52 protein-coding genes (2 of these 52 only partly in view) are annotated in these 57671 nt (G+C 59.6%); 23 read left to right on the forward strand and 29 right to left on the reverse strand.

The genetic code is table 11. The features are described 5' to 3' along the window. The 4 genes from AR456_RS14455 to AR456_RS14470 form a co-directional block, all read right to left on the reverse strand. Positions 1-2197, reverse strand: the start of a protein-coding gene (locus AR456_RS14455) for an Ig-like domain-containing protein (RefSeq protein ID WP_056933010.1). The gene continues 17516 nt to the left of window position 1, outside the view; only the first 2197 of its 19713 coding nucleotides appear in the window; its start codon is at positions 2195-2197; the stop codon falls past the left edge of the window. A gap of 1209 nt (positions 2198-3406) precedes the next feature. Further along, a complete protein-coding gene (locus AR456_RS14460) occupies positions 3407-4621 on the reverse strand; it encodes a metal-dependent hydrolase family protein (RefSeq protein ID WP_021818647.1) in 1215 nt (404 codons plus the stop codon). A 46-nt stretch (positions 4622-4667) separates the two neighbouring features. Then, positions 4668-6059: a sodium:solute symporter family protein gene (locus AR456_RS14465; protein ID WP_021818646.1), complete on the reverse strand. Its 1392-nt coding sequence runs from the start codon at positions 6057-6059 to the stop codon at positions 4668-4670. A 114-nt stretch (positions 6060-6173) separates the two neighbouring features. Continuing rightward, positions 6174-6758 carry a TetR/AcrR family transcriptional regulator gene (locus tag AR456_RS14470; RefSeq protein WP_021818645.1) on the reverse strand — a complete coding sequence of 195 codons (585 nt, stop codon included), beginning with the start codon at positions 6756-6758 and terminating at the stop codon, positions 6174-6176. 391 nt (positions 6759-7149) lie between these two features. Here AR456_RS14470 and AR456_RS14475 point away from each other — a divergent pair, with 391 nt between their 5' ends. The 5 genes from AR456_RS14475 (at position 7150) to AR456_RS14495 (ending at position 12568) form a co-directional block, all read left to right on the forward strand. Continuing rightward, the gene (locus AR456_RS14475; protein ID WP_021818644.1) at positions 7150-7389 is read left to right on the forward strand and encodes a hypothetical protein; all 240 of its coding nucleotides are present in this window, start codon (positions 7150-7152) and stop codon (positions 7387-7389) included. A gap of 11 nt (positions 7390-7400) precedes the next feature. Continuing rightward, positions 7401-8927, forward strand: a complete 1527-nt coding sequence (locus tag AR456_RS14480) for a sodium:solute symporter family protein (protein ID WP_021818643.1) — start codon at positions 7401-7403, stop codon at positions 8925-8927. Positions 8928-9031: 104 nt separating this feature from the next. Further along, positions 9032-9844: a FadR/GntR family transcriptional regulator gene (locus tag AR456_RS14485; RefSeq protein ID WP_021818642.1), complete on the forward strand. Its 813-nt coding sequence runs from the start codon at positions 9032-9034 to the stop codon at positions 9842-9844. A gap of 43 nt (positions 9845-9887) precedes the next feature. Next, entirely contained in the window at positions 9888-11162 is a 1275-nt protein-coding gene (locus AR456_RS14490; RefSeq protein ID WP_021818641.1) for a Zn-dependent hydrolase, read from the forward strand. Beyond that, positions 11159-12568, forward strand: coding sequence for an amidase (locus AR456_RS14495; RefSeq protein ID WP_202903936.1), 1410 nt, complete (start codon positions 11159-11161; stop codon positions 12566-12568). The genes AR456_RS14490 and AR456_RS14495 overlap by 4 nt, the downstream gene beginning before the upstream one ends. 10 nt (positions 12569-12578) lie before the next feature. On the opposite strand, the gene AR456_RS14500 is transcribed toward AR456_RS14495, so the two are convergent. The 4 genes from AR456_RS14500 to AR456_RS14515 form a co-directional block, all read right to left on the reverse strand. Next, a complete protein-coding gene (locus AR456_RS14500; RefSeq protein WP_162148478.1) occupies positions 12579-14144 on the reverse strand; it encodes an alpha/beta hydrolase in 1566 nt (521 codons plus the stop codon). A gap of 302 nt (positions 14145-14446) precedes the next feature. Continuing rightward, positions 14447-15397, reverse strand: a complete 951-nt coding sequence (locus tag AR456_RS14505; protein ID WP_021818638.1) for a bile acid:sodium symporter family protein — start codon at positions 15395-15397, stop codon at positions 14447-14449. 104 nt (positions 15398-15501) lie between these two features. Then, a complete protein-coding gene (locus AR456_RS14510) occupies positions 15502-16971 on the reverse strand; it encodes a sensor histidine kinase (RefSeq protein WP_021818637.1) in 1470 nt (489 codons plus the stop codon). Positions 16972-16982: 11 nt separating this feature from the next. Next, entirely contained in the window at positions 16983-17678 is a 696-nt protein-coding gene (locus AR456_RS14515) for a response regulator transcription factor (protein ID WP_021818636.1), read from the reverse strand. A 314-nt stretch (positions 17679-17992) separates the two neighbouring features. Between AR456_RS14515 and AR456_RS14520 the strand changes: the two genes are divergently transcribed. From AR456_RS14520 to AR456_RS14530, 3 genes are all read left to right on the forward strand, one after another. Then, on the forward strand, positions 17993-18337 hold the full coding sequence (locus AR456_RS14520) for a hypothetical protein (protein WP_021818635.1): 345 nt from the start codon (positions 17993-17995) through the stop codon (positions 18335-18337). Between the two features lie 132 nt (positions 18338-18469). Continuing rightward, complete coding sequence (locus AR456_RS14525) at positions 18470-19351, forward strand: cytochrome b/b6 domain-containing protein (RefSeq protein WP_021818634.1); 882 nt, start codon at positions 18470-18472, stop codon at positions 19349-19351. After that, positions 19344-20132: a molybdopterin-binding protein gene (locus AR456_RS14530; protein ID WP_021818633.1), complete on the forward strand. Its 789-nt coding sequence runs from the start codon at positions 19344-19346 to the stop codon at positions 20130-20132. The genes AR456_RS14525 and AR456_RS14530 overlap by 8 nt, the downstream gene beginning before the upstream one ends. Before the next feature lie 106 nt (positions 20133-20238). Here AR456_RS14530 and AR456_RS14535 read toward each other — a convergent pair whose 3' ends face one another. The 3 genes from AR456_RS14535 to AR456_RS14545 all read right to left on the reverse strand — a co-directional run bounded on the left by AR456_RS14535 (position 20239) and on the right by AR456_RS14545 (position 21493). Then, entirely contained in the window at positions 20239-20640 is a 402-nt protein-coding gene (locus AR456_RS14535) for a type II toxin-antitoxin system VapC family toxin (protein WP_236995512.1), read from the reverse strand. Positions 20641-20648: 8 nt separating this feature from the next. After that, positions 20649-20879: a type II toxin-antitoxin system VapB family antitoxin gene (vapB, locus tag AR456_RS14540; RefSeq protein ID WP_031207572.1), complete on the reverse strand. Its 231-nt coding sequence runs from the start codon at positions 20877-20879 to the stop codon at positions 20649-20651. A gap of 257 nt (positions 20880-21136) precedes the next feature. Then, on the reverse strand, positions 21137-21493 hold the full coding sequence (locus tag AR456_RS14545) for a nucleotide pyrophosphohydrolase (RefSeq protein WP_021818630.1): 357 nt from the start codon (positions 21491-21493) through the stop codon (positions 21137-21139). A 225-nt stretch (positions 21494-21718) separates the two neighbouring features. Between AR456_RS14545 and AR456_RS14550 the strand changes: the two genes are divergently transcribed. From AR456_RS14550 to AR456_RS14575, 6 genes are all read left to right on the forward strand, one after another. Continuing rightward, positions 21719-22324, forward strand: a complete 606-nt coding sequence (locus AR456_RS14550; protein ID WP_021818629.1) for a sigma-70 family RNA polymerase sigma factor — start codon at positions 21719-21721, stop codon at positions 22322-22324. Beyond that, on the forward strand, positions 22321-23070 hold the full coding sequence (locus AR456_RS14555; protein ID WP_021818628.1) for an anti-sigma factor: 750 nt from the start codon (positions 22321-22323) through the stop codon (positions 23068-23070). The genes AR456_RS14550 and AR456_RS14555 overlap by 4 nt, the downstream gene beginning before the upstream one ends. A 122-nt stretch (positions 23071-23192) precedes the next feature. After that, positions 23193-23624, forward strand: a complete 432-nt coding sequence (locus AR456_RS14560; RefSeq protein ID WP_021818627.1) for a DUF7282 domain-containing protein — start codon at positions 23193-23195, stop codon at positions 23622-23624. A 702-nt stretch (positions 23625-24326) separates the two neighbouring features. Next, positions 24327-25754, forward strand: a complete 1428-nt coding sequence (locus AR456_RS14565) for a hypothetical protein (RefSeq protein ID WP_021818625.1) — start codon at positions 24327-24329, stop codon at positions 25752-25754. Positions 25755-25843: 89 nt separating this feature from the next. Beyond that, a complete protein-coding gene (locus AR456_RS14570; protein ID WP_021818624.1) occupies positions 25844-26353 on the forward strand; it encodes a hypothetical protein in 510 nt (169 codons plus the stop codon). Between the two features lie 13 nt (positions 26354-26366). Next, the gene (locus AR456_RS14575; RefSeq protein WP_021818623.1) at positions 26367-28349 is read left to right on the forward strand and encodes a GMC family oxidoreductase; all 1983 of its coding nucleotides are present in this window, start codon (positions 26367-26369) and stop codon (positions 28347-28349) included. A gap of 224 nt (positions 28350-28573) precedes the next feature. Here the strand turns inward: AR456_RS14575 and AR456_RS14580 are convergent, their stop codons facing one another. The 3 genes from AR456_RS14580 to AR456_RS14590 form a co-directional block, all read right to left on the reverse strand. After that, positions 28574-28996, reverse strand: coding sequence for a type II toxin-antitoxin system VapC family toxin (locus AR456_RS14580; protein ID WP_021818622.1), 423 nt, complete (start codon positions 28994-28996; stop codon positions 28574-28576). Beyond that, positions 28993-29235, reverse strand: a complete 243-nt coding sequence (locus AR456_RS21830) for a FitA-like ribbon-helix-helix domain-containing protein (protein WP_021818621.1) — start codon at positions 29233-29235, stop codon at positions 28993-28995. Before AR456_RS21830 ends, AR456_RS14580 begins: the two co-directional genes overlap by 4 nt. A gap of 122 nt (positions 29236-29357) precedes the next feature. Then, a complete protein-coding gene (locus AR456_RS14590; RefSeq protein WP_021818620.1) occupies positions 29358-30431 on the reverse strand; it encodes a substrate-binding domain-containing protein in 1074 nt (357 codons plus the stop codon). A gap of 146 nt (positions 30432-30577) precedes the next feature. On the opposite strand from AR456_RS14590, the gene AR456_RS14595 reads away from it, so the two are divergent. The 6 genes from AR456_RS14595 (at position 30578) to AR456_RS14620 (ending at position 37747) form a co-directional block, all read left to right on the forward strand. Continuing rightward, positions 30578-31072, forward strand: coding sequence for a formate dehydrogenase subunit gamma (locus AR456_RS14595; protein ID WP_021818619.1), 495 nt, complete (start codon positions 30578-30580; stop codon positions 31070-31072). Then, complete coding sequence (locus AR456_RS14600; RefSeq protein WP_021818618.1) at positions 31069-32625, forward strand: formate dehydrogenase beta subunit; 1557 nt, start codon at positions 31069-31071, stop codon at positions 32623-32625. Before AR456_RS14595 ends, AR456_RS14600 begins: the two co-directional genes overlap by 4 nt. Then, positions 32622-35504 (forward strand): formate dehydrogenase subunit alpha, encoded by a 2883-nt coding sequence (fdhF, locus tag AR456_RS14605; RefSeq protein WP_021818617.1) that lies wholly within the window; start codon positions 32622-32624, stop codon positions 35502-35504. Before AR456_RS14600 ends, fdhF begins: the two co-directional genes overlap by 4 nt. 85 nt (positions 35505-35589) lie before the next feature. Beyond that, entirely contained in the window at positions 35590-35832 is a 243-nt protein-coding gene (locus AR456_RS14610; RefSeq protein WP_021818616.1) for a formate dehydrogenase subunit delta, read from the forward strand. A gap of 189 nt (positions 35833-36021) precedes the next feature. Then, on the forward strand, positions 36022-36843 hold the full coding sequence (locus AR456_RS14615) for a type IV toxin-antitoxin system AbiEi family antitoxin (protein WP_031207568.1): 822 nt from the start codon (positions 36022-36024) through the stop codon (positions 36841-36843). Next, positions 36833-37747, forward strand: coding sequence for a nucleotidyl transferase AbiEii/AbiGii toxin family protein (locus AR456_RS14620; protein ID WP_021818614.1), 915 nt, complete (start codon positions 36833-36835; stop codon positions 37745-37747). Before AR456_RS14615 ends, AR456_RS14620 begins: the two co-directional genes overlap by 11 nt. Before the next feature lie 260 nt (positions 37748-38007). Here AR456_RS14620 and AR456_RS14625 read toward each other — a convergent pair whose 3' ends face one another. Further along, positions 38008-39654 carry a BCCT family transporter gene (locus AR456_RS14625; RefSeq protein WP_021818612.1) on the reverse strand — a complete coding sequence of 549 codons (1647 nt, stop codon included), beginning with the start codon at positions 39652-39654 and terminating at the stop codon, positions 38008-38010. A 225-nt stretch (positions 39655-39879) separates the two neighbouring features. On the opposite strand from AR456_RS14625, the gene AR456_RS14630 reads away from it, so the two are divergent. Then, positions 39880-40137, forward strand: coding sequence for a helix-turn-helix domain-containing protein (locus AR456_RS14630; protein ID WP_081694627.1), 258 nt, complete (start codon positions 39880-39882; stop codon positions 40135-40137). Between the two features lie 162 nt (positions 40138-40299). On the opposite strand, the gene AR456_RS14635 is transcribed toward AR456_RS14630, so the two are convergent. From AR456_RS14635 to kynU, 3 genes are all read right to left on the reverse strand, one after another. Beyond that, the gene (locus AR456_RS14635) at positions 40300-41649 is read right to left on the reverse strand and encodes a sodium-dependent transporter (protein WP_021818610.1); all 1350 of its coding nucleotides are present in this window, start codon (positions 41647-41649) and stop codon (positions 40300-40302) included. Positions 41650-41721: 72 nt separating this feature from the next. Next, positions 41722-42495 (reverse strand): alpha/beta hydrolase, encoded by a 774-nt coding sequence (locus tag AR456_RS14640; protein WP_021818609.1) that lies wholly within the window; start codon positions 42493-42495, stop codon positions 41722-41724. Between the two features lie 15 nt (positions 42496-42510). Beyond that, positions 42511-43740, reverse strand: a complete 1230-nt coding sequence (gene kynU, locus AR456_RS14645; protein WP_021818608.1) for a kynureninase — start codon at positions 43738-43740, stop codon at positions 42511-42513. Positions 43741-43874: 134 nt separating this feature from the next. Here kynU and AR456_RS14650 point away from each other — a divergent pair, with 134 nt between their 5' ends. After that, positions 43875-44339: an Lrp/AsnC family transcriptional regulator gene (locus AR456_RS14650; RefSeq protein WP_021818607.1), complete on the forward strand. Its 465-nt coding sequence runs from the start codon at positions 43875-43877 to the stop codon at positions 44337-44339. A 100-nt stretch (positions 44340-44439) separates the two neighbouring features. Here the strand turns inward: AR456_RS14650 and AR456_RS14655 are convergent, their stop codons facing one another. From AR456_RS14655 to AR456_RS14680, 6 genes are read right to left on the reverse strand one after another with little or no spacing between them, the layout of a single operon-like run. Then, on the reverse strand, positions 44440-45186 hold the full coding sequence (locus tag AR456_RS14655) for an SDR family NAD(P)-dependent oxidoreductase (RefSeq protein WP_021818606.1): 747 nt from the start codon (positions 45184-45186) through the stop codon (positions 44440-44442). 3 nt (positions 45187-45189) lie between these two features. Next, positions 45190-46041, reverse strand: coding sequence for a fumarylacetoacetate hydrolase family protein (locus AR456_RS14660; protein WP_021818605.1), 852 nt, complete (start codon positions 46039-46041; stop codon positions 45190-45192). Next, positions 46038-47036: an aldo/keto reductase gene (locus tag AR456_RS14665; protein WP_021818604.1), complete on the reverse strand. Its 999-nt coding sequence runs from the start codon at positions 47034-47036 to the stop codon at positions 46038-46040. Before AR456_RS14665 ends, AR456_RS14660 begins: the two co-directional genes overlap by 4 nt. Beyond that, positions 47036-47827, reverse strand: coding sequence for an amidohydrolase family protein (locus AR456_RS14670; RefSeq protein ID WP_021818603.1), 792 nt, complete (start codon positions 47825-47827; stop codon positions 47036-47038). Before AR456_RS14670 ends, AR456_RS14665 begins: the two co-directional genes overlap by 1 nt. Then, on the reverse strand, positions 47824-48258 hold the full coding sequence (locus AR456_RS14675) for an RbsD/FucU domain-containing protein (protein WP_021818602.1): 435 nt from the start codon (positions 48256-48258) through the stop codon (positions 47824-47826). Before AR456_RS14675 ends, AR456_RS14670 begins: the two co-directional genes overlap by 4 nt. Then, a complete protein-coding gene (locus AR456_RS14680) occupies positions 48255-49577 on the reverse strand; it encodes an L-fuconate dehydratase (protein WP_021818601.1) in 1323 nt (440 codons plus the stop codon). Before AR456_RS14680 ends, AR456_RS14675 begins: the two co-directional genes overlap by 4 nt. Before the next feature lie 102 nt (positions 49578-49679). Here AR456_RS14680 and AR456_RS14685 point away from each other — a divergent pair, with 102 nt between their 5' ends. Further along, on the forward strand, positions 49680-50411 hold the full coding sequence (locus AR456_RS14685) for a FadR/GntR family transcriptional regulator (protein ID WP_021818600.1): 732 nt from the start codon (positions 49680-49682) through the stop codon (positions 50409-50411). On the opposite strand, the gene AR456_RS21640 is transcribed toward AR456_RS14685, so the two are convergent. The 5 genes from AR456_RS21640 to AR456_RS14705 form a co-directional block, all read right to left on the reverse strand. Further along, positions 50408-50893 (reverse strand): MFS transporter, encoded by a 486-nt coding sequence (locus tag AR456_RS21640; RefSeq protein ID WP_335337915.1) that lies wholly within the window; start codon positions 50891-50893, stop codon positions 50408-50410. The two genes, AR456_RS14685 and AR456_RS21640, sit on opposite strands and share 4 nt — an antisense overlap. 30 nt (positions 50894-50923) lie before the next feature. Beyond that, positions 50924-51754 carry an MFS transporter gene (locus AR456_RS21645; RefSeq protein WP_021818598.1) on the reverse strand — a complete coding sequence of 277 codons (831 nt, stop codon included), beginning with the start codon at positions 51752-51754 and terminating at the stop codon, positions 50924-50926. A 913-nt stretch (positions 51755-52667) separates the two neighbouring features. Beyond that, entirely contained in the window at positions 52668-53396 is a 729-nt protein-coding gene (locus AR456_RS14695) for a hypothetical protein (RefSeq protein ID WP_021818597.1), read from the reverse strand. A 218-nt stretch (positions 53397-53614) separates the two neighbouring features. Next, complete coding sequence (locus tag AR456_RS14700) at positions 53615-56827, reverse strand: type I restriction endonuclease subunit R (protein WP_021818596.1); 3213 nt, start codon at positions 56825-56827, stop codon at positions 53615-53617. Between the two features lie 282 nt (positions 56828-57109). Then, positions 57110-57671, reverse strand: partial view of a GIY-YIG nuclease family protein gene (locus tag AR456_RS14705; protein ID WP_021818595.1) — the 3' portion only. The gene runs 380 nt beyond the window's last position; only the last 562 of its 942 coding nucleotides appear in the window; its start codon lies beyond the right edge, outside the window — the gene reads right to left on this strand; it ends in the stop codon at positions 57110-57112.

Genomic DNA, 57671 nt, shown 5'->3' on the forward strand with positions numbered 1-57671 from the left:
TCTCCACGGTACTGCCAGCTTCGGCAGTCCCCATCAAGGTCGGCAGAGTATCGTTGGTACTGTCGCCACTCTCCAGGCTGCCCTGCACCGGGTCGACGTCGTCCAGAGCGGAAATGACCGGTACGGCAGGAGGCGTGGTATCCACAAGATCCGCGTCGGTGACGATGATGGTCGGATCACTGATGTTGCCTGCTTCATCCGTAGCCGTGACCGATACCTCGGTTTCATCCGCCAGCGCCGGATCCAGTGCCACACTCCAGTTCCCTTCCGGATCAGCGCTAGTGCTGTAATCCGGCGTGCCGTCTCCATCGATGTCGATGTCAACCGTGCTGCCCGCTTCCGCAGTACCCGTCAGCAGCGTACCGTCGCTCTCATTAACCACCGGCGCATCAGGGGCCGTGGTATCTGGCGCCGTGGCCGCAGTCGGATCAGACTCGTTGCCTGCACCGTCGGTCTGCACCACCTCCAGTGCTTCGCCATTGGTCTGCGCCGGATCCACGTCCACCGTGAACTGCCCATCTTCAGTAACAGTAGCTTCCCCAATCACATTGCCATCAGGGTCGGTAACGCTGACCGTCGCTCCCGGCTCACCGGTACCAGTCACGATGGAGCCATCGTCACTCACTGTGACGTCGGAAGGCGCATCAGGTGCCGTGGTATCAGGTGCAATGACATTGGTTGGCTCGGACTCGTTGCCCGCAGCGTCAGCCTGTACGACTTCCAGTGATTCGCCATCGGTCTGCGCAGGGTCCACGTCCACTGCGAACTGACCATCATCGCCTACCGTGGCTTCCCCAATCACATTGCCATCAGGATCAGTTACGGTAACAGTGGCACCCGGTTCACCACCGCCAGTCACGGTGGTGCCATCATCACTCACGGTAACGTTGGAGGGCGCATCAGGAGCAGTAGTATCGGGGTCTCCGGGAGCATCAGTATCGGGGGCTGTGACATTGGTCGGCTCAGACTCGTTGCCCGCAGCATCGGTCTGTACGACTTCCAGCGATTCGCCATCAGTCTGTGCAGGATCCACGTCCACCGTAAACTGACCATCATCGTCAACCGTGCCATCACCAACCACATTGCCATCCGGGTCGGTCACGGTGACGGTTGCACCCGGTTCACCACCGCCAGTCACGGTGGTGCCATCATCACTCACAGCAACGTCGGTAGGCGCATCAGGTGCCGTAGTATCGGGGGCTGTAACATTGGTCGGCTCAGACTCGTTGCCCGCAGCATCGGTTTGTACGACTTCCAGCGATTCGCCATCAGTCTGTGCAGGATCCACGTCCACCGCGAACTGACCATCGTCACCAACTGTGCCTTCACCGACTACATTGCCATCCGAGTCGGTCACTGTAACGGTGGCACCCGGCTCACCACCTCCAGTCACGGTGGTGCCATCATCACTCACGGTAACGTCGGTAGGTGCATCAGGAGCCGTGGTATCGGGTGCTGTGACGTTGGTTGGTTCGGACTCGTTGCCCGCCTCGTCTGTCACCACCACTTCCAGTGATTCGCCATCGGTCTGCGGAGGATCCACGTCCACCGTGAACTGACCATCGTCACCAACTGTGCCTTCACCAACCACGTTGCCATCTGGGTCAGTCACGGTGACGACCGTGCCAGGCTCGCCTCGTCCAGTCACAGTAGTACCGTCATCACTTACATCGACGTCGGTGGGCGCGTCCGGGGCAATCGTGTCTACACCACCAGAACCATTATCATCATCGCTACCACTACCACCGCTACTGCCTGCAGACGCCACTCCAGCAATAAGGCCAGCCGCCCCCACACCACCGAGAATTGCCCAACCCGCGCTTTTATCAGACTCCGACTCGGCACCCGTCACCATGCCGAAATCAGCCATCTCACCCTGTGGGATATACTCTGCCGCAACAATGCCACCATCCGCCGCCGGCTGCAGTTGCGCCCAGACTATCTCGCCATTCTCATCCACCAGATAGAGTTCGCTGGTGCCAGCGCCACTATCTGCATAGAAATCAATGATTTTGATCGACCGGCCATCTACGGTCTCGATAACAAGGTCACTTCCATCCCTGGATAACTGCTGAATATCCTCAGGAGCCATGTCCAACAAGATTTTCGAGGGTTCCTGAACCGCCACGTCTCCGACCAAAGTCCAAGAAGCGGCTTCACTAAACTCAGTATTCAGCTGCGTAACTTTGACATCCATCCCTTATGTCCCCTTATTATAACGTCTTTTATCGAAAGCATTGATCCCAAGAATAAAACCGTCATCTTCCATGCACTTAAGGAATAGCTTATGCACCAGATATAAATAGTTCCAGTAATAATTAAGCCCACACACAATACATTAAAAAAAATACCAAAATTTCCCAAAAAGTAACTTTCAATTACATTAATGAAAAAATTATAACCACACTTATATTCAGACATCTGCTACGGCGAGAACCACAGTGCAACACACTCCACCATACTTATCTGCATCACCACATAGGCTGATGACAGGCCCTGCTCACTCGTCGACAGCACAGCTGACACTTCTTCAACAGCAGAGATACCGCAAACGGAAAGGCGGCAAAAGGACAAGCGACACTGATTCAAATTACAAAAAATATTTAAAATTAAAACAAAAAATATATTTACACATCAAAAACACTGTCCTGCGAATAAAGAAACATTGTCTGACAAATCACCCCCAAAAACACAGACCAACATAATCCTTGAAAAAACAAGTTAAACCTCACCATCTACAACAACACCTCACTCGTTCATAATTAGAACTACGACTAGCAAAGGTGGATAACGTCTCCCGCACTGAAAACCACTCCACATTCTGACGATGGAAAATATAAATACCACCTCAACGCTCCTGTCTATTTTTTGCGAAAACCCTCAGCAACCAGTGATTAAAAATCTCAGAAACAAGCAGCAAAGGTGCATCTAATACTCATGAAAACACACTGCTGAAACCACCGCTGCACGGGACTTATGCCTCTCAAACCAGGCATCAGATTGCTGCCCATAGGTCAGCATGATTCATAACACTATGCACTGGGTATTCACTAAGCCTTCTTTTGCGCATGGCCTTCTTGTGTCCAACAGGTTTCGAGCCTGGTTAACACTTTGTTCGGGATCAGTATCAGGCAATACACATGCATCTATTGCAGGGCACAGAGCTGCAGAAAATCACTGATTGGTAGGTGATTCACACCCACTGGACGAGTGTGATGAAAATCGATGGCCAAAGCCTATGAGGGACAGCAAACCAGCCTCATTGGCACGAGTACTGACCGATGGAGCGAAGCTGCCGGAGAAACCGGCTACAGATGTATGCTTCATCTGAAATTCCGGCTTCCTCCGGCAGGTTTTCCGAAAGGAAGATTCTTGCGAGGTAGGAAATGTATCGGTGGTACAGACTCTAGAGCGTAATCTGGCGTCCGCCCTTGATCACCGCTTTCAGGGTCTTCTCGGGATATTCCAGCACCCCCAGGTCCTCATCCGGACAACCATCCCACAAGGCCAGATCGGCCAGAGCGCCCGGCTGGATCACCCCCAGGCTTCCTTCCCGATCAAGCAAACGTGCATTGACCGATGTTGCCTGCCGGAGCACCTCAACCGGCGTGAACGCCTCACCACGCAGGGCGAACTCACGCATCTGGTAACGCTGCATATCACCGAGAAGATCGCTGCCAAGCCCGACCTGAACACCGGTGTCGCGCAGCAACTCCAGCGCATCAAGGCCTTGTTGGCGAACATCCTCGACCTTGGCGCAACTGACTTCCGGCAGCCCCATCTCGCGACCATGCTTTGCCAGAGCTTCGTAGGTGCTCACCGTCGGCACGATAAAGGCGTCCTTCTGCCTGGCCAGCTCACAGCTCTCACGGTCTATCAGGTTGGCATGTTCGATGGAACGTACCCCGTATTCCAGGCAACGCGAGATCGCCTCAGGGATATAGGCATGCGCCAGGCAGTACTTGCCCCAGGCATTGGCCTCCCAGACGATGGCGCGAATCTCGGCCTCGGTGTACTGCAGGACATCGATTGGATCCGACGGTGATGCTACCCCGCCCCCAGCCATGATCTTGATATGGTGAGCGCCTCGGCGCAGTTCATCACGGGCCGCATGCTGGACATTCTCGACCCCGTCTGCGATGCGCGAGATGCTGGTCGATGCGCCACAGCCGCATATACAGCCACCCTCGAAAGGCGTCCAGTCACCATGGCCACCAGTCTGGCTCAACGCCTTGCCGCAATAGAACAGTCGCGGCCCATCGATCAGCCCTTCCTCAATCGCCTGGGCAAGCCCATAGTCTGCGCCCGCAGCATCCCGCACGCTGGTAAAGCCACGACGTAACATGGCGCGCAGCGAGTGATGGGCAAACTGCGCCACATAAGACGGTGCCATCAAGTCGACCTGACGCAAACTGGCATGGGCGGCGAGAACATGAACATGTGCGTCGATCAGCCCTGGGGTCAGCGTCGCCCCCTTCGCATCAATGACCTCGGCGGACGCAGCACTCTCCCGCCCACTGGCCACAGCGTGGATCCTGCCATCCTCGACCATCACGCTCTGGTCATCCTTGACGGTATCGTTGACACCATCGAACACACGGCAATTATTGATGATCAACATTGCAGACTCCTTTTTGCGGTTGTGTCTGAAGACGATTGCTCCGGAATTACTGTGACGCCTCAGCACGCTGATTGCTTGACGGACTCAGCAGGCTGACGACGACCAGCATCAATGTCGCCAGGGGCATCGCTACCAGCACGCTGTTCCAGCCCAGAGGTTTGCCCAGGGCGATCTCCCAGATCAGAGTGACGATGCAGCCGGTCAGCATCCCGGCCAATCCGCCCCAGGCCGTGGCACGCTTCCACAACAACGCCGCCAGCAATGCGGGGGTAATCGCTGCGCCATACATACCGTAGGAATACATCTGAATCGCCAGCACGCTGGGGAAGAAGGCACCAAGTACATAGGCGCCAACGCCAAGCCCGGCAACACTGATACGGTTGAAGCCCAGACGTTTGTTTTCGGGGATCTTCGCGCCGAACAAACCGCCAACGATGTCTTGAGTCAGGTTCGCCGATGCCGACAGCAGATAAGAGTTACCAGTGGTCAGAATCAGCGCGACCACCGACGACAGCAGGAACGCACCGAGGAGGCCAGGCAGCCCCTGCTCGGCCATTACCAACATGGCAGTATCCGGATTGATATCCGGGAACATCACGCGTGCGCTGCAGACCAGGATCACGATCATGGTAATGCTGATCACGCCGCTTACCAGGAAGCCCATGGCTGAGCGTTTCGCCGTACGACCGTCAGTCGCTGCAGCAAAGCGCTGGAACAGATTCTGATCTCCCAGCAGCAACAGAAACAGCGGCAGGAAGAAGCCTATCGCCTGCCACAGGCTGAGACCACCAGTCCAACTCTGTTGCTCAGTCGGCAAGGCGGTATACATCGCAGATAGCCCACCCAGTTGGCTGAGTACCAGCGGCACACCTATCGCCATGCTGACGAAGATGATCAGGGCACTGATGAAATCAGTGTAAGCCACTGATACCAGCCCACCCAACGTAGCCAGTATGGTGATGATCACCGCGGAAATCAGTGTGCCCTGCCATGCAGGAATGTCGAAGGCCAGGTGCAGTGCGTAGCCACCGCCAATGAACTGATAGGAAACGATGCCGATATAGGCCAGCAGGATGATAATCGAGGCCACAGTACGTGCATGGCGACCATAGCGCCGCTCGATCAACTCAGGGATGGTGGTTGCCTCGGACTCACGAATACGTTTGGCAAGGAACAGATACATCGCCATCGCCCCGAGTGGCGTCCCGGCGAAGAAGAATACCGCCGCGCCAGGGCCATTCTGGAACACAAAGCTGGCCCCGCCGATCACCGATCCCGAGCCGACAAAGGTCGCCAGCAGAGTTCCGGTCAGGACGAAGAAGGGCAATGAACGTCCCGCCACCAGAAAGTCGGTGTCATTACGGACCTTGCGTTTCGAAAAGTAGATTCCTGCAAGGACCATCAACACCATATAGAGCAAGAGTACTGTTGCATACATCGGACATGCCTCCCCTGGAGGTTGTAGTTATTGGCAATGGTTGTGCTGTGTTGTGTGATTCAAGATGTGTGATGACAGCTGTGTTGTGGGGGTGGTATCGACTCGATAGCCGCTTCAGCGCGCCAGCTGCTGCGCGAGAATTTCCTTCCATGTCGTGAGGAGTTCGTTGAAGTAGGAGCGGTCTTCACGGAAGACGCTTTGTGTCCCCATGCCGCGCAGCAGATTCATGGTCAGGTTCATCAAGGCCTGAGCACGTTCAGGCGCCAGCTCAGGAAAGAGCTGCTGCCAGATGTCATTCAGTCGGATATGAAAGTGCCGTACCAGCGGTACCAACGCAGACTTGAACTCTGCTTCGTGACGCGCCTTCAAGACGATTTCCAGCGTCACCATGTACAGCTGGCCACTCATGATTCGCCAGATTTCATCGAGGCAGTCATCGACACTCATGCGACCGGCATGCACATCGTTCACCGCGACCTGTAGCGTCTCGACGAACTCGGCCAACAATACCTCCATGGCCAGAGTGATCAGCTCATCCTTGTTGGAGAAGTGGTGGGTCAGCGCGCCCTTGGAAACATCGGCTTCGCTCGCCACTCTGGCGAGGCTGAGATTATGGAAACCATCACGTTCCAGACAGATCAGAGAGGCTCGCAGAATCTTCTCGCGAGTGGCCTGGCTTTTCTGTTGCTGCCATTTCATGGGCATTTCACCGGCGGTCTTGTTGTATTGAGTCAACCGTTTTGATGTCTCAACATAACGCCTTATAAAAAAACCGTCTAGTCTGTTTTTTTAAAATCCACGCATCCCAAGCGCCTTCCACTGGTGCTCACATGGGAGCGCACGCTCCGCTTCACGCCCCCTACTGGGGTCAAGCCTGACGAACGCCAGGTCGAACCAGCGCCATCATCCTTGCCATGCTCTGACAATCTTGCCTTGACAGGCTGCTCTTGAACTCCTATTGATATATTTATTCGTATAAATACAACAAATGAAGCATTGCCAGTCTGTTCTCGCCCGATGGCAGCCGTTATCGGGAAGTGCCCCGCCCCACCAAATCAAAGCACTCAATAAAAACAAGGGAGAATCTACGATGCGCAAGACCTTCACTACCCGAAAGCTGGTTATCTACGGAGGCCTGCTACTCGGCTTCATCATGCTGGAAAGCCCGCTGATCCTCGTCGCCAACCAGGTGGAGCCCATGATCATGGGGGTCCCCTTCCTGTTCGTCTGGAACCTGGTCTGGTGGGCCTTCCTCACGGTCCTGTTTCTGGTGGCCTATCTCACCAACTGGGGCAGTAAGTCCGTGTCCCGCTCACGGCGCGACGACTGAGGAGACCAACCATGACCGGAAGTATTCTGATAATCGCCGCCTTCATGATCATCCCGTTGATTGTCGGGCTGGTCTCCTCACGGCAGTCCCAGGGCACCAGTGAGGATTTCTTTGTACAGGGTCGAGCCATGGGCAGTGTTGCCGTGTTCTTCACGGTGGCTGCCACCTGGTGGAGTGCCTTCGCTTTTCTTGGTTCCAATGCCACCTTCTACACCAGTGGCCCGGTGTATCTGACCGCGCTGGCCTGGAATCTGCTGTTCGGCTTCATGTACTACTGGATCGGCAAGCGCGTCTGGTATCTGGGCAAACGCTTCAACTATCTGACGCCATCCGACCTGCTGGGCGACTTCTACAACAGTGAAGCCCTGCGGGTACTGGTTGCCGTCATCACCCTGGTATTCACCGTTCCCTACCTGCAGATTCAGCTCACCGGTGGCGCCTATCTCATCGAGGTCGCCTCGGGTGGTGTCGTCCCCTTCTGGCTGGCGGCATTGCTGTTCTACTTCATCATCATCGTCTACGTCTGGGTCGGAGGCATTCGAGCCATTGCCTGGACCGATGTCATCTACGGCGCGCTACTGTTCTTCGGCATGATGTTCGCGGGGTACTACATCTCCAGCCATGTTGGCGGGCCTACTGAGCTGTTTGCTCGGCTGGCTTCGACATCGCCACAGCACCTGACCATGCCTGGCCCCAACGGCAACATGGGATACGGCATGTGGTTCTCGCTGTTCATGATCGTCGCCATCGGCGCCTTCATGGGGCCGCAGATATGGTTGCGTATGTACTCGGTCAAGAGCGGTCGGTTATTCAACCTCATGCCCTTCCTGCTTGGGCTCGCTGCCTTTGCCTACTTTGGTTCAGTACTGACCGGCTACACCGGCGTGCTGCTCGAACCGAGTCTGGAAAATGCCGATCAGGTGCTGCCGGTAATGCTGATGAACTACGCCCCTTACCTGCTGGCATCACTGATCATGGCAGCAGGTGCCGCCGCCGCGATGTCGACCGCCAACTCCCAGATCCATGCCGTCTCGACAGTGGTGACGATGGATATCTATCAGCGCTATGTGAACCGCGATGCCAGTCAGTCACGCATTGTCCTCGTTGGGCGGCTGTCGCTGGTCGGCTTCTCGTTGGCTGCCTATATCCTGGCGCTTACGGTACCGGGGTTGCTGGTTACGATCGGTATTGCTGCTCTCGCGGGCACCGCTCAATTGATCGTGCCGACCATCGGTGCCATCACCTGGCGCCGTGCTCATCCCATGGCCGCCTTCTGGGGGTTGATCGGCGGTACCGCCTGTGTGCTGTGGCTGACCTACGGCGCCAGCGTCAGCAACCCACTGGGACTACATGCCGGCATCTGGGGCTTGATCCTCAACTCCGGTCTATTTGTCGTCCTCAGCCTCGCCCTGAAACGGCACGACCAGGACGTGGTGGATCGGTTTGCCGATGCACGCGCGGACTACACCGCGGAGTACCATCCTGAGCAATGTGATGGCGAGTCGAGTACTTTCCGTCGCACCAGCCAGGCACAGTAACTCTCGACAGATAACTCTCGACAGATAACTCTCAAAAGTAACTCTCGAAAAGTAACCCGCGACTCGGGGCCCGACACTCGGGCCCCATCCTCAAGGAGCAACATATGGTCCAGACGCCTTCTCCACGGCGCCGTCAGAAACTCGCTGAATTGATCAGTGATGACATCAAGCGCTGGATCGCCACCGAGGGAATGGTGGAAGGCGACCGCCTGCCCAATGAGCGCACGCTGATGGAGCTGTACGGTTGTGCCAAGGGTACCGTGCGAGAGGCTCTGAAGATTCTCGAGGTCGAAGGCCTGATCACGCTCAAGACCGGCCCCGGCGGTGGTGCCATTCTGCACACACCGAACATGGAGCCCGCCAGTCGCATGCTGCGGAACTTCCTCCACTTCCGCTCACTCGACGGCCAACAGGTATATCAGTTGCGCCGACTGCTTGAGGTCGAAATGGCGGTATCTGTTATCGGCCGTCTCAGCGAAGAGGATTTCGCTACCCTGGAAGCCAATATTCACAGCTGTGAGTGCATCCAGCCGAATGACGAAGACCATCGTCGTCAACGCTTTCTCGAGCTCGAGTTTCACAACTGCCTGGCTCGCGCCTGCCCCAACCCGCTGCTGGCATTCATGTGCCGTTTCCTCAACGACATGCTTCGCGACCTGGTGGTGGTCAAGAAAGCCTATATCCCGGAGCGCAAGCAGTTCGATGAGGCCAACCACAATTATCACCGTCAACTGGTGGACGCCTTTCGTGCCGAGGACAGCGAGCGTGTAAGCCAGTTGATGGCAGAACACATGCGTGATGCAGAAGGCCATATGTCGGCATTGGAAGCCGAGATGGCCGGCCAGATGCTGATCGCTCCCGATACCCTGGCTCAGGTGTCGGAGGACTCGCCGCTGATGCAGATGCTGCAGCGCTAGCGCTCCCCCTGATCCAACAATTCACCCGCTACGAGGACCAACAATGACAACCCTTCAGACGCCCCCGAAACTGGAACTTTCCACAGACAGCGAGCGCCTCTGGCAATCACTGATGGAACTGGCCAAGCTGGGCGCCACACCTAAAGGAGGCGTCAATCGCCAGGCGTTGACCGATCTCGATCGCCAGGCACGCGACCTGTTCATCGCCTGGTGCCGCGCCGAAGGGTGCAGCATCCGTGTGGACTCCATCGGCAATATCTTCGCCCGCCGCATGGGAGCAACACCCTCCACACCAGTGGTCATGACCGGCAGCCATCTCGACACTCAGCCCACCGGCGGCAAATACGACGGCTGCTATGGCGTGATGGCCGGTCTCGAAGTCATTCGTACCCTGAACCAACACGACATTCAGACTCAATCCGCTGTCGAGGTAGTGGCCTGGACCAACGAGGAAGGATGCCGCTTCCCACCGTGCATGATGGGCTCTGGGGTGTTCACGGGGCAGCTATCCGAGCATGAGATGCTGCATCAGACCGATGCCGAAGGTATCTCCGTATCCAGCGCACTGGATGCGATTGGCTACCGTGGCAGTGATGAGTTGGAACGCAATAACATCAAGGCCTATTTCGAGTGCCATATCGAGCAGGGACCGATCCTCGAGGACCAAGCCACCACCATCGGTGTCGTGGTCGGCGCGCTGGGTCAGAAGTGGTTCGACCTGACATTGACCGGTCGGGAATCCCACGCCGGACCGACCCCAATGGCGTTGCGCAAGGATGCCATGCTCGGCGCCGCCGAGGTCACTCAGGCCATCAATGCCATTGCCCTGCGCTATCAGCCACATGGTCGCGGTACCGTGGGAGCCATGCAGTTACATCCCGGCTCGCGCAATGTGATCCCCGGCGAGGTAAAGATGACCATCGATCTACGGCACTTCGATGCCGACATCCTGGCCCGAATGAGCAGCGAGCTACGCCAGGCCATCGAGGACAGCAGCCAACGTCACGGACTGACAGCAGAGCTCACTCCGGCAGCGGACTTCGCGCCCGAGCACTTTGCCGACAGCTGTGTGAACGCGGTACGAGCTTCCGCCGAGCATCTCGGTATCTCGCACCTCGATATCGTCAGTGGCGCAGGGCATGACGCTATCTTCATGGGCCGCATTGCCCCTGCGGGCATGATCTTCGTACCCTGCGAGAATGGCATCAGTCACAACGAAAGTGAGAACGCTACGGCCGAGGACCTGCACGCCGGCTGCAACGTGCTGCTTTACTCCATACTGGAGCAGGCAGGCCTTGCCGATGCGCAGGAGAAATGATGATGCCGAAAGCTGATCTCAAGGACGTCACAGCCCTGGATGCGCTGGATATGTTCCAGTGTGGTGAGCTGTCTCCGGTCGAACTGACCCGAGATTGCCTGCAGCGTATCGAGCGCGATAACCCCCACGTCAACGCGTTTTCTCACCTGGCGCCGGAGACTGCCATGCAGGCGGCCAGCGAATCCGAGGCCAGATGGCAGGCAGGGCGACCATGCGGACCGCTGGATGGCGTGCCGACCACGCTCAAGGATCTTACCTTGAACAGCGGAATGCCTACGCGCAAGGGCTCGGCAACGACCTCCGACACAGGGCCATGGAACCAGGATGCGCCCGTCGCCCGCCACCTCAAGGCCGCCGGAGCGGTGATTCTTGGCATGACGACCTCACCGGAATTCGGCTGGAAAGGCGTTACCGACAATCCCCTGCACGGTATTACCCGCAACCCCTGGAACACACAATTGACGCCGGGCGGTTCATCGGGAGGTGCAGCGGCAGCGGCAGCCCTGAACCTCGGTGTGCTGCACCAGGGTAGCGATGCCGGCGGCTCGATACGCATTCCCTGTAGCTTCACTGGTACCTTCGGCATCAAACCGACCTTTGGCTGGATACCACAATGGCCCGCCAGTGCCATGTCTACACTCTCCCACCTTGGTCCGATGACCCGCACGGCAGCGGATAGCGCGCTGATGATGAGTGTCATGGCTCAACCGGACAGCCGTGATGGCTACCAGGGCAACCCACGCAGCGTGAACTGGTTGGAACCAGCGCCGCAGACTCTCAAGGGTTGGCGTATCGCCTACAGCCCTACCTTGGGTTACGTCGATGTTGCCCCCGATATCGCCGCCCGAGTCGAGGAAGCCATTGCCCTGGTCAAACAGTTGGGGGCCGTCGTCGAGGAAGTGGACCCCGGCTTTGACAGCCCCCTTCAGACCTTCAATACACTATGGTTTGCGGGAGCCACTCAGGTGGTGGAAGCGCTGGAGGATCATCAGTTGGACCAACTGGATCCCGGCTTTCTCGATATCGCCCGCCGCGGACAGGAAATTTCGCTGTCCCAGTACCTAGCCGCACGGAGAGAACGAGAGCGGCTGGTGGCACAGATGCAGACCTTCCATGAAAAGTACGACCTGCTGATTACCCCCACCATGCCCCTTGCTCCCTTTGCCGCCGGTCACAATGTGCCACCAGGCGGTCCCTATCGCGACTGGATGGACTGGACCCCGTTCAGCTACCCCTTCAACCTCACCCAGCAACCCTCCGCATCGCTGCCCTGCGGCCTGGATTCTGGAGGGCTGCCAGTCGGACTACACCTGGTCGGCCCACGTTACGAGGATATGAACGTCATGCACGCGGCCATGCTGCTCGAACAGCATCTACCTCGCCTCACGCCTCCCCTACTGAAATAGGTATCACCATTCACTCATCAGAAGTCGGCATGAAGCGTACCAGCCGATCGGTGTCTGCTGTCGACCAATCCGCAGGATCCGCCACGGCCTGCCATGCCTGGGTATACTCGCGTGCCGAGTAATTATGTCCGTGGCCCGGCGGGACATTGCCGGCCGTCAGCATATCCATCATGACCTCGAAGAAACTGATGACGGGTACCCATTCGAACAGTGGGGAAACATCCGGGCCTCTCGGCGGTTTCATCCAGTTGGGTTCTCGCAGCCACATGCGTTCATCGAAGAACGAGATCGCATCCGATGGGTTGACGATATAGACGATACGCACCGGTCCCCACCCTCGGTGCAGCTCCTCGCCATCCTCCTGAGGACCAATGACCCGGATCAGCGAGCCATCCTCGAACTCCGGCTGCCAGGCCGGCGAGTCAGCATGGGGGTTGGCTTGAATTCTGCTCCACAGCGGGTTGCGGAAGGTCGGTCCAGCCCATATCGCGCCCTGAATGGGCGGGTTGATGAAGGCATACATCGGTGCCGATGTTTCCGAACCCAGCGACCCCAGGCTCAAGCCGAACAGATACAACCGAGGGCGTTCGGACACCGGCAGGCTTTTCCAATAGTCGTAGATCACATTGAAGACGATCGAAGCCGACTGCTGGGCCCGTCCAGGTTCGAGAATCAGCGAAAAGGGGCTGGGCAGATAGGAGTACTGCACGCCGACAATCGCCGTATCGCCTTCGAACATGTATTCCAGCGGCGCCAGCGCATCATTCTCCAGCCACCCAGTTCCAGTGGGCGTTGCGATAACCAGCAGTTCCCGTGAAAAGGCCCCCATGCGCCGCAGCTCCTGCAGTGCAAGCCGAGCCTGAGTCTCCGTGTCATCGGCAGCTCTCAACCCCACATAGGCGCGAATGGGTTCCATGGCTGCCTGTCCGGTGAAGGCGGCAATATCTTGCGCACGAGGCCCCTCCCCCACATAGCGCTTGCCGGCCTGGCCGAGACCATCCCAGCCAACCAGCGAATCCGGGCTTCCCGAGCGAGTTGAACGCGTGGGTGGACTAACACCGGGGGGGTCACTGATATCCACTGCTGCCTGAACCTGATCGAGCGCGGTGATGGCATAACTCACCAGAGTGCCATTGACTACATTGATCAACAGCACAAGGAACGCTGCCACACCAATTACCGACGCTATGCGTCGATGAATATAGCGCCTTGGCACCGCTGCCGCGGTACGTAGCGCCCATATCAAGCCAGCAACCAGCAACAACAACGAGGCTGCGACAGCGCTCGCGATCAGTAGAATCCGCACATAATAGATGCCTTCCACCGCTGGCATGCCCATCAGTTGCCGAGTGGAGTTCTGCCAGTCCGCCGCGTACCAGAGGTGATAGGCCAGATGTGTCAGCAAGGTAGCCAACAGTATGCCGAGAATCGCCGGTCGCCATCGATCACGAATCACTGGCAGCTCCATGAACCGCCACAGCCAGCTCATGGTCGATCCCAGCCAGTAGCCAAGGGCAAAGGACAGTCCGCTTAGAATGGCTTGATACAGCCATGGCCGGGGGACCAGTGACGGCATGAATGTCAGAGCACATAGCAGGCCGCCCAGGCAGAGACCCGCCAATGATGGGAAGTACCATTTATCCCGGATAGGCGTCTGGCGCGAATTCCTGAGGCTGGCGTGCTGGACCATCTATCTCCCTTCCCTGTGCGATAGGCTCTCGACGATACCTGACTGGCTCAGAAAGGAAACACCCCGGGAGTGACCAGCACAGTGATGGCACCGACAACCAGGGTGAGAGACAGGCCTGTTTTCAGAACGAGAAAGGCCGAGCACTGGCATGTGCTCGGCCTTCTGGCATTGTCAGAAACTGCGTCGGTTCAAGACCTGGCGGGATCCGTATCGAGGGACTCGTCGTCGACTGCGCGACGCTTCCAGTAACCGGCCAGTAACGAGCCGGAAACGTTGTGCCACACGGAGAACAGTGCACCAGGCAATGCCGAGGTCGCAGTGAAGAACTGGCTGGCCAGAGACACCGCCAGCCCCGAGTTCTGCATGCCGACTTCGATGGCAATCGTCCGCGAGGTGCGCTTGTCGAAGCCCAGCAGACGACCGACGTTGTATCCCCCTGCCAGACCAATGGCGTTATGCAGGATCACTGCCAGCGCCACCATCGGGCCGAGTGTGGCCAGGCGACCAGCATTGAGCCCGACCACAATGGCAATAATCAGCACAATCGCGGCCATCGCCAGTGTCGCCAATGCTGGCTCGACATTCTTGATCTGCTTGCCGAGGAAGTGATGGATCACCACGCCCAGCGCGATCGGCGCGATCACCAGCTTGGCGATGCTCAGGAACATGCCCCACACCGGAACTTCGACACTCTGGCCGACCAGAGCCCACGTCAGCAACGGCGTCGCTGCTACCGATACCAGCGTCGACACGAGTGTCATGGAGACCGACAGCGCCACATTGCCACCCGCCAGCCAGGTCATCACATTGGACGCGGTGCCCCCGGCAGTCGCGCCTACCAGCACCATACCGGTGGTCAGCTCGGGAGACAGTCCCAGCAACCACGACACCAGCAAAGCCGCCAGTGGCATGATCGAGAACTGCAGAATCAGACCGACCACAATCGGCAGCGGCGCGCGTATCACCCCGAGAAAATCATGGCGTGATAGCGTCAGGCCCATGGCAAACATGATGATCGCCAGCAACAACTGAATCTGGGCGGCCAGCCCGGTAAACCACTCTGGTTGCCAGGCGGCACAGAGCGCGAAGAGAATCGCCCAGACGGGGAACAAACGGTTGAGACGCTCGAAGATCGGCATTAGCAAGTCCTGAAATCGTACTTATTGGTAGCCTGCTATCTTGCGCTACTCACCGGCATCCGTGAACCCCGGGCAATCAGAACTTCACGCCGGGATAGCTTCAGCTATTGCAGGTCAGGCTGAGTTTTCAGCAGGAATCTCGCACAGGTACCTTGTCCCGGCCGGCTAGCCAACTCGAGACGCGACTGATGTCGAGCCAATATCTCGGTCACGATCGACAACCCAAGCCCGGAACCTTCACCACGTGAACGGCTGCCCTCGGTCCGGTAGAAACGTTGTACCACCAGAGTCACTTCCTCAGCTGAAAGCCCGACGCCGGTATCAACAACACTCACCTCTACCCCGGCTCCCTTGCCATGCAACTCGATCGTCACCGAACCGCCCTCACCAGTAGCGGACAGGGCGTTATCGACCAGGTTGGTAATGGCGCGATCGATCAGCTCCAGATCCGCCGTAACCTGCTGCAGTCCGATGCTGCTGTCGACGCTCAGCGCCACACCCGAGGCATCGGCATGAGGCTGAAACTTGCCGACGATATCGTAGGCAAGCTCGGTCAGGGAAAAGTCTTCAACCGCCAGCGGACGATCCGAGACATCGACGCGAGACAGCTGTGACAACTGGTTGGCCAGACGTGCCAGTCGATCGACATTGGACAGGATCGACTCCACCATCTTCCTGGATCGCGCATCGGTCAGGTCCGGCGCCTGGCGGAGCTGCTGGGCATAGCCCTGTACCGAGGTCAGCGGTGTGCGAAAATCATGCGAGAGATTGGCGATCAGCTCCCGCCGCTGGCTATCGTTGACCCGCAGCGCCTCGAGTTGGGCCTCGATGGTCGCCGCCATATCATTGAAGGCGCGCCCGGCCTGACCGATTTCATCATCGATCCTGGTGGGAATGCGCTTGCTGTAATCCCCCTGAGCAAAGCGCTGCACGGCATGCGTCAGTTGCGAGAAGCGCCGCGTCATCAAGGCAAACAGCAGCAGCCCCGCCCCAGCAGAAAGCACCAATGCGCCGACTCCGGCGAACAGCAACGAGCGCATGATGCTACTGGTCTGCCACATACCCACCATCGATAGCTGAGCATTGGCCTCCAGCGACACCAGCAGGTAGCCCGGCTGCTGATCCGCCCCGAAAGTGACGTTTGCAGCAGAGAAGACATTCTCGCCACCTGCGCACGGCATAGACGCATACACTGGCAGCATCGGCATATCCGACAGGATCTGACGAATCGGCTCGGTCCTGATGATCGTCCCTTCCCCACAACCACCGGTCGAATATGCCGCCATCACCTTCCCATCGTGATCCACGCTGTAGAGAGTGACCGTGGGATTGATATTCAGAATGCGCTCCGCAGCCGCCTGTGCCTGAGGACTATTGGCACCGTGACTCAACGGCTCCTGCATGACGGTGGCAAGCTGATGTGCCAGGTCGAGCTGGCTACGCTGCAGCCACTCACGGCCCAACTGGTCGAACTGCGTCACTGCCATCCATGCGGCAGACAACGACATGATCACCAGACTGGTCAGATAGATCAGTGCAATCCGGGCATACAGGCTGCGAAATACGCGCGGCATCGAGAGCCTCCTCATGGCGCCTCGGCTTCGTCGGTAAAGCGGTAACCAACGCCCCAGACGGTGAGAATATAGCGAGGGTGCTTCGGGTCTGACTCGATCTTGCCGCGCAGCCGATTGATATGGGTGTTGACGGTATGATCGAAGCCATCAAACTCCGCCCCCCAGACCGCATCCAGCAGATCCCCTCGCGAGAAGCCACGGCCGGGGTGGCGAGCAAAATGGACAAGCAACGCGAATTCACGTGCCGTCAGTGACAACAATTGCCCCTTGAGCATCGCGCGGTGATTGGCAATATCGATCTCCAGGTCCCCCACATGTACGGGAGCCTCATCCCGCTCTGGCCCCTGCTTGGCATGACGTCGCAACAGCGCCTGAACCCGCGCCAGTAGAATATCGGCATCGAAGGGCTTGGTGATGTAGTCATCCGCGCCCAGCTCGAAACCTTCCACCACATCGCGCGTGGCAGCCCGAGCGGTCAACATGATCAGAGGCACAAGGCTGTCCCTGGCGCGGATCTGCCGGCATATCTCGAGCCCGTCAATATCGGGCAGCGTCAGATCCAATATAATGAGAGAGGCGTCCTGCCAACGCTCGAGCGCAGTTTCGCCATCGCCGACCCAATCGACGCAGTGGCCAGCGCTGCCCAGAATTTCGGTCAGTAAGTGACCGATATCCTCCGCGTCCTCAACGCACAGTATTGAACTCATATCCTGTTGGTCCTTGAGTGGCTGATCCCTGGCCCCGTGACTCTCTGTTTCTGTTCAACCTCGGGCTGTGTTCAACCTCGAGCTGTGTTCAACCCCGGGCTGTGCTCAACCCCGGGCTGTGTTCAACCCTTGAAGCATGAGGGCTTCAGTGTGCCCTGGGCTGCACTGCGCTGCATTACATGCTGAAACATGTCACAACGTTATTATTTCGTGATGATTCGGAGCACCTCTCTACCTAATGTTCAACAGAGCTGTTACCGCAACACGAATCAGCGGCCGGCTGAAACTTCATTTCAGGCTATTGGAGCAGAACCATGACCAAGATGACATCAACCCTGCTGAAAGCACTGACCACTTCTCTTCTCGCGGGTGGCCTGGTGGCCGCTACTGCCACTATCGCTCAAGCTGACGACAAGATGGCCGAAGACGCCATGAGTGGCGACGAAATGCATCAGGACGCCATGGGCGGTGATATGGATCATGGCGACATGATGGAAGGTGACTCCATGGGTGAAGACATGGACCACGACAGCATGATGGAAGGCGACTCCATGGGTGAAGACATGGATCATGACAGCATGATGGAAGACGACTCCATGGGCGAAGACATGGATCATGACAGCATGATGGAGGACGACTCCATGGAAGGCGCATCCTGAGGTCAGAACGTAGAGTCAATGAGCAAGGCTCTGGACAAGGGCGTTAATGACGCCCTTGCCCTGGTAACGTTGAGGGCGCGGTCATGACCGGGCCGCGCTTATCCGCGAAGACAGATCAGAGAGGCCAGCATCATGACTTCCTCCGCCAACACCTCCACCGAGAACGAGCCCACACCAGGCTCACCATCACCGGAGGGCGGAAACACCAGACTGATCAAGCGCCACAGCTCCGGGACGCGTGCCTGGCACTGGATCAATCTTGCCGCGCTGATCATCCTGCTGATGAGTGGTCTGCAGATATTCAATGCGCACCCCACGCTCTACTGGGGCGATCAATCGCTATCAGAGAATACGGTACTCGCCATCGGCGCTCGGCGAACGGCAGAGGGCGAAGCTCAGGGGTATCTGCAGATTTCTGATTACCGCTTCGATACCACCGGTGTTCTGGGCTGGTCGAGACAGGGGGATGACTATCGGCAGCGAGGATTCCCGGCCTGGGCCACCTTGCCCAGTAGCCAATGGCTGGCGATGGGCCGCAACTGGCACTTTTTTGCCGCGTGGATATTTGGAACCTCGCTGGTCGTCTACCTGCTCTACAGTCTGGTCCGACGCAACAGAAGGCGGCAGATATTTCCCCGCAGCCACCAGTGGCGTCAGATCAAGCAGACGTTTATCGATCACGCGCGTTTCCGCTTCCATCACGTGTCCGACTACAACGTGATCCAGAAGCTCACCTATATCGGCGTACTATTCGGGCTATTACCGATGCTGGTACTCAGCGGCCTGGCCATGTCTCCGACCATGGATGCCGCCTGGCCCTGGCTGCCCGAAATGTTCGGCGGTCGACAAAGTGCACGCACCATTCACTTCATCGGCGCCGTCGCCATTGTGCTGTTCGTGGTGATCCATGTCGGACTGGTTGTGGCTACGGGATTGTTCAACAACCTGCGCTCGATGGTGACAGGAACCTACCGCATCAACGTATCGGATGAGGCCAACCAACGCGATGAATGATGATACTTCACGCCCCGTGAATCGTGGCCGCCGCAAGCTGCTGGCCGGGCTGGGAGCCCTGGGCGCGGGAACCCTGCTGTCGGGTTGTGATGACAGTTTCTCCCGCAATCAAACTGTCCGCGATGCGCTCGGTTCGGTAGAGAAGCTGACCCGCAACGCGCAGCGATTGGTCGCCTCTCATCAATCGTTGGCCCAGGAGTTCGACCGTAGCGAGATCGCCCCGGTGTTTCGCGCCAACGGCACCACCAATCCCCAGGAACCCGAATACCTACGCATGGTGGAAAACGGCTTCGCCGACTGGCAGCTACGCGTGGATGGTCTCGTCAACCGTCCCTTGAACCTGTCCCTCGCCCAACTGCGAGAACTACCATCACGCACACAGATTACCCGCCACGACTGTGTGGAAGGCTGGAGCTGCATCGGCGAATGGAGCGGCGTAGTACTAGGCGACCTGCTCGATCAGGCGGAACCTCACGACAACGCCCGCTTCGTGGTCTTCCATTGTGCTGACCACACATACGGCCGCTCAGACCTCTACTACGAGAGCCTCGATATGATCGAGAGCTACCACCCGCAGACCATCCTTGCCTACGACCTCAATGGCGAAGCGCTACCGGTGGCCAACGGCGCACCGATTCGTCTGCGTGCCGAACGCCAGCTAGGCTACAAACACGCCAAGTACGTCATGCGCGTCGAAGTGGTCGACAGCTTCCGCAATATCCAAGGCGGCAAGGGCGGCTACTGGGAGGATCGTGGCTATGAATGGTGGGCCGGGATCTAACGATCAGCTACACAAAGGCCGGAGAGACCGCCGATCTCCCCGGCCTTTGCATGTCTGCTCTCGAGGAACGTCTTGCTCCGCTAACGTCCTGGATCGTGCTTTTCCATCAAGAGCACCAGTCTTCGTATACAAGGCTCGGAACGCGACCAAATTCACGCACGTTATTGGTTACCAGCGTACAACCAGCAGAGATTGCATGACCCGCTATCGCCGTATCATTGGGCCCAATGGGAGTGCCAGCAATACGTAGCTCGCGCATGACCTCTACCGTCGCGTCCACCGCCCTCTGGTCCCATGCCAGCACAGCATCAAGTCGTCTCACAAACTCGTCCACTAGTACCTTGTGCTTGGTAGAGGCCTTTTTGCCTATCTGGCCGTAACGCATCTCGGCATAAGTAATGGCCGAGACAACAATCCGGCTGCCCTGCTCAGCCTCATCAGCCAACCGCTGAATCACCGCAATAGGATGCTCCCGCATGATGAAGGAACAAATACAGGTATCGAGCATATAGCAGGTCATGGATTGAACCTGCCTTCATCACTGACAACAACAGGTCGCTCTTCCAGGAAGTCAGCATCAGCTTTCGAGAACTCAGGAAGAGATAGCCAGGAAGGCCGGGCAGGCCGAAGAGTGATGACATCGCCTTCTCGCGAAATTTCCAGCTCCCCAACGCCTTCATAGGCCATATCTGCTGGCAGACGGACAGCCTGGTTCTTGCCATTCTTGAAAATGGATACAGTACGCATCTGTCGCACCTCGTGCATATGCTTATCATATGCAAAGTATCAAGCATAATGGATATATGCAAGGCATATGCCTTGTGTCTCGTATCGTTCGTCATCGAAGCAGTACGCTGCCATCCAGCGCAGTATGAAGGGCCAGCAAGCCCCACCACACAGATACACAAAGGCCGGGGGGATCGTTGTCCCCCCGGCCTATGCATGTCTTTTCACTCGAGCACTCGAGTAACGCCTCGCCCAGCTAGTGACTCCCGATAGATCGGTCACTCCTGATAATGGGTGTACTTGCGCGAGCTGCCCCGGACCTGATCAGCGGGATACCTGGCGGCATTCTTCTGCATCTTGTCCCAGCAAGCCTGTTCGATATCCACGTTCAGCTTGCCCGCCAGCCGAATCAGATAGAGCTGCACATCGGCAATCTCGTCACGCACCGCCGCCAACTGCTCCTCATCCAACTGCTGCGACTGGGCTTCGGTCAGCCACTGGAAGCACTCCTGCAACTCCGCCGCCTCCACGGTCAGCGCCATAGCCAGATTCTTGGGCGCGTGGAACTGGTCCCAGTCCCGCTCGGCGGCAAATTGGTTCATGGCGGTATGCAACTGCGCAAAAGGATTGGACATCGGGGAATACCTGGCTGGTGATAACGGATGCCGTGTCAGAGTAACGCAAAACCGGTACACCCTGCCTGACCGAATATCCTTAACGGATTCAATGATTCATTGTGGATACCCGGTCTATAATCCCAAGCAGCCCCGGACAAGCTAGCTCAAGACGCGGCACACGACGATACCATGGTCGGGACGGCTGTTCGCTCAGCGCCAGAACACAACATTAGAGAGCCCTGAATGTCAGACCCATCCAGTTCTTCTTCTCCGCCTGTCCGACCAGCCTCTGCTCCATCGGCATCCGCTGCTGCCGAGCGCCTCACCAGCCTGCTGCAACAGGTTGCGCTCAAGGATCGCGATGCCTTCTCACAGCTCTATCAGGCAACCTCAGCGAAACTCTATGGCACGGTGTTACGTATCCTGGGTAATACCAGTTGGGCGGACGATGTCGTGCAGGAGGCTTACGTCAATATCTGGCAGAAGGCGTCACAGTTCGATGCCGGTAAGTCCTCACCGATCACCTGGATGGTGTCCATTGCCCGCAATGGCGCCATCGATGAGCTACGCCGACAACCAACGGCTCGCAGGGATCATGACGAGGCATTGGAAGAAATTGCCTCCAGCGCCCCCACTGCCGGAGACCAACTGAGCCAGGAGCAGAACGCCCAGCAGCTCTACGAATGCCTCGACGAGTTGGAAGACAATCGCCGTGACATGGTGCGACTTGCCTATCTGCATGGATGGTCTCGAGCCGACCTGGCCAGCCGCTTTGACCAGCCGGTGAATACCATCAAGACCTGGCTCCACCGCGCGCTCAAGCAACTCAAGGGGTGCCTGGCATCATGAATGATCGTGACGATATCGACATGCTGGCCGCAGAGTACGTGCTGGGTACGCTGGACGCTCAAGAACGAGACACCGTGGCACACCGCCGCCAGCAAGAGCCCGAACTGGATGCCATGATAGTGGCCTGGCAGGAGCGCCTGGCGGCGCTCGGCGATGAGGTACGCGAGATCGAGCCCGGCCCGTCACTGCTGGCGAGGATCGAGCAGCGTATTGAAGCCCTGGAAGCGACTCCCAGCAAGCAAGACTCCACTGCGAGCGACGCAGTCGATTCGCGAATCGAAGCACTGCGCAAGCGACTCAGACTCTGGCAATGGAGCACCGGATTAGCATCCGCTGCCGCCCTCGCGCTGATTGCCATACTGCTGTCTCCGCTCACCCAGACACCAGAGCCTCGACCCTTCATTGCCGTATTCCAGCAGGACGATCAACAGCCCGCCTTCATGATGTCTTTGGACCTCGATAGCCAGCAGCTACACGTCAAGGCTGTGACCGCCGAACCAATGTCCGGCAAGTCCTACCAACTATGGATCAAGGAAGACTCTCTCGGCCCGAAACCGCACTCGGTTGGCGTACTGGATGACAACCTGACCCTCGAGACCGCTGCGCTCAGCCAATATGACCCGGCATTGCTCAAGGCCGCGACCTTCGGCATCAGTATCGAGCCTGCAGGAGGTTCACCTACTGGCCAGCCCACCGGACCCGCAATCCACGGCCAGCTGTATGCCACCGATCAGCAGAACCTGTAGATGCATCGAAAAAAATTTGCGGTGCGCTGAAACTTTCGCGCCGCGACTCTCGTAGCTGGGACACGCCCATCAACTACCAATCCAATTCTGATGGGGCGTGTTCGAACAGCAAGGAGAGAACGATGATGAAGCAGATTTTGGCAGGTGCCGTAGTATCCGCTTCGCTGCTGGTCGCAGCTTCCGTAGCTCAGGCAGATATGTACGGCGATGCGGAAATGGGCGTATGGGCCAATGACCAGTCCGTCGCCGGCGGCACCGTGTCAGCCGAGAAAATCGTTGCTGAACACAACGGCTGGCTGGTGGTCCATCGCACCGATGAAAGCCAAAAGCCCGGAGCCGTTGTTGGCTACGCCCCACTCAAAGCCGGCGAGAACATGGACGTCACCGCCATCCTGACAGAGACCGTCAACCCCGGTGATCACCTGATGCTGATGCTGCACGGTGAAGAAGGCGGCTCACAGACCGGCGTATTCGAATACACCCTCGGTGCCACAGAAGACGGCCCGGTCAAGGTCGACGGCAACCTGGTAATGGCCGTTATTGCCGCTCAGTGATAGGTATGAATAACTAGCTGATAGGTATACATGACTAGCATTCGGGGCCTGATGGCCCCGTTTTCGTGTGCACATGCAATCAATAAACCTGGAAGCGTGGCCCGTGGTTCCGTGGTCATGGGAAAGCGTGTCCAGCAACCGCTGCCCCACCGGGCGCCCTCACCGACGTTTCCAACATCGCGCAGATGAGATAACCATTGGGCCCTGTACGAAAAATGCCCGCGTTTAATGCAGACTTTGTAGCAGATATCTCACGCTAGCAGTCACTTATCTCCTACACCTTTTCCCTGATTTCACGCCTAACCTTCAAGTGCTACGCAGTTGATCCAACCTGTAGGCAGGCTCTACGGATGGCCTCATCCCCTCCTGTCACTGCACTGGCCGACCAACGTCTGAACACAACATGAAGTGGTCGTCGTCAGGCAGTTACACCCCGGGAGCATTTCAGAACATGGATGTTACCTGGATCAGAGGCATGCAGGGACCACAGGCACTTGCTTTAACAACAGGTTATCCCACGGTCCCCTTAACGGTGCGGACATCATGACCGACTTCTGGCAGCAAGGTGCCCAGCAAATGGGCAGTCGTGTAATGGCCGCAATTTCAATGACGATTCGGATAGATACAAAAGACAAGTTCGAAATCAAAACATAACGCCGATGTCCTGACAGCTTCATCTGAATCGAGAATGGAGAAAGTCAAATGCACGGACAGTGGACCGACAATAAAGACCGTGAACCGCAGGGTACCCTTGATCAACAGGTGAGATCGCAACCACCACTGAAACACCGATACCACGCAAGACTTGCGCTGATCGGGTTGGCGGCCTGTAGCCTTTCCGCCAGCCTGCCAGCGCAGGAGGCAAGTCAAGCGGAGCACGCGGGTGCCGCCGCTGACTCCTTGCCACAACTGAGTTCGACCATTCCCCTCGAAGTCACCTCCACCGTGAACCCTCCCACGCTCGAATCCCTGCAACACGACTTCGATGTCTTCTCCTGGCAAAGCTTCATCGCACTGAACTGGCCAGCAACTGACGACGGCCAGCCGAACAACAACATGGTGATTGGCCAGGATCCTGGCGGGCCTGTTGTCTGGCAAGGCTGGCGCGAAAGCCGCTCGATCTTTCTGCCCGGTGGTGCCCAACCGCCAGCCTGGGGGGACAACAGCTCGGTACCTGAGGCATGCCAGAGTGTCGATCCTTCCAGCATTCCGCCAGGTACCATCTACCTGACCCAGGTAGGCAAAACGCCCGACGTGCTGGATGAAAGCGAGGAGCCGTTCGAGACCGGACCGTTGATCGACCAGAACGGCCAATATACCCGTTTCGAAATCCTCACCAACGAGGCCATGTTCAACTATGTGAGGGACAACCAACTCTATTCGAAAGCTGGACAGCAGACCTTCGACAAGGACAACGAGGTCGGTTTTCCGTCGAGCGCTACCGCGACGAATACAGTGGGATCCATCATGCTGAAGGCGGCCTGGATCAAGATGGGCGGCAACTACGATGAGACGAAGTACCACACGTCTTACGCGCTGGTGTACAACAATCCGGCCGAGCAGCCCGGCGTCACAGCGGACTGCAGCCTGGAAAAGGTCGGACTGGTGGGCTTTCACATTGCCCATAAAACCAAAAAGGAGCCCCAGTGGGTCTGGTCCACTTTCGAGCACGTGGCTAACGTACCCACCCAGGGAGAAGCCCCCCAGCTGAGTGCCTACAATTTTTACAACGCCAGCTGCACTGACTGCCCGGTCAACGAACCGCCGGCCCGCCCCTGGAACCCAGCAAACCCACATACCCCACCCTCGCAGATCGAGCGCGTGATTCCCATCAGCGCTGACACCAGGGCGCTCAACGACCTGTACCACCGGGCTCTGACAGCCGCAGAGCCCGACTCCGTCTGGGTGAACTACGAACTGGTGAGTACCCAGTGGCCCACCAATGCCGAAAGCAAGACTGACCCGACGGGAGTACCTGCTCCCTCCTTCCTCGCCAACACCACCCTGGAAACCTATATCCAGGGCCAAGTCAGGCAGACGTCCAGCAGTTGTATGGCGTGCCACAACAACGCCAGCGACACGACCGGCAAGCCCTCCGATTTCACCTATTTATTGCAGCGAGCCCAATAAACTCAGCGGTCCGACAAGAAGCACCAGCCCAATAAAAGAGTGCAACGAACCCAGTAAGAGGTTCACACAGACGTGAGGAGAACTATCCCATGAGCAGCAATAATGACATGGACAACTTCATTGCCCTGAGTGCCGTCCTGACCGGATTCAATGCCAACATTCTCAGGCCTTTTCTGGACCCTGTGGATATCAAGTCAGAGTATCTGCAGGTCTTCTTCACCAGAATCGCCGAGGAATCCGGAGACCCCAAGCTGGCAACAAACATCCTTGCCAAGTTCGCTCAGCTCAATGGCCAGACCAATCCAAAGCTGAACGATCAGCAGATCGGCGAAGAAATGCTCGCCCCGGCCAATGGCGCCAACTTCGTTCTCGCCTGCCGCAAGCTGATTTTCATGTGGTACTCGGGAGCCTGGCCAACCATTATCCCCGCCTCGGCAACAGCTCCGGAAACCACCGTCAGCGAGATTATCTCCGCCAAGAGCTATACCTGTGGCCTCGTCTGGCAGGTGATGCAATCGCATCCGATGGGCGATTCCAATTTCCGCTACGGCTACTGGGCCAAGGCCCCCATCCCACTCAGCGACTACACCGGCAACTGATGAGGAACGCATCATGACAACCCAGAACTATGATCTGGTGATCGTTGGCTCCGGTGTTGCCGGATCGATCGTCGCCTACCAACTGGGATCCCAGGGCAAGAAAGTACTGATACTCGAGGCAGGTCAGGAAGTGCCTGCGGATCGTAGTGACTATATGGAGACCTTCTTCAAGGCCAACGCCAAGACTCCTGAATCGCCCTATCCGCCTACGACACAAGACCCTTCGGCCTCAACGCAGGACAACCCCCTGGGCCTGCCTGACCCGGCAAAGGAAAACACGCCCCGCTACACGGTGTTGCAGATAGGCGCCTGGCGCAATCCCAGGCAATGCTATTTCGATTACACGGCGCAGGAGCCCAACCTGAGTCCCGACAGTCCCCACGCCAAGTTCGCCTTCGCCAGCTCCTACGAACGCATCGGCGGTGGCACCACCTGGCACTGGCTTGGCACCTGCCTGCGTCTTTTCCCCCACGACTTCGAATTGAAAACCCGCTACGGCCAGGGCGTGGACTGGCCTGGCGGTGCAAAGTTCTACGATGCGCTGGTGCCCTACTACGAACAGGCGACTCAACACATCGGGGTATCAGGTGACAAACAGGCGATGGACAAGATCTACAGCGAGTTCGGGGTTTCCTCCAACGGTCAATATGGGTCGGAGTACGATTACCCCATGCCCGGTATTGACCCGTCTCAGGTCGATAATAGTTTCAACGTACCGCCGGTGACGTCGCTTACGGTCGACGATATCGCTGTTTCCATCACGCCCACGCCCCAGGGACGCAATTCCCTGCCGGGCAAGCGGCGCCAGTGCGCAGGTAATACGAACTGCATCCCCATCTGTCCCATCCAGGCCAAGTACGATGCCACCGTTACACTGGCACAGGCGCTACAAACCGGGAATGTGGATATCCGCTACCGCTGTGTGGCCAGCAATATCCGCCTGGACGACACCACCCACGAGGTCAGCGGTATCGACTTCATCACCTACGACACCCAAAGCGGTATCCAGACCGGCTCGGGCACGGCAGTCGGAAAGAAGTACTACCTTGCTGCTCACGCCATCGAGACACCCAAGTTGCTGCTGATGTCCAACAAGAACAAGGGGTTCCCCAAAGGTGTGGCCAACTCCAGCGACCAGGTGGGCCGCAATCTGATGGACCACATCATGTACCTGGCCTGGGGACTGGCAAAGGACCCGGTTTTCCCCTATCGCGGTCCGCTCTCCACCTCGGGGGTCGAATCGCTGCGTGACGGAAAATTCCGCAGCACGCGTTCGGCCTACCGCATCGAAATTGGTAATGAAGGCTGGCAGTGGGCAGCGAATGACCCTTTCACTACCCTGGCAGATTTTGTCTTCGGTCAAGACGCCAGCCAGACCAACGGCAGCACAATCAACGCACAGAACCAGCCACTGAAATTCGACTCAAACCTACCGGACAATGCCCAGTTGTTCGGTGCCCAGCTCGTCAGTACCTTGAATGGGATCTACACCCGTCAGGTCCGTCTGGGTTACTTGATCGAGCAGTTACCCGACCCCGATAACCGCGTGGAGCTGTCAGAATCCCTCACCGACCACCTCGGCCTTCCGCGCCCCAAAATCACCTACCGGGTGAGGAGCGACTATGAGCGCAACGGCTTCGTATCGGCGAGGAAGGTCTCGACCGAGATATTCCAGGCGATGGGAGCCCGCGAGTACACCACGACACCACCGGCTCCGGTGTTCAGTGGTGACCCATCCAAAGAGACCGCCACCAACTTCGAATACCAGGGACACCGATTTACCTTCTACGGCGCCGGCCATATCGTCGGCACTTACCGGATGGGTGACAAGAAAGAGAATTCTGTGGTCAACGTCCGCCAGCAGTCCTGGGATCACACCAACCTCTATATGGGCGGAAGCGGATTGTTTCCCACGGTCGCCACGGGTAACCCCACCTTGACTATTGCCGCCCTGGCATTCAAGACAGCAACCCACATTCTGGAGGACTTCAGTTAACTAAAAGACTTACATCAAAGACATAGGTTAACTGGAAAACTGAGGTTAAATCGCTTCGAGACCCAGCCCTGATGCCTTGATTTACCTGGCAACAGGGCTGGGTTTACCGGCCGGTCACCTTTTACGCCTTTGGAAGCCCCCGCCCCACCTTTACTCTCCCTTCCCTCTTCAGGCCTCAATGCGTGGCTCAACCAATGCCATTCCGTACCGTCAACACACAGATATCAGCCCAATTCCCATGGATTGACCGTCTCGATGCTCAACGTCTCGAAATCCTTGATATTGCGCGTTGCCAACACCGCTCCATGCTGGATGCATATAGCCGCAATCTGAGCGTCAGCCATGTGAACCTGCCTCCCGGTGCTCTCACTAGCAGCAACTTGCTCTGCATAGTAAACCGCTGCCTCGCTACCAAACGGCAGGATGCGACCCGCAAAATCCTCCTCGAACATTGCCGCCGCCATCGCCGCAAAATCGCGTTTGCGCCTACCGCTGGTCAGGCGCTCAATGCCATAGAGAATTTCAGCGACGGTGATAGCAGAAATAGTCACGGCAAGCACATCCTGGTCATCCAGCCACTCGACAACCCGCGCGTTTGGAGCGGGCCGCATCAGTTCGGATAATACGTTGGTATCGAGAACAATCATGCGTCGAAACCAGGGTCACGGGGCTTATCAGACCTGGAGGGTACTTCCAGCTCGGCACCTCCCGCTTTGGCGAACCGCTCCCGTATACGGCTACCAAGCCCTTCTTTTTGGGGTTGGTTCAAGGCGCTACGCAGGATAGTGCGAACTTCCTCCTCCATGGAGTGGCCATGCCTGGCCGCCTCAATGCGAAGCTGAGCCTTCAACTGCTCATCCAGATTTCGAATAGTGATCGATGCCATGCCAGCCTCTCTTACATGAACAGCATTGATATCAATGCTATCACTGATATCAATGCTATTGCCAAGAGCTGTCCAACACCTACCCAGATAAAGCCTCTGCCGTTGGATACGAGTCACCTGCCTTAAAGCACTTCACTCTGCGTCAACATCGCATTGACGCTCAACAACTGACCACTCCTGCTGACGTTGTAGCCCGGCAGGGCGGCAACCGCTTCCTGGAACGCATCGCCACGCAACACTTCCAGCAGAGTGGTGAAGCGCGGGTCTGTCAGGCTGCGCTGGTGGCAGACCAGTAGATAGTTCTCGGTGGCCAGAGGCACGAAGTCGAGGCCGAAGTTGCGTGCTGCGGCTTCCACGCCGAACCCTGCATCGGCCATACCGGCTGCCACGTAGGCCGCTACCGCGGAGTGGGTAAACTCTTCCACTTCATAGCCACGTATCTGTGCGGCCGAGATATCTGCCTCCGCCAGCAGGCCGTCGAGTAGCGCCCGTGTGCCGGAGGCCGCCTGGCGATTGATGAAGCGAGTCTTCTTTCCCGCCAGTCCATCAAGCCCCTGGATTTCCTTTGGATTGCCGGGTGCCACCATCAGCCCCTGGCGACGAGCAATAAAGCCGATCATTCGGTGGCTGCGGGGTTTGAGCAAGTCACGATAGCCACGACTGACGACTTCGCCCACCGAGCCCTGGGGAAGATGAAATCCGGCCAGATCACAGGCACCACGGTTGAGCGCCGCCAGCGCCTCCCAGGGGCTGCAGTATTGAAGGTCGAGACGCAGCTCCGGGAAATGCTTGGGCAACATCTCCACGGCGAAGCCGTGGCTGGCATGCAGGCGTAGCACTGGCTGTGCGCCCTCCAACTCCTGTTGAATTGCCAGGTTGAGCTCCGAGCCCAGGCTCTCCAACTGCGGCCCGAGGCGAGCGATCACCCGCTGCTCGGCCCACAGCAGTTTTTCACCCAGCGGCGTGAGTCGCGCTCCCCTTCCCCGCGCCAGATCAACCAGTGGGGTGCCAAAGAACTCTCCCCACTTGCCGAGCAGGTTCCAGGCGTGCCGATAGGAGACGCCCACTTCCCTGGCAGCCAAGGTCAGCTTGCCCCAGCGATGCACCGCCTCAAGCAGTGGAAACAGGATGGGATCCAGCTGTTTACCCGTCTCGTCGCTGAAGTACCAAGCGGGGGTGATGGTGATTCGCTTCATAGGAACAAACTTTCATATTTTGTGTTTTCAGGTCCGATGCTAGCTTTGTATTAACCGTGGCGCACGCGATTTTCTATATATGAAATTCCGTGCCTATATAAGTACATAAGTACATAAGTACAAACAGCAAGAGCCGGGAGAGCATAATGAGTGATTCTCGACGGTGGACGCCGCAATCGCTCCAGGTGGAGATCGACGCCCTGAAACACAAGCCTGGAGCGTTGCTGCCTATCCTCCATGCCATTCAGGATCGCTTCGGCTTCATCCCGGAGGCTGCGGTGGCACAGATTGCCGAGTCGCTAGGCCAGACCCGTGCCGAAGTGCATGGGGTCATCAGTTTCTATCACCACTTTCGTACCACGCCGCCTGGGCGGCATGTCGTGCAGATCTGCCGCGCCGAGGCCTGCCAGTCGGTGGGAGCCAGAGCGCTGGAGGCCCATGCCAAAGAGTGCCTGGGTATCGACTACCACCAGACTACGACGGATCGCGAGATCACCCTGGAGGCCGTTTATTGTCTAGGCAACTGCGCCTGCGGCCCCTCGCTGCGCATTGATGACGAGGTACGCGGCCGGGTCACACCCGACACCTTCAACGCTATCATCGATGAACTGCGCACCCAGACGCTGGAGGTGGTCGGATGAGCGTTCGTGTCTACGTACCTCGCGATACCACCGCCCTCTCCCTCGGAGCCAATGCCGTTGCCGACCGGCTGCACAGGGAAGCCGCCAAACGCGGCCTCGAACTGACGCTGGTGCGCAATGGCTCGCGAGGCATGGCCTGGCTGGAGCCACTGGTCGAGGTCGACACCCCGGCTGGTCGAGTGGCTTACGGCCCAGTGTCACCCAGCGATGTGCCTGCGCTGCTCGACGCCGGCCTGCTTGAAGGCAGCGACACTCATCCGCTGGCTCAGGGGCCGACCGAAGCAATCCCCTATCTGGAACGCCAGCAGCGGTTGACCTTCGCTCGCATCGGCGTCACCGACCCGCTATCGATTGCCGACTATCAGGCGCATGACGGTTTCCGTGGCCTGGAGGCAGCACTCACCTATGACGCCCAGCACATCGTCGAGGAGATCAAGGCCTCAGGCCTGCGTGGCCGTGGCGGCGCAGCGTTCCCCACCGGCATCAAGTGGCAGACAGTGCTCGACACCCCGGCGGACCAGAAATACATCGTCTGCAACGCCGACGAGGGCGACTCCGGCACCTTCGCCGACCGGCTGGTGATGGAGTGCGATCCCTACCTGCTGATCGAAGGCATGACCATCGCCGGACTCGCCGTGGGCGCTACTCAGGGCTTCATCTACCTGCGCTCCGAGTACCCGTTGGCCAAGGAGATTCTCGATGCGGCCATCGCCAACGCCGAGGCCGCTGGTTATCTGGGCGACGACCTTCGCGGCAGTGGCCGTACCTTCCATCTGGAAGTACGTCTAGGCGCCGGTGCCTATATCTGCGGCGAGGAGACGTCGCTGTTGGAGAGCCTCGAGGGCAAGCGCGGCCTGGTGCGTTTCAAGCCGCCGCTTCCGGCCATCGAGGGGCTGTTCGGTCTGCCCACCGTGGTCAACAACGTGCTGTCGCTGGCTGCCGTGCCATTCATCCTCTCCGAGGGTGCCGAGGCCTACGCCAATCACGGCATGGGGCGCTCCCGCGGCACCCTGGCGCTGCAACTGGCCGGCAACGTCAAGCGCGGCGGCCTGGTGGAACTGGCCTTCGGTACTACCCTGCGCACGCTGATGGAAGACTTCGGCGACGGCACCGCCACTGGCCGCCCGTTGCGCGCCGTCCAGGTCGGCGGCCCGCTGGGTGCCTATCTGCCCGAGAGCCAGTGGGATCTACCCCTGGACTACGAGGCCTTCGCCGCCGAGAGCGCGGTACTCGGCCATGGCGGAGTGGTGATGTTCGATGACAGCGTCGACATGGCCGAGCAGGCGCGTTTCTCGATGGAGTTCTGCAAGGTGGAATCCTGCGGCAAGTGCACCCCCTGCCGGATCGGCTCGACCCGAGGCGTGGAGGTCATCGACCGCATTCGTGATGGCCGTGATCGCGAGGCCAATCTCGCGCTACTCGGCGATCTCTGCGAGACCATGATCGACGGCTCGCTATGCGCCATGGGCGGCATGACGCCCTTCCCGGTGCAGAGCGCCGTAACCCACTTCCCCGACGACTTCCGACGCACGGCGGAAGGAGAACAACCATGATCGAACATTTCGACCCACAACAACATGGCCGGGACCTCGGCACGCCTCCTCCTGCGGTAACCGCGGGCGGTAGTCTGGTGAGTATCGAGATCGACGGCGTGGAAATCGCCGTGCCTGAAGGCACCTCGGTGCTGCGCGCCGCAGCGCTGGCCGACATCAACATTCCCAAACTGTGCGCCACCGACAGCCTCGAAGCCTTCGGCTCCTGCCGACTGTGCGCCGTCCAGGTGGAAGGCCGGCGAGGCACCCCGGCAGCCTGCACCACCCCGGTGGCGGAAGGCATGAAGGTCACCACGCAGAACGAGCGTCTGGCCAAGCTACGCCGCAACATCATGGAGCTGTACATCTCCGACCACCCGCTGGACTGCCTGACCTGTCCAGCCAATGGAGACTGCGAGCTGCAGGACATGGCCGGTGCGGTGGGTCTGCGCGAGGTTCGTTACGGCTTCGAGGGTGAGAACCACCTGGACGCTGAGCAGGATCACTCCAACCCCTACTTCAGCTTCGATCCCAGCAAGTGCATCGTCTGCTCACGCTGCGTGCGCGCCTGCGAGGAAGTCCAGGGCACCTTCGCGCTGACCATCGATGGCCGCGGGTTCGATTCCAAGGTAGCTGCCGGCCAGGACCAGCCGTTCATGGACTCCGAGTGCGTGTCCTGCGGTGCCTGCGTTCAGGCCTGTCCGACCTCGACGCTGATGGAAAAGAGCGTGATCGATGCCGGCCAGCCCGAGCACAGCGTGATTACCACCTGTGCCTACTGCGGCGTAGGTTGTTCCTTCGAGGCCCAGATGAAGGGCGACCAGGTGGTGCGCATGGTTCCGTGGAAAGGCGGCGACGCCAACCACGGCCACTCCTGCGTCAAGGGACGCTTTGCCTTCGGCTACGCCACTCATCCGGACCGCATCACCACGCCGATGATCCGCGACTCCATTGATCAACCGTGGCGCGAAGTGGGCTGGGAAGAAGCAATCTCCTTCGCCGCGTCGCGTCTCAAGGCGATCCAGGCAGAGCATGGCCGCGAAAGTATCGGCGGCATCACCTCCTCGCGTTGCACCAACGAAGAAACTTACCTGGTACAGAAGCTGATCCGCGCCGGCTTCGGCAACAACAACACCGACACCTGCGCACGGGTCTGCCACTCGCCCACCGGCTACGGACTCAAGACCACTCTCGGAGAATCCGCCGGTACCCAGACCTTCGACTCGGTGATGCAGGCCGACGCCATCATCGTGATCGGCGCCAACCCCACCGACGCCCACCCGGTGTTCGGCTCGCTGATGCGCAAGCGCCTGCGCCAGGGCGCGTCGCTGATCGTTGCCGATCCACGGCGCATCGACCTGCTGCGTACGCCCCATCTCGAAGACGCCCAGCATCTACCGCTGCGGCCGGGCACCAACGTGGCGCTGGTTAACGCCCTCGCCCATGTGGTGGTCACAGAGGGGCTCGAGGATCAGGAGTTCATTGCCAGCCGCTGCGATACCGCCGCCTATAACGCATGGCGTGACTTCATCGCCGAGGAGCGCCACTCTCCCGAGGCCAGCGAGGCAACCACCGGAGTCGCCGCCGACGCGGTGCGTCGTGCAGCACGTACCTATGCCAACGCTCGCAATGGCGCCATCTACTACGGACTGGGCGTTACCGAGCACAGCCAAGGCTCGACCATGGTGATGGGCATCGCCAACCTGGCGCTGGCCACCGGCAACATCGGCCGCGAAGGCGTGGGCGTGAACCCGCTGCGTGGTCAGAACAATGTCCAGGGCTCCTGCGACATGGGCTCCTTCCCCCACGAGCTACCGGGCTATCAGCACGTTGCCGATCCCGATGCCCGTGGCCGCTTCGAGGCCGTGTGGGGCGTGCCGCTGGACGACGAACCCGGACTGCGCATTCCCAACATGTTCGATGCTGCGATCGAGGGCAGCTTCAAGGCGCTCTACGTGCAAGGCGAGGACATCGCCCAGTCCGACCCCAATACCCAGCACGTGGAAGCGGCGCTAACCTCACTGGAGTGCCTGATCGTTCAGGACATCTTCCTCAACGAGACTGCCAAGTACGCCCATGTGCTGCTGCCGGGGTCGAGCTTCCTGGAGAAGGACGGCACCTTCACCAATGCCGAGCGCCGCATCAACCGCGTGCGCAAGGTGATGCCGCCGCTGGCCGGCAAGGCCGACTGGGAAGTGACCGTCGAGCTGTCACGAGCCATGGGTTACCCCATGGACTACAGCCATCCGTCCGAGATCATGGATGAGATCGCTCAACTGACACCGTCGTTCGCCGGCGTCAGCTACGCGCTGCTCGACGAGCGCGGCAGCCTACAGTGGCCCTGCAACGCCGAGCACCCCATCGGCACACCGACCATGCACGAGATTGACTTCCCGATCGGCCTCGGTCGCTTCGCGATTACCGAGTACGTGGCCAGCGAAGAGCGCTCCAACCGCCGCTTCCCGCTGCTGCTGACCACCGGTCGGATTCTGTCTCAGTACAACGTCGGCGCTCAGACCCGCCGCACCGACAACCAGATGTGGCACGACGAGGACGTGCTCGAACTGCACCCCTCAGACGCCGAAGTCCGCGGCATCAGCGATGGCGACTGGCTAGGCATCACCAGCCGCGCCGGGCAAACGGTGCTGCGCGCCCGCATCAGCGAGCGTATGCAACCCGGTGTGGTCTATACCACCTTCCACCACCCAGGCAGCGGTGCCAACGTGATCACCACCGACAGCTCCGACTGGGCCACCAACTGCCCTGAGTACAAGGTCACGGCAGTACAAGTGGAAAAGGTCAGCAAGCCTTCCGCGTGGCAACAGCGCTTCGACGAGACCGACCGCAAGCAGCGCGAATACTTGCACACCGCAAAAGGAACGCTGGAAAAGAGTGCCTAGTGGAAGGCAGCCCCAGCGTATGGCCTATCGTCCCGCCGCCCAACGGCGGGACGATAGGTAAAGCATCATGAGTGAGGATTCGAGGATGGCATTACAACAGGACGAGCACCTGGTGCGCATGGTCAACCAGATCGCTGCCAACCTCGGCGGAGGCCGAGATGAAGTCCAGGCGGTGGAGAGTATCCGCAACCACGTGGAGAAATTCTGGGCCCGGTCAATGAAGCAGCGCTTGATCGCCAGCCTGGCAAAGGACGACAACGAATTGGCCCCGCTGGCCAGGCTCGCCACGCAGCAACTGGCAGAACGCCAGGCGCAGAAAGAACGCTGAAGTCATGGAACAACGGGCCTGCACTACCGCCCACTCTGGCAGCCTGGCCCTGACACACACGACCTGCTTTGCTGGCTGATTCTTCAGTCCTTTGGCTTTCATCGTTTTTGTGCCCTAAAAGTACACAAAAACTCTATTTGCTAAAGAGTTCTGAGGCACTTTCTTTGAAATAATGCTATTCTGTGCCTTATGAGTGCACATAAAGAAGGCAAGCTAAAGAGCATCCTCGAAGCCATCCCTCCCGGCTTCATGGTCGATTCCAGCTGGCTGGAACGCCATGAAGTCAGTCGCTTCCTCGCGCGAAAATATGTGGATCGCGGCTGGCTGGAGCGCGTAACCCGCGGTGTTTTCCTGCGACCGACCCCAAGCACTGGAAAACACGATACTGTCGACTGGAAGACCTGCCTACTCTCGATACAGCACATCATGAACTACGGTGTCCATGTCGGAGGCATGACAGCGCTTGCACTGCAAGGTTACAGCCATTACCTACCGCTGGGCGGGAACGCTCCGGTTTGGGTCTATGGTGAAGACATACCGAGCTGGCTGACCAAGCTACCGCTAAACGCACCGCTGGAAACGCGCAGCACGTCCCTCTTCTCCGATCCAGCGCCAGGACTCGCCAAGGTCGACTCTGACACCACAGGCATCCTGCCCTGGGACTGGCAACCAAGGATGTCATCGCCCGAACGGGCGATCCTGGAAGTCATGGATGAATTGCCTGGCCATGAAAGCTTCCACAATCTTGATATGGTGTTTGAAAGCCTAACGACTCTGCGTCCACGCACTCTGTCAGCGTTGTTGCACAGTTGCAGGAAGATCAAGGTGACTCGGCTTTTCTTCGTCTTTGCCGACCGCCACAACCATCCGTGGCGCAAACGCCTCGACCCGCGGGAATTCAACCTCGGAAGCGGTGACCGGGCCTTGGTCAAAGGCGGCAGGATACATCCGCGCTACCGCATCATGGTGCCAGAAGAATTTGCGGTAACGGAGGCAGCCGATGGCGCGTGAAGATTACGAAGCACGGGTTGCCATGCTGGTGCGCATCCTCCCCCATATCGCTAAAGAAACCATCTTCGCCCTGAAAGGCGGCACAGCCATCAACCTGTTCTACCGCGACCTGCCGCGCCTATCGGTCGATATCGATCTGACCTATCTACCGGTCACAGATCGTGCCGAAAGCCTTGCCGAGATTAACGAAGCGATGGATCGCATTGCTACTGCCATTGAACACGGCATCAGGGGCGCACATGCACAACGCATAAAAGGGGGAGGTGGCGGCGCCACCCGCGTGCTGGCACGGCAAAACGGAGCGGAGATCAAGATCGAAACCTCACCAGTCACACGCGGTGTTGTTCACGCCCCTGAAACCCGTTCGGTTTCGGAAGCTGTCGAGAATGAATTCGGCTACGCAGAAATTCAGGTCGTTTCCTTTGAGGACTTGTTTGGAGGCAAACTGCATGCCGCTGTTGACCGCCAGCATCCTCGCGACCTCTACGATGTGAAACTGCTCTACGAATATGAAGGCCTGACCGACGATCTTTTCCGTACTTTCCTGATCTATATCGCCAGTTCATCGCGCCCCGCGCATGAACTGCTGAACCCAAATTTGATCGATATTGACCAACCCTATACGCAAGAGTTCGAGGGCATGACGAAGATCCCGGTCAGCCTCGATGAGCTTCTGGAAATTCGTGAACAGTTGATTGCGGATATCCGATCCCGTCTCGATGACGACACCAAACACTTCCTGCTGAGCCTGCATGACGGTAACCCGAACTTTGATGCGATTGACCGCCCTCAGGCTGCCAACCTTCCCGCGGTACGCTGGAAGCTGGTCAACCTGAACAAGCTGATCAGACAGAATTCGGAAAAACACATAGCCCAGCGTAAAGAACTGGAAGCGCTGTTCTGAGCCCCTCAGCCCCAGACTCATATGCCAGCCTGGAAAAGGATGCCAACGAATTGGAGCCACTGGCCAGGCTCGCCACGCAGCAACTGGCAGAGCGCCAGGCGCAGAAAGAACATTGATGATCCGATGGACCAGCAGGCTTCGACCGTGCGGTGTGAGACGGACATTGCTGTGAGTGTTCATCCGGACCTCCTGGAGAGGTTGATTCGCATCTCCAGTATTCCGGGTAGGTTCCGGATGAACAGTCTACCGAGAGATCACCGCTAGACCCCGCGCCGTAGCTCGCCATTCAGCGCTTTGATGATGCAAAAGCACATCAGTAGCATCAAGATGGAGAACGGGATCGCAGTTGCCGTCACCCCCGCCTGAAGCGCCGACAGACCACCGCCGAGAAGCAGCACGATAGCGATCAGGCCTTCAACTGTCGCCCAGAACATCCGCTGGGGCCGGGGAGCATCGATCTTGCCGCCGGCGGTGATGGTGTCGATCACCAGGGAGCCCGAATCCGACGAGGTAACGAAGAAGATCAGCGCCAGCACGATGGCGATGGTCGACATCAGGCCTGTCATCGGCAACTCGTTGAGCATGCCGAACAGCGATAGCTCAGGGCTGTAGTTATCGATCACGTACTCCTTGACCAGACTGGCTGCCGGATTGGCATACAACTGGTCCAGTGCGGTGGAGCCGACGACGCCCATCCAGATAAAGATGAACAGGCTGGGAATGATCAACACACAGGTCACAAACTCGCGGATGGTGCGGCCGCGCGAGACCCGCGCGATAAACATGCCGACGAAGGGTGCCCAACTGACCCACCAGGCCCAGTAGAAGATCGTCCACGCCTGGCGATAGGCATCATCATCGCGGCCGAAGGGCGCGGACAGTGGGATGAAATCCGTCACGTAGGTCTTGAGCCCCGTCCAGAAGCCACTGATGGCCACCAGGGTCGGGCCAGCGAACAGTATAAAGAAGAAGAACAGCACCGCCATTATCATGTTGAGCTCGGAGAGCTTCTTCACGCCGCCATCGAGACCACGCCAGACGGATACCAGCGCCACTGCCGTCACCAGGAGAATGATGATGACCTGTGTGGCGGCGCTCACTTCCAGGCCGAAGACGAAGTTCATCCCTGCATTGGCCTGCTGAGCACCGAGGCCCAGAGAGGTGGCCAGACCGAACAGCGTGGAGAACACCGCCAGGATATCGATGGCATGGCCCCACCAGCCCCACACGCGATCGCCAAGGATCGGAAAGAACGCCGAGCGAATAGAGAATGGTAACCCCTTGTTATAAGTGAAGATGGCCAGCGCCAGCGCCATCACCACATAGACGGCCCAGCCGTGGATGCCCCAATGTAGATAGGTGCCAGCCAAGCCCAGGGCCGTCGCTTCGGGAATAGCTTCAGGATTCAGCGTCCCGTCGGCTCCGAAGGGAGAGGGAACACCGAGCGGCAGTGAGACATTGGCATGATAGACCGGCTCAAGCACACCGAAGAACAGCAGCCCGATACCGATGCCGGCGGCAAACAGCATCGAGAACCAGGACAGGTAGGAATAGTCTGGCCGTGCATCGGGACCGCCCAATCGGATCTTCCCATAGGGCAGCACGACGAGCGCGATACAGAACAGGATGAAGAAATCCACCACGATCATGAAATACCAGTCCAGCCTGCCAGTCGAGAAGGAGACGATGGACTGGAAGATGCTCCCGGCTTGCTCCGGAAACAGCAGGGTGAGCACGATGAAGACGATCGCCGCTAGCGCGGATACCACAAAGACCCGGTTATGAATATCGAAGCCGAAGGGACCCAACTGCCCCTCGATATTGTCCTGGCCGACGACGTAGTCCGTCTCCATATCGCTGCTTGCGGCGTGCGACGATGAGTTGTTCGGATCACTCGGATCACTCATGAAGTACGTTCTCTGTTGATGGGAGGTAAAGGATCATCAGTCTACGATGTTCCTGTTTCGAGCCTCTGACAGCATGCGGCCAGGACTCGACATGCCGAGGATACACTTCTGCTGGTCTACTTTCTGTCCCCCTCTGGGCGGGGTACTGGTCAGGGTTTCGGACCTGCTCGCCCTCGGCGGTATGCCGGTGGCTTGAAGTGCCGCACTGTTTGACTATAGACCAGCATGCCTCTTTACGGCCGCCGGGGCTCCATGACCGCGGCTGCCGACAAGGAACGCTCCACCCAACCGAGCATTTCCCAGCGTACCCGCGCGCAGGAAGAGCGGCTGGGGCTGTCGCTTTTCCACCAGCCGGGAGGCCGTCTGACCCTGCCCCAGGCGCCCCGGAACGACCTCTTCGCCTACCACAACTACACCCTGTTGCTGAATGCCGCCCTCACCGATCACCGCCGAATCGAAGGGCCTGCGCGAGAGGACCCGTAGTGGCATCGGCTCGAAGTCCTCGAGCGGCGGCGCCGGGTAGTCTGGGGCGAAGACGGCCTGGCCGTAGCGCTGCGCTCGCAGAAATCGACGCAGCTCTGGTACCAGGGATGGTCGCGGTTAGCGATCACGCGGGCAAATGAAGGCCGCAGTCTGGTGACCCCGTCAGTCAAGCAGGCCGTTGACCAGCACGACTATCGGCAGCAACGGGCACACGAAGCGGATGTACCAGGGCCATAGCTTCCAGAACAGTGTGTCTTCGATCTCCGGCGCCCCACTCCGCAGCTCCTTGAGCTTGGCGTTGCGCGACATCAGCCAGCCAACATAGAAACACACCAGGGCGCCGATCAGCGGCATGTTGTAGTTGATGGTGACGGTGATCGCCCAGCCGAACAGCGTCTCGAAATAGACCAGGATCAGAGTGGAGCTCGCGAGGAGTACCCCACCCATCACCAGGGTCGCCCAGCACCGTGAGACTCGTCCAGTCTCGACGATGGCCGCCACCGGTACCTCGAGCGCCGGGAACATGGAAGTCAGCGCGGCGATCGCCAACAGAGCGAAAAACAGCACCTCAAGCCCGGCGCCGAGCCCGCTCAGCTGGGCAAACATCGCCGGCATGACGTCGAACAGCAGGGTCGAAGAACTCTGCAGCTGGCCGCCGGAATCGAAGATATCCACCCCCAACTCGTCGGCGACAAACATCGAGGGCACGATCAGCATACCAGCGATGAAGGCCACGCCCATGTCGATGAACAGCACCTGGGCCCCGGTCTTCGGCAGGTGAGCGTCGCAACTCAAGTAGGAGCCGTAGATCACCATAGCCCCGATGCCGATGGACATCGAGAAGAAGGCCTGGCCCATGGCATCCATCACCAGTTGACCGGTGACCCGCGAGAAATCCGGCACCAGGTAGGCGGCAAGCCCGGCGGTGGCCCCCGGCAGGGTCATGACCACCGCGATCAGCACCAGCATCAGCACGATCAGCAGCGGCATCAGGCGCTTGGACCAGCGCTCGATGCCCTTGTTGACGCCGGCCAGCACCACACCGACCGTCACCAGCATGGCCAGGCTGGCCAGCATCCAGTCCTTCCAGAACCCGGCGCCGTCGAGGAGCGCGGCCCAGTCCTCGAAGCCCAGCATGGCGAACAGCGGCGACAAGGTGTCGCCGATCAGCCAGCCGGTGACGATGGCATAGAAGGTCAGGCCAAGACAGGCTGTAAAGATCGCCAGCACGCCGATGCCAGCGCCCAACCGACCGGCGCCGCCGCCCCCGCCGACCCGAGACATGGCGGTGATGATGCCACTCTGGGCATAACGGCCGAGGGTCAGCTCGGCCATCAGCGCCGGGTAGGCCAGCACGAAGGCCATTACCAGGTACAGCAGCAGGAAGGCTCCACCGCCGTTATTGGCGGCCATGGACGGGAAGCTCCAGACGTTGCCGAGGCCAACGGCGGCACCGGCAGCGGCCATCAGGAAACCGAAGCGGGAGGAAAACTGCGCTCTTGTCTTGTTCATGGCAATTGGATCCACGGGGAGTCGTCTACCGACTCCACTGTCGTTGTTGTAGTAGTGGCCGCCTGCGGCGGCCTATAAGTGCTCGAGAATGTCGAAGTGATCGCAGCCCGGCAGGTCAACGAGCGCCGCTTCACGGTCGGCAGCACACAGCGCAGCCACGAAGTCGCACCCCTGGTGGCGCAAGGCCGGTGGATCGTGCTCGGCGATCACCACCCGGGCGGGGGGCAGCGTCGAAAGATCGCCGAAACGCGGGCTTAGCGACCGGGCCCGGGCCCTATCGAGACCCAGCGGCGCGTTGACGTAGGTATCCACCAGTGGGGTCAGGTCATAGACGCCGCTGACCAGCAACAGCCCATCGATGCGTACCCCGCCCGCCGCGGCCACCCGACAGGCCAACTGAGCGCCGGCGCTGTGTCCGCCGAGGATCACCGGTCCGGCACCGCCGTGCTCATCGAGGGCCGCGATGGCCATCTCGAGGCCGCGGGCGCACTGCCCGACCATGGCCTCGATCGACGTCGCCGGCGCCAGGCCATAACCCAGCGAAGCGAATGCCATGCCCCGGGCCAGCAAGCCCTCGGCCAGAAAGTCGGTGGCGGTGTGATCCAGCTCCTGCCAGTAGCCGCCGTGGATGAACGCCATCAGCGGCCGGGGACCCTCGCTCCGGGGCATACTCTCGGGGACGAACAGGTCCAGGCGTGCCGCCGAATCGTCGCCGTCGACCAGCTCGAGAGGGGGCTGTCGCGCCGCCAACTCGCGCCCTGCGACGGCCTGGCGAGCCAGGGTGGCCTCGACGTCGCAGGTGAAGCGACTCGGCGAATAGGCATGATCCAGGGTCTCGTCGGTCATGGCATCCACTCCCGCTCAGGTCACCGCACAGCGCACCTGGAAACGCGACTCCCGGTATTCGCCGCTCTCGATCACCTCGCGGAAATGCCGTGCCGCCTGCCAGACGTCCTCATAGCTCAAGTAGAGCGGTGTGAAGCCGAAGCGCATCAGACCCGGCTCGCGGTAGTCGCCGATCACGCCCCGGGCGATCAGCGCCTGGACGATGGCGTAGCCGTGTTCGCTGTCGACCAGCGAGACCTGGCTGCCACGCTCCTCAGGCGACGGGGTGAGGTCCTCGATGCCGTGGGCCTTGAGCAGGTCGTCCAGGCACTCGCGGAACAGCTCGCTCAGCGCCAGGCTCTTGTCGCGCAGGGCTGCCATGTCGACCTCGGCCCACATCGTCAGCGAAGCCTCCAGAGCGCTGTAGATCAGCGCCGAGTGGGTCCCGGTACGAAAGCGCGTGATATCACCGGCCGGCACATAATCGGCATCGAAGGCGAAGGGCGCGGCGTGGCCGTGCCAGCCGGAGAGCGGTTGCCATCCCCTGCCCTGATGGTCGCGATGGACGTACAGGAAAGCCGGGGCCCCGGGCCCACCGTTGAGGTACTTGTAGGTACAGCCCACCGCATAGCGCGCGCCACAGCCTGTCAGGTCCACCGGCAGCGCCCCGGCCGAGTGAGCAAGGTCCCAGATCACTTCGGCACCATGGTCGTGCACCAGCCGGGTGGTAGCCGCCATGTCGCGCAGTCGTCCGGTGCGATAGTTGACCTGGCTCAGCACCACCACGGCCACGCCGTCCAGGTACTCGGCGAGCTCGCTGCCCTCGGGCAGGAAACGGTGCTCGTGACCGCTGAGCCGACAGAAGCCCTGGGCGATATAGCCGTCGGTGGGGAAGTTGCCGCCCTCGCTGAGCACCACGCGGCGGTCGTTGCTGCACTGTCCGGTGATATAGCCCAACAGTTTGAAGAGATTGAGCGTGATGTTGTCAGTGATCACCACCTCGCCACCGCGGGCGCCGATGATGGGTGCCATCAAGTCGCCGAGGCGCTCGGGAGCATCGAACCAGCCCTGGTTCCAGCCCTTGATCAGCTCGTCTCGCCATTGCTCCAGGGTTCCGTCTACTGCCTCTCGAGCCCCCGCCGGCTGGGCACCGAGGGAGTTACCGTCGAGATAGAGAACGCCCTCAGGAAGGGCAAAGCGGCGCTTGAAGTCGGCCAGGGGATCCTGACGATCGAGCTGGTGGATGCGTTCCAGGCTTATGCTCATACCGGGTCTCCGGAAAGGAAAGGGAATCACCTGGCAACATTCTAAGGGGAGACGGATGGCGTAGGGTTGCGTTCTGATGCAACAGACAGCACCTTTAGTGCAAGATTTTTGCACTGAATAGAGAAAAACGAAAAATGACGTCACTTGATCGCTTTGACCTGAAACTCCTGCAAGCCCTGCAGCACGACGCTCGCCTGACCCTCGGCGCCCTCTCCGAGGCAGTCAACCTCTCTCCCAGCCAATGTTCGCGGCGACTTGCGCGGCTGGAGCGCGAGGGTGTCATCCAGGGCTACTCGCTGCGGCTGGACCCGCAGGCACTCGGCCTGGCAGTGACTGCCTTTATCTTCATCTCCGTGGACAAGTCGCGCATGGAGCACCCCCACGATGCCGTGGCGGCACTGCTGACCCGCGACGAGGTTACCGAGTGCCATACCGTCACCGGCAACCACGACTTCCTGATCAAGGTGGTGGTGGAAAGTCTAGGGGCACTATCGACCTTCCTCGCCGAAGCGGTGAGCCCGCTGGAGGGCATCCAGAACATCAACTCCCAGGTGGCCATGAACACCCTCAAGAGCGGCGGGCCGCTGAAGACGGGGTGACCAGCGACGCCTGAAGGACAATTCCGACTTCGTCCGATTGCAGGCGCTGCCGGCAAATAGCCGCGCGACGATCCTGCCCGTCCGCGGCATAGCACTGTCGCTATCGAGGACGCAGCCTCAACGCATCCATTCCACCATCCACCGGCAGGCAGACTCCCACCGTCGAACGGTTGCCGGGATCGGCCAGATAGACCACGGCCTGAGCCACCTCTTCGGCGGAGACAAGACGCCCATGGGGTTGGCGTGCCTCCAGTGCCGCTCGCTCGGCATCCGGGTCTGGCGCCTGCTGCAACAACCGGCCGACCCAAGGAGTATCCGCCGTACCGGGAGAGACGCAGTTCACCCGAATGCCTTCGTGCAGGTGATCGGCCGCCATCGCCCTGGTCAATGCCAGCACAGCGCCCTTGGTCGCCGAGTACAGGGCTCGCTGCTGGATCCCCGCCGTTGCGGCGATCGAGGCCATGTTGATGATCGAGGCGCCATCCGACTCACGTAGGTAAGGCAAGGCGGCTCGTGAGACCCGTGCCATACCGGCGACATTGACCTCCCAGGCGCGTGTCCACTCCTCGTCAGAGTTGGTGCCGACATCCCCCTGGGCACCGATACCGGCGTTGTTGACCACGATATCGATACGCCCCAACGCATTGGCGACAGCCTCTACCGCGCGATCCACCCGTCCACTATCGGAGACATCGCACTCCTCCCAGTGGTGTCGGTTGTCGGGGTTATCTCGATCCAGTACCGCGACCCTCGCGCCTTCGTTGGCCAGGCGTTCGGCGATGGCTGCGCCGATACCCGAGGCGCCGCCAGTCACGATGGCGACCCGCCCTTCAAATCGTGATGTCATGGCTTAGCCCTCCCAGGCACGATATTGCTGACGCTGGCGCCCCAGACCATCGATCTCCACCTCTACCACATCACCGGGCTTGAGATAGTCAAAGCGCCCCGAGACCGCGACGCCCTCAGGAGTCCCAGTGGAAATGATGTCGCCGGGTTCGAGTTGCATGTACTGCGACAGATCCCACACGATTCTGGCGCAATCGAAGATCATGTCTGAGGTGCGAGAGTCCTGACGCGGCTCACCGTTGACCCAGGAGCGCAAACCAACATTGCCGGGATCGAATTCATCGGCGGTCACTATCCATGGCCCCAGCGGCATATAGCCGGGACAGCACTTGCCCTTGCTCCACTGGCCACCGGAGGCCTCCAGCTGAAAGCGGCGCTCCGACAGATCATTGGCAAGCAGGTAGCCACCGATGTGCCCTGCGGCTTCTTCCACCGAGTCGCAGTAGCTGGCAGTGCTGCCGATCACGATGGCCAACTCGACCTCCCAGTCGGTCTTTTCGGAGCCTCGTGCAATGGTGACGGTGTCATCGGGGCCAGCAATGGTATTGGGCGTCTTGAAGAAGACGATGGGTTGATTCGGCGGTTCAGCACCGGATTCGGCGGCGTGTGCGGCGTAGTTCTGACCGATACAAATCACCGAACCCACCGCAGCCACCGGTGAGCCAAAGCGCAGCTCGCTCCCCAGTTCGATGGCGGTGAGGCGCCCGGCATCCAATAGCTCGCGAAGCTTCGCCACTCCGTTGTTCTTCCAGAAATTCGGGCCGAAATCACCGACCGGCGAGGCGTCGTAGAGAACGCCTTCTACCTCGATCAATGGCAATTCGTTACCGATCGCTCCACGGCGCAACAGTTTCATGTGGTCTCCTTCATCAGGCCTCGGGCCTGCAGTTCACTCCAGAAAGCCTCGGGAATATCACTCGAGGCCAGTGCATGATTTCGCTTCACCTGCTCGGACGAGCGCATTCCCGCCATGACATTGACCACGGCGGGATGCCGCCACGGAAAGGCCAGCGCCGCCGCCGGGAGGCGAACATCGTGAGCGCGCGCCACACTGGCGAGTTCACACGCACGTTCCAGAACAGACGCGGGGGCCTGGCCATACTCGTACCAGGCATCGGCAGGCGGCTCGTCCCGTGCCAACAGCCCTGAGTTGAATACCCCGACGGCCACGACACCGACCTGCTTCTCCAGGCACGCTGACATCAGGCCCACCCGCTCCTGCTCCAGCAGCGTGTAGCGGCCGGCCAGCATGATCAGATCGGGGGCAGCCTTGTCGACAAAGCGCTTGAGCATCTCGGCATCCTTGGAGCCCACGCCCCAGGCGGCGATCCTGCCCTGCTCACGTAGCCGGTTGAGCTCGGGCACTGCACCGGCCAAGGCCTCCTCGAAGCGATCTGTCGGCTCCTCCGGATCGTGAATCCAGAGGATGTCCACGGATTCCATCTCGAGACGCGCCAGCGATTCCTCCAGGCTCTGCCTCACGCCCTCGGCGGTGTAGTCACGCACGCGAGTCAGGTCGTCAGGCACGTGGAAGCCATTGGTTTCATCGCTGCCCTGGGGCGCAGGATTAGGTGCCAACCGGCGTCCGACCTTGGTGGAGATGACGTAGTCCTGCGGTGAGCGGCCTTTCAACGCCTTACCCAGGCGCTGCTCGGAAAGCCCGAGCCCATAATGGGGCGCGGTATCAAAGAAGCGCAGCCCGAGCTCCCAGGCGGTATCCACGGCAGCCAGACAGTCTTCCTCGGGGGTTACCTTGCCCATATTGCCGAACTGCGCCGCCCCCACACCGAGGCCCTCGAAGGCACGACGCAACTTGGCTGGAAGCCGCGCGGAGATTGACGCTAGCGTCATCACACCGCCCTCCTCTTGTAGATGTTCACAGCATTGGCTTCTGCCACCGCAGGACGCAGGGAGACAGCAAGGCGCTCCAGTACTCTTTCGCACCAGTCCGATGAATCCTTGCTGACGGGGCTATCGCTGCCGAGCAGGCAACGCTCGCTGCTGAAGGTTTCGATGGCGGTATCGAGGATGTCCGGAGCGCAGCGTTCGAGCTCATCGGCGTTCTGGCACTCCGCCGGCAACCCAGACAGCTTGCAGAACACGTTGTCGAACTCGGCAAGCCGCGCCAGATTCCGCTGCCAGACATCACGGGACGACACATCGCGTACATTGGGTTTGCCCATGTGGTCCAGCACCACTGTCAGCTCCGGCACCTTTTCGATCAGCGCCAGCAGACGAGGCAGTTCGTGGTCTCTGACACAGGCATCGAACGGCAGGCCATAGGCGACCAGTTGCTTCAGACCATCGAGGAAGAGCGCCGAATCAAACAGCTCCCGGTCCTGCAGCAGACGCCGGACACCGACCACTTGAGGCACGGAGGCGATGCGCGCCAGCGCCCTCTCGGACTGTGGATGCTCGAGAGGAACGCTCACCACCACGCCATGGACTCGCGGATCCTTCTCGGCAAGCGAGACCAGCCAATCAGCCTCCTCCACGGGATCGGTGGCATCGGCCTCGACCAGCACGAAGCGTCGGTCCTGCCCGTGGGGAATATCCGCCATGGCGGGCAACCCCGCGTCCAACAGCCAGGGAATCCGCACCGCGGCGGTGTCCCAGACATGGAGATGGGTATCAATCATCATGGAACGCCTATCGTCAGCAGAAAGTTGGTGTAAGGGCGACGTTCTCCGGTCGCAACCACCAGACACACATCCGGCTCGCGGCAGGCCGCGTAGAACGCCCATCGGTCGAGGCTCGACCAGGTGATTTCACTGCCGCCTGCGTGGCGATGGTCCGCCAGATGCCGCTGGCACTCGGTGACCGAATCGGAGGCTTCGCCCTCGGCGGTGGCCATGAAGGTGATCTCCTCCACGGCGATGGACTGCGCCACCGCATCCATCACCGCCAGTGCAGGCACCATCCCCTCGCAGAGATTGAGGTACACCCGAGTCGCGTTGGCCGGCGCTGCCGTCGAATGCGGATACAGCGCGTCAGCCACCAGTACCCTGGCACCGTGGCCTGCTGCGGCGAGGGCGTGCAGCAGTTGGGGGTGAAGTAGCGGCCCGTTGATCATGCTGGCACCGCTTGTCGACGCCGGGCCCACTCAGCCCCGTCCGGCCACGCCCAGGCGGCCAAGGTCTCGGCCTTGATCTCCGCTGAATATCCCGGGCGAGAAGGCAAGGTGTAGGCGCCGTTTTTGACGTAGCAGGGATCGACGAAGTGTTCGTGCAGGTGATCGACAAACTCAGCCACGCGACCCTCCACCGGGCCCGACACGGCGATGTGGTCGATCATCACCAGGTGATTGACCAGTTCGCACAGCCCCACCCCGCCCGCATGCGGGCAGACAGGCTTGCCGAACTTCTTCGCCATCAGCAGCACCGGGATGATTTCGTTGATACTGGCGAGTCGGCACGAGTCGATCTGCACGAAATCCACCGCCTCGGCCTGCAGCAACTGCTTGAACAGCACACGGTTCATCCCGTGCTCACCGGTGGCAACACCGATCCCCAACGGACGCACTCCATCGGCGATGCTGCGGTGACCCAGCACATCATCCGGGCTGGTCGGCTCTTCGATCCACAGCAGATTGTGGTGGGCCAGAGCCTCTACACGCTCGATGGCCTCAGGCACGTCCCAGATCTGGTTGGCATCGATCATCAGCGCCACATCAGGGCCGATTACCGAACGTGCGATACCCAATCGACGTTCATCGTCAGCAGGGTCGGCACCAACCTTGAGTTTGATGTGCCGGTACCCCTCTTGCATGGCTTCTCGGCACAGTCGGGCCAGCTTCTCGTCCGAGTACCCCAGCCACCCGGCCGATGTCGTGTAGCAGGGGAATCCGTGCTCGCTCAGTTCGGCGATACGCTGCTGCTGGAATGGCCGCTGTTCCTTGAGCATTGCCACTGCCTCTTCGGCGCTCAGCACGTCGCTGAGGTAGCTGAGATCCAACTGTTCGACGAGCACTTCCGGCTCCATGTCGCAGACCAATTGCCACAGCGGAAGGCCCGCCCGACGCGCAGCCAGATCCCACACCGCATTCATTACCGCAGCGCGAGCCAGATGTACGACGCCCTTATCCGGCCCCAACCAACGCAGCTGTGAATCCGCGGCCAGCTCGCGATAGATTGCCCCCGGAGCCTGGCACACCTGCGCCACATCGCGGCCGACAAGGCGAGCGGACAAGGCCTCCATGGCCTGAAGACAAATCTCGTTGCCGCGCCCTATAGTGAAGGTGAACCCGCATCCGTAGAGCGCGATGTCATCGGTCGCCAGTCTGATATAGGCCGCAGAGTAGTCGGCATCCTTGTTCACCGCGTCGGAGCCGTCGCTGCTGTCCGAAGTCGGAAAACGCAAATCCACTAGTTCGATTGATGTGATGACAGGCACGTATCGCCCTCCAGATTCATCAGGTGTATTAAATTGCCAACGGAAATTCCGATAGAATTGAGCTAATTGTTTTTTCCCAGACCCGAGCCGGAGACATCTTTCATGCCGCCTTCTCCCCCGCCCGACAGTGACCAGCGCCGTCCCTCCCAGTACGAAGTGGTCGTTCAGGGCATCCAGGAGATGATCGTCGCCGGCGAAATCGCTCCGGGAGATCGACTGCCCATCGAGTCGATTCTCGCCACTCGCTTCGGCGTCTCGCGCAGCTCACTCCGCGAAGGCGTGAGAGCGCTGGTCGCCATGGGCATCCTCGAAACACGCCAGGGTTCCGGCACCACCGTCACCTCGCTCGCCCCCGGGTTGCTGCTGAAGCCTCTCGAGTTCTGGGCGGGTATCCAGGCGGGTAAGTCATCCCGAGACCTGCACAACGTACGCCAAGCGCTGGAGGTCGAGTCCGCTGCTGCGGCGGCGATGCGTCGAACCGACGAAGACATCGAGCGCCTGCAGGCTGTACTGGCCGACGCCGAGCCCGCCATCCGTGCACTCGATCACGAAGCCGCGATGGCCTTCGACCTCGAGTTTCACCTCACGCTGGCGAGGATCTCCCGCAACGCAGTGCTGATCGCACTGCTCGAGGCACTTTCTCGACCGACCCTGCGGATGAGGCTGTGGCAGTCCATTCACCTCAGCGGACGCCTTGCCATCACCCACCAGGAACATCAGGCCATCCTCAATGCCGTGATTGCTGGCGACCCGCGAAGCGCCCATGCCGCCATGCAGACCCATCTATCTCAGGTCGCCGTGGTCCTGCAGGACGCCTCGGACAGCGCCTCCTAGGCCAGATCACCTTCGCTAGCCTCGCCCTCGCGCGGATGACGCTGGACATAGATCCCGAAGGCCACGATCACCGCGAAGCACAGGGCCACCACCACGTAACTGACCTGCGCTGAAGTGACATCGATCAGCCAACCCTGGACCAGCGGCACCAGCGCGCCACCGACGATCGCCATCACCAGGCCGGCGGCGCCGTACTTGGTGTCTTGCCCCAGGCCTTCGAGGGAAATGCCGTAGATGGTTGGGAACAGCAGCGAGATGCAGGCGCTCAACAGCACAATGGCCACCGCACCAATCAGGTTGCCGCTGAGCACCGCCACCATCGACAGCGCGACACCGAGCACACACATCCACGTCATCAGCTTGCGTGGGTCTATCCGGCCCATGATGCTCACCATAACGAAGCGCGAGACAAGAAAGACCAGCAGCGAGGCCTGCAGCCAATAACCCGCCTCGGTGTCGCTTACGCCCATTTCCTGAGTCACGTAGTGGATGGTGAACGTCCAGGTGCAGGTCTAGGCGGCCACGTTGAAGAACTGAGCCACCACCCCGAAGGCATAACGACGGTTACGCACCAACCGGCCCAGACGGCTGCCCGGCAGCGCCTTCACATCGCTCTTGCTGTCCGCCATCAACGCCTGGCGACGAGGCACCCGCACCATCGCAATGGCAATCGCGATCACGATGTAGACCAGGGCCAGCGTGATGTAGGGCCCCATGACCGCCTGCAGTTCCGCCGACTGCATCTCTGCCAGCGCATCGCGAGTCAAGGAAGCACGCTGCTCAGCGGTTGCCGGATTGACGTGGGGAAGAATGAATATCGCAGCGAGCAGCACCCCAAGATTGGAGCCCACCGGATTGAAGGACTGAGCGAAATTCAGCCGCCGAGTCGCGTTGTCGCGCGGCCCCATCGCCATGACATAAGGGTTGGCGGATGTCTCTAGGATCGACAGACCCGCCGCCAGAGTGAAGAGCGCCACCAGGAACATGGAGTAGGTCATCATCTGAGAGGCAGGCAGAAACAGAAGCCCCCCAGTGGCCGCCAGCAACAGGCCAATCAGTACACCGCCCTTGTAACCCAGGCGCGAATTGATCCAGGCCGCCGGAATCGCCAAGGCGAAATAAGCACCGTAGTACGCAAACTGCACCAGCGAAGCCTGCAGCGCGCTCATCGAGAAGACCGAACCGAAGACAGAAACCAGCGGATCCGTCAGATTGCCGGCAAGCCCCCAGGCCGCGAAGCAGGTAACGATAAGAATAAAGGGCAACAACATGCCCCGGTGCAGGAAAGAGGATTGTTCCGGGGCCGGCTGCTCCGCAGCCGCCGCGGTTGAGGATGCATCCACAAATGACTCCTTGTAGTGTTTGTTGAGACAATTGATCAGATGAATTTTGTTGCTGAGGGAGAAACTAGACGAGGTATGCAGCAATGACAAGGAATTCCTCCTAAGACAAACGTCTTACGAATAACGAAAAACCCAACCATTAATGGCTGTTTTTAAACCATAAAAATCAACAAACAGGGAGTAACAATAAGAGAAGAGAGACAACGAGAAGGCAGAGACATCCAGACAGCAAACCGCGCCGGGCGCTCACTGAAACAAAAATAGATACGATGAATAGGCCAGTCACGGCCACACCGGGACCGGCCCGTCACGCATCCCTGCGGGTAGAAAGCGGGGCAACATAGGCCAATCGAAAGGAAGGCAGCAACGAAGGGTAACGACCCGAGAAGCAGTCGCGAAAACAGCGGGGAGACAAGCAGTGGCAATGCGGGGCTAATCGCGAGCGCGGGAGAAGCTCAGACCAGCATTCGAAACCTGCGGAGATATTCTGGCCTCACGGGAACAAGGCAGTGCGCTTATGTGGGCCTAGCTGGATTCGAACCAGCGACTAAGGGATTATGAGTTCGCTTTTAAAACAATAAGTTACTGATACAAAAGGAAAAGCAACCGTAATTGAGCGAAAGGTACAGTTCTTTTGAATCAGTAGGTTAGCGAAAGATGAGGATAGCACACGAAGCTGGTGTGTGTACCGCTCGTGTACCGTTTGAGATCTTCCTCTCTCCCGAATAGCATGCCTCAGGGGGAGCGAAAAACCGCTCGCCTCAAAGGCATGCTGATCTCTTACGGCTAAAAGAGGACACTCAGCCAGTGCAAATTTAACGCCCGGCTCACGCGCCGGTTTGGAGCCGCAAAGCGGCGGAAAATTGGTCGCTGTGCAGCCGACTGTTAGAGAATGATTGGCGCCGAGCTTCGTTCACTTTTCGCCAACTTTCATAATCGATGAATGCCGGACTAGTCGAGGTTCAATTCCCAAAGATTCGACAACCCTTTTCAAAGCCTCAAGCTGCCACTCGCCAGCCCATGGAGAGATGACAACTCTTTCGAGTGCTTTACTCAAATCCAGTCCAATTAACTTGGGCTTATCTACTGAGCTCTGCTCAGTATCTGTGACCGCCACGCGGAACTCTTGCTCAGCGAAATAACCATGCTGCTTATGAAACGAAAAAGACACATCAGTTTCGTCGGGGACTTTTTCCTTAGCGTAATTTATATATTGGACGGGCCCTGCTATGTAGTTGTAATCAGAATCAAGCGCACCGAGTAGGTTCCCTGCTGTAGTCTTGATAGCAACTCCATTTTGTCGACTTCCATAAACCCGCCACATGAGAGAGCACTCACTATCAAGCTGTTGCCAACTTGTTACCCAGGTATTTTTTCGAACAGCTTCTAGCCGATTACGCAGGTCATCGATTTCACTAACAGGTCTGGCGAAACTTTGGCTCATATCGGTGAAATCGAGAGAAAGGGTGACCTCATTTTGAAGAGGCATACGGCCTTCAAATCCATCCTCGAACTCAGACAGACTCGTAAACTTTAATTTTTCCCCTGTAATTAGGCTCAGAAAGCCATAAACATCCATATACCGCCAGAGAGGGGTGCTGTCGTCCCAATGATCTTCATTGACTCGAGTATGGTTTCCCAAGGTTTACCTCATTTCTAACAGGTATTAGACAGCGCGCTCGTTTATTGACTTGAACGAGCGCGCGCGTTCAACATTCTTATACCGCCACATCAAACCACTGATTTTTCGTTGTATTTTCGTTGACGTGGCTATATAACACCAATCAACGAGCATGCTGCCTTTTCCGACATGTCGGTTTTGGATCGCTATCCGCCATGACAGACTCCTACCGTAAGTTTTTACTCAGCACGCGAGTCACGATTCGACCTCCCCGCCAGCAGCTTCAAAATCAACAGCGCAAACTGCCTCCCCGTTTCCTCATCTTCCAACAGCGGCATACTGAGCTTCTCGTGGTCGCTGAGGGCGTCTAGCACGGCGTCGGTGACCTTCTTCGGGAAGAGACCGTGCATCACCTGGTCTTCGCTGTGATTGCGAACCTGGGCCATCACCGCCTCGTCGCGCTCGATGCGGTCGGCGATCCCGTTGGCGAAGTGCAGCTTGTCGTCGTCGCTGACCTCGGCGCCGTAGAGGTCGTTGAGGCGCTCGATGATCTCGTTAAGGCGCTGCTTCTCGGGGTCGTGGGGCTTGCCTGAACCCACTTCACTGACCGGGGTGAGACCGTAGTCGCCCTCGGCCTCCTCCAGGCGCAGGCGCTTCTCCTCGCGCTTGGTGAGGCGGTAGTGGGTCAACTCCAGTTCGCTGACGTCGATGCTCTCCTCTTCCAGCAGCCGGTCGGTGCGCAGCAGCGGGTGGAGATGGCGGGCGTAGACGCACAGCTGCTCCAGCTCGGCGTCGTCGAAGGTGGCGATCTGGCTGAGGAATTCGTAGGTACGCACGAAGCTCTGCAGGTTCTTGCGGAACAGGTCGAGCTCGTCACGGGTGGTGCCTGCCTCCTTGAGTTCCTGCTCGGCGCGCTTCAGCCCCTTGTCGTCGCCGTTCTGCTCGGCGGCCTGGCGAGCCTCCTTCCAGACCTGAAGCTGCTCCAGGGCCATCTGGTAGCGCTGCTTGAAGCGGTCCTGAGCCGGACGGCAGTGGTAGCTGAGGCTGGAGGCCGGCGCCTTGGGGTCGAAGAAGGCCTTGGCGAAGGCTTCCACCTCGGGGCAGTGATAGATGCCACTGGCGTCCAGGCCACGCTGCAGGTCATAGACCACGTTGGGATCGGAGACGTCGGCCAGCTCCGCCTTGCGGTAGTAGGGGGCGAAGGCGTCGAGGATCTCCTGCTCGTCGTTGAAGAAGTCGAGGATGAAGGTCTGCTTGCCGGGAAACAGCCGGTTGAGCCGCGACAGGGTCTGCACGCAGTCCACATCACGAAGTTTCTTGTCCACGTACATGGCGCACAGCTTGGGCTGATCAAAGCCGGTCTGGAACTTGTTGGCGGCGATCATCACGTTGTAGTCGTCGGTGTCGAACGCCTCGGCCAGGTCGCGACCCTTCAGCCCGGGGTTGAGCAGCTGGCTGGTCTCGGTGACTTCCTCGGGGATCTCCTCATCGGGCGGCACGCTGCCGGAGAAGGCCACCATGGGGTGAACGTCGGCGTAGCCCTGCGCTTCGATGTAGCGGCGCATGGCCAGCTGGTAGCGCACCGCCTCCTGGCGGCTGGCCGTGACCACCATGGCCTTGGCCTGGCCATCGAGCAAATGGCGGACATTGTCACGATAATGCTCGACGATCACTTCCACGCGTTGGGCGATGTTGTAGGGGTGCAGCCGCACCCACTTGGCCAGGGTCCGCGAGGCCTTCTTGGAGTCCACCTCCTGGTCCTTGCCATCGGGGTGGGCGAGCTTCCAGGCGGTGCCGTAGGTGACGTAGTTGCGCAGCACATCGAGGATAAAGCCCTCCTCGATAGCCTGGCGCATGGAGTAGAGGTGGAACGGTTCGGGCTTGTTGTCGGCGCTTGAAGGAAGCGTGGAATCCAGCGGGCGGCCGAACAGCTCCAGGGTCTTGGCCTTGGGGGTGGCAGTGAAGGCGTAGTAGCTGATGCGCTCGCTGGGGCGGCGTGAGGCCACGGCGGCATCCAGCATCATCTCCGCACTGACTTCCCGCTCGCCGTCGCCCTCATCCTCTGTGGCTTCCCCGGCGGCCGCCAGCAGGGCCTTGAGCTTGCTGGCCGAACTGCCGGTCTGCGAGGAGTGGGCCTCGTCGGCGATCACCGCATAGTGGCCCTCGGCGAGCTGCGGGCGCTTGTCCAGGGCGTCGAACAGCGCCGGGAAGGTCTGGATGGTGACGATGATGATGCGGGTGTTGCTGGCCAGGGCCTCGGCGAGCTGCTCCGACTTGCTCTGATTGCCGATATCGCGGGTGATGGGCCGCACCACGCCGTGGGCGTGCTCGAACTGGTAGATGGTGTCCTGGAGCTGGCTGTCGAGCACCGTGCGGTCGGTGACCACGATCACCGAGTTGAACAGCTTGGTGCCGTCCTCGGCATAGAGATTGGCCAACTGGTGGGCACACCAGGCGATGGAGTTGGACTTGCCCGAGCCGGCGCTGTGCTGCACCAGGTAGCGGCGTCCCGGCCCCTCGTCCAGGGTGGCCTGCACCAGGCGGTTGACCACCTCCCACTGGTGATAACGCGGGAAGATCAACGTCTCCTTGGTGGTGCGGCGGCCGTGGAAGTCTTCGGTGGTCTTCTTCTCCAGGTGCAGGAAGCGTCCGAGCACCTTCAGCCAGGCATCCGGGGAGAACACCTTCTCCCACAGGTAGGCGGTGGCGTAGCTGGCCTCGTCCGGTGCCGGCGGGTTGCCGGCGCCGCCCTCCTGCGTGCCGCGGTTAAAGGGCAGGAAGAAGGTCTCCTTGCCGGCCAGCTTGGTGGTCATGGCCACCTCGGCCTGGCTCACCGCGAAGTGGACCAGGGCGCCGCGCTTGAAGGTCAGCAGCGGCTCGGGCTTATGGGTGACGGGGTCCTTGATCGGGCGATCCTGGCGGTACTGTCGCTTGGCGTTCTCCACCGTCTGCTTGAACTGGCTCTTCAGCTCCAGAGTCGCGGTGGGGATGCCGTTGACGAACAGCACCAGGTCGAGGCGGGGGTTGTAGCTCTCGCCGCCCTGGCCCTTCTCCCGGGCGTGGGGCGAGTAGGAGACCTCGGGCACCACCCGCAGGCGGTTGGCGCGGTAGCGGGCCAGCGAATCCGGGTTCATGCCGTGGTCGGGCTGGAAGCTGCACAGGTCGAACTTCACCCCCGGCACCTTGAAGCCGTGACGCAGCACCTCCAAGGTGCCGGCCCGCTCCAGCTCGCGGACGACCTTCTGCACGAACACCTGTTCCGGGGCCTGGGGGTTGGCCTTGCAGAACTTCCCCCAGCGCTCCGGCCAGGCCTCACGCACGTAGCCGAGCAGATCCTCGGTGTAGAGCGCCGAGGCGCGCTCAAAGCCACCGGCCGTGCCGGCCTTCCAGCCGCCGGCCGTCATGGCCTCAACGATGTCTTGCTGGAAGGGGGCTTCCCTGCTGTCCGCCATGTGATCCCCTGCGCTTGGCGTAATGTTGCGTAACAGCCTAGCGCTTCAGGGATGCAAGGAGAAGGCTACTTAGGACGATGCATTGCCCATACGAAGCGGTTCAGCCAAATGCCAGGACAGCCTACTTCCGCACTTGAGTGGCATATCGATCGAGGGAGGTGAGTAAGCGTTCGCGCTCCCAGGTTCATATCGCGTGACGAAATCGGCCGCTGAGGCCGCTTTCACGTTTATTTCTAAATCGTGCTCTCGCCGCCGCGACAGAATGGGGCTTGCGGCATTACGTCAGCTCGGGGACTGCTCCGCCGATGGAGCGGCGGCGCTGACCTGCTGGTCTTGCCACTCGCCATAGGAGAGGCCGCTGCCCGCGACCTTCCAATCGATTCGGCCGTTGGCCGCGCGCCCCACCACGATGGCGGCTGCAGCACTGGGGCTGGAGAAGGCATAGTCCTTGGTGAAACGCTGCAGATCATTGCCATTATCAACGAGCACCCCCTCCTCACAGAGCTGGGCATGCTGCTTCTGATAGCTGTGGTAAGGGCCCGCCCATTCGCGCCGGGCCAGGGAGCCTTCCAATACGAAGAACTCACCATCCACTTCCTGCCCCACGGCTTTGATCCCGTGTCTGGAGGCTTCCAGGACGAACCGTGGCGAGGCCTGAGCATCTTGGGGATCGGGTGTTCCAGTAGCGGCAGATGGCTTTGTGGCATCACGCAGAAAGTCCAGCCCCAGAACCGGCAGCACGGTGCGTACCTGCTCCATGAAGAAGGCCATGTCGGCGCGGTCGGACTCGGGCAAGCCGATGTACTCGTGGGCGGTGCCGTTAATCAGCTTGCAGCGGCCGACC

Source organism: Halomonas huangheensis, from assembly GCF_001431725.1.
Classification (GTDB): domain Bacteria; phylum Pseudomonadota; class Gammaproteobacteria; order Pseudomonadales; family Halomonadaceae; genus Halomonas; species Halomonas huangheensis.

What these genes read in the sequence shown, in the direction of transcription:
- AR456_RS14670 (WP_021818603.1), bottom strand. Translation starts at nt 47,827, where the DNA reads ATGATGATTGATACCCATCTCCATGTCTGGGACACCGCCGCGGTGCGG.
- AR456_RS14525 (WP_021818634.1), top strand. Translation starts at nt 18,470, where the DNA reads ATGACTTCCTCCGCCAACACCTCCACCGAGAACGAGCCCACACCAGGC.
- fdhF (WP_021818617.1), top strand. Translation starts at nt 32,622, where the DNA reads ATGATCGAACATTTCGACCCACAACAACATGGCCGGGACCTCGGCACG.
- AR456_RS14560 (WP_021818627.1), top strand. Translation starts at nt 23,193, where the DNA reads ATGATGAAGCAGATTTTGGCAGGTGCCGTAGTATCCGCTTCGCTGCTG.
- AR456_RS14635 (WP_021818610.1), bottom strand. Translation starts at nt 41,649, where the DNA reads ATGAACAAGACAAGAGCGCAGTTTTCCTCCCGCTTCGGTTTCCTGATG.
- AR456_RS14460 (WP_021818647.1), bottom strand. Translation starts at nt 4,621, where the DNA reads ATGTTGATCATCAATAATTGCCGTGTGTTCGATGGTGTCAACGATACC.
- AR456_RS14610 (WP_021818616.1), top strand. Translation starts at nt 35,590, where the DNA reads ATGGCATTACAACAGGACGAGCACCTGGTGCGCATGGTCAACCAGATC.
- AR456_RS14595 (WP_021818619.1), top strand. Translation starts at nt 30,578, where the DNA reads ATGAGTGATTCTCGACGGTGGACGCCGCAATCGCTCCAGGTGGAGATC.
- AR456_RS14620 (WP_021818614.1), top strand. Translation starts at nt 36,833, where the DNA reads ATGGCGCGTGAAGATTACGAAGCACGGGTTGCCATGCTGGTGCGCATC.
- AR456_RS14520 (WP_021818635.1), top strand. Translation starts at nt 17,993, where the DNA reads ATGACCAAGATGACATCAACCCTGCTGAAAGCACTGACCACTTCTCTT.
- vapB (WP_031207572.1), bottom strand. Translation starts at nt 20,879, where the DNA reads ATGCGTACTGTATCCATTTTCAAGAATGGCAAGAACCAGGCTGTCCGT.
- AR456_RS14475 (WP_021818644.1), top strand. Translation starts at nt 7,150, where the DNA reads ATGCGCAAGACCTTCACTACCCGAAAGCTGGTTATCTACGGAGGCCTG.
- AR456_RS14700 (WP_021818596.1), bottom strand. Translation starts at nt 56,827, where the DNA reads ATGGCGGACAGCAGGGAAGCCCCCTTCCAGCAAGACATCGTTGAGGCC.
- AR456_RS14485 (WP_021818642.1), top strand. Translation starts at nt 9,032, where the DNA reads ATGGTCCAGACGCCTTCTCCACGGCGCCGTCAGAAACTCGCTGAATTG.
- AR456_RS14685 (WP_021818600.1), top strand. Translation starts at nt 49,680, where the DNA reads ATGCCGCCTTCTCCCCCGCCCGACAGTGACCAGCGCCGTCCCTCCCAG.
- AR456_RS14575 (WP_021818623.1), top strand. Translation starts at nt 26,367, where the DNA reads ATGACAACCCAGAACTATGATCTGGTGATCGTTGGCTCCGGTGTTGCC.
- AR456_RS14470 (WP_021818645.1), bottom strand. Translation starts at nt 6,758, where the DNA reads ATGAAATGGCAGCAACAGAAAAGCCAGGCCACTCGCGAGAAGATTCTG.
- AR456_RS14590 (WP_021818620.1), bottom strand. Translation starts at nt 30,431, where the DNA reads ATGAAGCGAATCACCATCACCCCCGCTTGGTACTTCAGCGACGAGACG.
- AR456_RS14660 (WP_021818605.1), bottom strand. Translation starts at nt 46,041, where the DNA reads ATGAAACTGTTGCGCCGTGGAGCGATCGGTAACGAATTGCCATTGATC.
- AR456_RS14465 (WP_021818646.1), bottom strand. Translation starts at nt 6,059, where the DNA reads ATGTATGCAACAGTACTCTTGCTCTATATGGTGTTGATGGTCCTTGCA.
- AR456_RS14565 (WP_021818625.1), top strand. Translation starts at nt 24,327, where the DNA reads ATGCACGGACAGTGGACCGACAATAAAGACCGTGAACCGCAGGGTACC.
- AR456_RS14480 (WP_021818643.1), top strand. Translation starts at nt 7,401, where the DNA reads ATGACCGGAAGTATTCTGATAATCGCCGCCTTCATGATCATCCCGTTG.
- AR456_RS14530 (WP_021818633.1), top strand. Translation starts at nt 19,344, where the DNA reads ATGAATGATGATACTTCACGCCCCGTGAATCGTGGCCGCCGCAAGCTG.
- AR456_RS14650 (WP_021818607.1), top strand. Translation starts at nt 43,875, where the DNA reads ATGACGTCACTTGATCGCTTTGACCTGAAACTCCTGCAAGCCCTGCAG.
- AR456_RS14655 (WP_021818606.1), bottom strand. Translation starts at nt 45,186, where the DNA reads ATGACATCACGATTTGAAGGGCGGGTCGCCATCGTGACTGGCGGCGCC.
- kynU (WP_021818608.1), bottom strand. Translation starts at nt 43,740, where the DNA reads ATGAGCATAAGCCTGGAACGCATCCACCAGCTCGATCGTCAGGATCCC.
- AR456_RS14665 (WP_021818604.1), bottom strand. Translation starts at nt 47,036, where the DNA reads ATGACGCTAGCGTCAATCTCCGCGCGGCTTCCAGCCAAGTTGCGTCGT.
- AR456_RS14615 (WP_031207568.1), top strand. Translation starts at nt 36,022, where the DNA reads ATGAGTGCACATAAAGAAGGCAAGCTAAAGAGCATCCTCGAAGCCATC.
- AR456_RS14550 (WP_021818629.1), top strand. Translation starts at nt 21,719, where the DNA reads ATGTCAGACCCATCCAGTTCTTCTTCTCCGCCTGTCCGACCAGCCTCT.
- AR456_RS14625 (WP_021818612.1), bottom strand. Translation starts at nt 39,654, where the DNA reads ATGAGTGATCCGAGTGATCCGAACAACTCATCGTCGCACGCCGCAAGC.
- AR456_RS14580 (WP_021818622.1), bottom strand. Translation starts at nt 28,996, where the DNA reads ATGATTGTTCTCGATACCAACGTATTATCCGAACTGATGCGGCCCGCT.
- AR456_RS14500 (WP_162148478.1), bottom strand. Translation starts at nt 14,144, where the DNA reads ATGCCGTCACTGGTCCCCCGGCCATGGCTGTATCAAGCCATTCTAAGC.
- AR456_RS14515 (WP_021818636.1), bottom strand. Translation starts at nt 17,678, where the DNA reads ATGAGTTCAATACTGTGCGTTGAGGACGCGGAGGATATCGGTCACTTA.
- AR456_RS14510 (WP_021818637.1), bottom strand. Translation starts at nt 16,971, where the DNA reads ATGCCGCGCGTATTTCGCAGCCTGTATGCCCGGATTGCACTGATCTAT.
- AR456_RS21830 (WP_021818621.1), bottom strand. Translation starts at nt 29,235, where the DNA reads ATGGCATCGATCACTATTCGAAATCTGGATGAGCAGTTGAAGGCTCAG.
- AR456_RS14640 (WP_021818609.1), bottom strand. Translation starts at nt 42,495, where the DNA reads ATGACCGACGAGACCCTGGATCATGCCTATTCGCCGAGTCGCTTCACC.
- AR456_RS14570 (WP_021818624.1), top strand. Translation starts at nt 25,844, where the DNA reads ATGAGCAGCAATAATGACATGGACAACTTCATTGCCCTGAGTGCCGTC.
- AR456_RS14675 (WP_021818602.1), bottom strand. Translation starts at nt 48,258, where the DNA reads ATGATCAACGGGCCGCTACTTCACCCCCAACTGCTGCACGCCCTCGCC.
- AR456_RS14600 (WP_021818618.1), top strand. Translation starts at nt 31,069, where the DNA reads ATGAGCGTTCGTGTCTACGTACCTCGCGATACCACCGCCCTCTCCCTC.
- AR456_RS14535 (WP_236995512.1), bottom strand. Translation starts at nt 20,640, where the DNA reads ATGCTCGATACCTGTATTTGTTCCTTCATCATGCGGGAGCATCCTATT.
- AR456_RS14505 (WP_021818638.1), bottom strand. Translation starts at nt 15,397, where the DNA reads ATGCCGATCTTCGAGCGTCTCAACCGTTTGTTCCCCGTCTGGGCGATT.
- AR456_RS14490 (WP_021818641.1), top strand. Translation starts at nt 9,888, where the DNA reads ATGACAACCCTTCAGACGCCCCCGAAACTGGAACTTTCCACAGACAGC.
- AR456_RS14555 (WP_021818628.1), top strand. Translation starts at nt 22,321, where the DNA reads ATGAATGATCGTGACGATATCGACATGCTGGCCGCAGAGTACGTGCTG.
- AR456_RS14630 (WP_081694627.1), top strand. Translation starts at nt 39,880, where the DNA reads ATGCCTCTTTACGGCCGCCGGGGCTCCATGACCGCGGCTGCCGACAAG.
- AR456_RS14545 (WP_021818630.1), bottom strand. Translation starts at nt 21,493, where the DNA reads ATGTCCAATCCTTTTGCGCAGTTGCATACCGCCATGAACCAATTTGCC.
- AR456_RS14495 (WP_202903936.1), top strand. Translation starts at nt 11,159, where the DNA reads ATGATGATGCCGAAAGCTGATCTCAAGGACGTCACAGCCCTGGATGCG.